Origin of the sequence: Novosphingobium sp. UBA1939, from assembly GCF_002336885.1 — a bacterium.
Taxonomy (GTDB): Bacteria; Pseudomonadota; Alphaproteobacteria; order Sphingomonadales; family Sphingomonadaceae; genus Novosphingobium.
This window is the reverse complement of record NZ_DDFB01000109.1, coordinates 1-57,671: the sequence shown is the minus strand read 5'-3', so window position 1 is coordinate 57,671 and position 57,671 is coordinate 1. Positions and strand designations below refer to the sequence as shown.

47 protein-coding genes and 1 pseudogene (1 of these 48 running past the window's edge) are annotated in these 57,671 nt (G+C 65.8%); 25 read left to right on the top strand and 23 right to left on the bottom strand.

From position 1 onward, the window contains the following. The 8 genes and pseudogenes from dnaG to B3547_RS13825 all read left to right on the top strand — a co-directional run. Positions 1–124: the 3' end of a DNA primase gene (dnaG, locus tag B3547_RS13860; protein ID WP_292964065.1), read on the top strand. The gene continues 1,751 nt to the left of window position 1, outside the view; only the last 124 of its 1,875 coding nucleotides appear in the window; its start codon lies beyond the left edge, outside the window; it ends in the stop codon at positions 122–124. 45 nt (positions 125–169) lie between these two features. After that, a pseudogene (gene rpoD, locus B3547_RS13855) lies at positions 170–2,079 on the top strand (RNA polymerase sigma factor RpoD). A 225-nt stretch (positions 2,080–2,304) separates the two neighbouring features. Further along, complete coding sequence (locus tag B3547_RS13850) at positions 2,305–4,629, top strand: TonB-dependent receptor (protein WP_292964063.1); 2,325 nt, start codon at positions 2,305–2,307, stop codon at positions 4,627–4,629. 160 nt (positions 4,630–4,789) lie between these two features. Beyond that, a complete protein-coding gene (gene rpiB, locus B3547_RS13845; protein ID WP_124808802.1) occupies positions 4,790–5,227 on the top strand; it encodes a ribose 5-phosphate isomerase B in 438 nt (145 codons plus the stop codon). A gap of 15 nt (positions 5,228–5,242) precedes the next feature. Next, complete coding sequence (glyA, locus tag B3547_RS13840) at positions 5,243–6,493, top strand: serine hydroxymethyltransferase (protein ID WP_292964061.1); 1,251 nt, start codon at positions 5,243–5,245, stop codon at positions 6,491–6,493. Between the two features lie 4 nt (positions 6,494–6,497). Further along, positions 6,498–6,707 carry a hypothetical protein gene (locus B3547_RS13835; RefSeq protein WP_125955165.1) on the top strand — a complete coding sequence of 70 codons (210 nt, stop codon included), beginning with the start codon at positions 6,498–6,500 and terminating at the stop codon, positions 6,705–6,707. A gap of 3 nt (positions 6,708–6,710) precedes the next feature. Beyond that, positions 6,711–7,172 carry a transcriptional regulator NrdR gene (gene nrdR, locus B3547_RS13830; protein ID WP_124808799.1) on the top strand — a complete coding sequence of 154 codons (462 nt, stop codon included), beginning with the start codon at positions 6,711–6,713 and terminating at the stop codon, positions 7,170–7,172. Further along, on the top strand, positions 7,169–7,924 hold the full coding sequence (locus tag B3547_RS13825) for an RNA methyltransferase (RefSeq protein WP_292964058.1): 756 nt from the start codon (positions 7,169–7,171) through the stop codon (positions 7,922–7,924). Before nrdR ends, B3547_RS13825 begins: the two co-directional genes overlap by 4 nt. Positions 7,925–7,942: 18 nt before the next feature. On the opposite strand, the gene B3547_RS13820 is transcribed toward B3547_RS13825, so the two are convergent. After that, positions 7,943–8,263 (bottom strand): chorismate mutase, encoded by a 321-nt coding sequence (locus B3547_RS13820; RefSeq protein ID WP_292964056.1) that lies wholly within the window; start codon positions 8,261–8,263, stop codon positions 7,943–7,945. Positions 8,264–8,508: 245 nt separating this feature from the next. Here B3547_RS13820 and rpsD point away from each other — a divergent pair, with 245 nt between their 5' ends. Further along, positions 8,509–9,120 carry a 30S ribosomal protein S4 gene (gene rpsD / locus B3547_RS13815; RefSeq protein ID WP_124808796.1) on the top strand — a complete coding sequence of 204 codons (612 nt, stop codon included), beginning with the start codon at positions 8,509–8,511 and terminating at the stop codon, positions 9,118–9,120. A gap of 183 nt (positions 9,121–9,303) precedes the next feature. After that, positions 9,304–9,501, top strand: a complete 198-nt coding sequence (locus B3547_RS13810; RefSeq protein ID WP_124808795.1) for a hypothetical protein — start codon at positions 9,304–9,306, stop codon at positions 9,499–9,501. Positions 9,502–9,514: 13 nt separating this feature from the next. Here the strand turns inward: B3547_RS13810 and B3547_RS13805 are convergent, their stop codons facing one another. Next, positions 9,515–11,506: an alpha/beta hydrolase family protein gene (locus B3547_RS13805; protein ID WP_292964053.1), complete on the bottom strand. Its 1,992-nt coding sequence runs from the start codon at positions 11,504–11,506 to the stop codon at positions 9,515–9,517. Between the two features lie 87 nt (positions 11,507–11,593). After that, complete coding sequence (gene tgt / locus B3547_RS13800) at positions 11,594–12,718, bottom strand: tRNA guanosine(34) transglycosylase Tgt (RefSeq protein ID WP_292964051.1); 1,125 nt, start codon at positions 12,716–12,718, stop codon at positions 11,594–11,596. Between the two features lie 93 nt (positions 12,719–12,811). Between tgt and B3547_RS13795 the strand changes: the two genes are divergently transcribed. Next, a complete protein-coding gene (locus B3547_RS13795; protein WP_194920370.1) occupies positions 12,812–13,567 on the top strand; it encodes a TSUP family transporter in 756 nt (251 codons plus the stop codon). 9 nt (positions 13,568–13,576) lie between these two features. Here the strand turns inward: B3547_RS13795 and B3547_RS13790 are convergent, their stop codons facing one another. Then, positions 13,577–14,641: an AI-2E family transporter gene (locus tag B3547_RS13790; RefSeq protein ID WP_125955161.1), complete on the bottom strand. Its 1,065-nt coding sequence runs from the start codon at positions 14,639–14,641 to the stop codon at positions 13,577–13,579. Then, on the bottom strand, positions 14,638–15,588 hold the full coding sequence (locus tag B3547_RS13785) for a rhodanese-related sulfurtransferase (protein WP_292964046.1): 951 nt from the start codon (positions 15,586–15,588) through the stop codon (positions 14,638–14,640). Before B3547_RS13785 ends, B3547_RS13790 begins: the two co-directional genes overlap by 4 nt. A gap of 171 nt (positions 15,589–15,759) precedes the next feature. Between B3547_RS13785 and B3547_RS13780 the strand changes: the two genes are divergently transcribed. Continuing rightward, complete coding sequence (locus tag B3547_RS13780) at positions 15,760–17,301, top strand: acetyl-CoA acetyltransferase (protein WP_292964044.1); 1,542 nt, start codon at positions 15,760–15,762, stop codon at positions 17,299–17,301. Between the two features lie 59 nt (positions 17,302–17,360). Here the strand turns inward: B3547_RS13780 and B3547_RS13775 are convergent, their stop codons facing one another. The 6 genes from B3547_RS13775 to B3547_RS13750 form a co-directional block, all read right to left on the bottom strand. After that, positions 17,361–18,794: an aldehyde dehydrogenase family protein gene (locus B3547_RS13775; protein WP_292964042.1), complete on the bottom strand. Its 1,434-nt coding sequence runs from the start codon at positions 18,792–18,794 to the stop codon at positions 17,361–17,363. Between the two features lie 43 nt (positions 18,795–18,837). Next, positions 18,838–19,950: an NAD(P)-dependent alcohol dehydrogenase gene (locus tag B3547_RS13770; RefSeq protein WP_292964040.1), complete on the bottom strand. Its 1,113-nt coding sequence runs from the start codon at positions 19,948–19,950 to the stop codon at positions 18,838–18,840. A 191-nt stretch (positions 19,951–20,141) separates the two neighbouring features. After that, complete coding sequence (locus B3547_RS13765) at positions 20,142–21,182, bottom strand: alcohol dehydrogenase family protein (protein WP_194920363.1); 1,041 nt, start codon at positions 21,180–21,182, stop codon at positions 20,142–20,144. 18 nt (positions 21,183–21,200) lie between these two features. Further along, positions 21,201–22,427 (bottom strand): acyl-CoA dehydrogenase family protein, encoded by a 1,227-nt coding sequence (locus tag B3547_RS13760; protein WP_292964037.1) that lies wholly within the window; start codon positions 22,425–22,427, stop codon positions 21,201–21,203. Between the two features lie 21 nt (positions 22,428–22,448). Continuing rightward, positions 22,449–23,186: an SDR family NAD(P)-dependent oxidoreductase gene (locus B3547_RS13755; RefSeq protein ID WP_292964035.1), complete on the bottom strand. Its 738-nt coding sequence runs from the start codon at positions 23,184–23,186 to the stop codon at positions 22,449–22,451. Between the two features lie 88 nt (positions 23,187–23,274). After that, entirely contained in the window at positions 23,275–25,635 is a 2,361-nt protein-coding gene (locus B3547_RS13750) for a TonB-dependent receptor (RefSeq protein ID WP_292964033.1), read from the bottom strand. 121 nt (positions 25,636–25,756) lie between these two features. Here B3547_RS13750 and B3547_RS13745 point away from each other — a divergent pair, with 121 nt between their 5' ends. The 5 genes from B3547_RS13745 to B3547_RS13725 all read left to right on the top strand — a co-directional run bounded on the left by B3547_RS13745 (position 25,757) and on the right by B3547_RS13725 (position 33,229). Beyond that, entirely contained in the window at positions 25,757–26,776 is a 1,020-nt protein-coding gene (locus B3547_RS13745) for an AraC family transcriptional regulator ligand-binding domain-containing protein (protein ID WP_292964031.1), read from the top strand. A 146-nt stretch (positions 26,777–26,922) separates the two neighbouring features. Beyond that, the gene (locus B3547_RS13740) at positions 26,923–29,157 is read left to right on the top strand and encodes a TonB-dependent receptor (protein ID WP_292964029.1); all 2,235 of its coding nucleotides are present in this window, start codon (positions 26,923–26,925) and stop codon (positions 29,155–29,157) included. Further along, positions 29,157–30,401 (top strand): cytochrome P450, encoded by a 1,245-nt coding sequence (locus tag B3547_RS13735; protein WP_292964027.1) that lies wholly within the window; start codon positions 29,157–29,159, stop codon positions 30,399–30,401. Before B3547_RS13740 ends, B3547_RS13735 begins: the two co-directional genes overlap by 1 nt. An 11-nt stretch (positions 30,402–30,412) precedes the next feature. Continuing rightward, a complete protein-coding gene (locus tag B3547_RS13730) occupies positions 30,413–31,279 on the top strand; it encodes a helix-turn-helix domain-containing protein (protein ID WP_292964025.1) in 867 nt (288 codons plus the stop codon). 69 nt (positions 31,280–31,348) lie between these two features. Further along, the gene (locus tag B3547_RS13725; protein ID WP_292964023.1) at positions 31,349–33,229 is read left to right on the top strand and encodes an ABC-F family ATP-binding cassette domain-containing protein; all 1,881 of its coding nucleotides are present in this window, start codon (positions 31,349–31,351) and stop codon (positions 33,227–33,229) included. A 7-nt stretch (positions 33,230–33,236) separates the two neighbouring features. Here the strand turns inward: B3547_RS13725 and B3547_RS13720 are convergent, their stop codons facing one another. The 5 genes from B3547_RS13720 to B3547_RS13700 form a co-directional block, all read right to left on the bottom strand. Further along, complete coding sequence (locus B3547_RS13720; RefSeq protein WP_124808778.1) at positions 33,237–33,929, bottom strand: Crp/Fnr family transcriptional regulator; 693 nt, start codon at positions 33,927–33,929, stop codon at positions 33,237–33,239. 71 nt (positions 33,930–34,000) lie between these two features. Next, positions 34,001–35,710 (bottom strand): sulfatase-like hydrolase/transferase, encoded by a 1,710-nt coding sequence (locus B3547_RS13715; RefSeq protein ID WP_292964022.1) that lies wholly within the window; start codon positions 35,708–35,710, stop codon positions 34,001–34,003. Between the two features lie 103 nt (positions 35,711–35,813). Beyond that, positions 35,814–37,211 carry an efflux transporter outer membrane subunit gene (locus B3547_RS13710; RefSeq protein ID WP_292964021.1) on the bottom strand — a complete coding sequence of 466 codons (1,398 nt, stop codon included), beginning with the start codon at positions 37,209–37,211 and terminating at the stop codon, positions 35,814–35,816. After that, complete coding sequence (locus B3547_RS13705) at positions 37,211–38,416, bottom strand: efflux RND transporter periplasmic adaptor subunit (protein ID WP_292964020.1); 1,206 nt, start codon at positions 38,414–38,416, stop codon at positions 37,211–37,213. Before B3547_RS13705 ends, B3547_RS13710 begins: the two co-directional genes overlap by 1 nt. Beyond that, positions 38,409–41,603, bottom strand: a complete 3,195-nt coding sequence (locus tag B3547_RS13700; RefSeq protein ID WP_194920340.1) for an efflux RND transporter permease subunit — start codon at positions 41,601–41,603, stop codon at positions 38,409–38,411. Before B3547_RS13700 ends, B3547_RS13705 begins: the two co-directional genes overlap by 8 nt. A 227-nt stretch (positions 41,604–41,830) precedes the next feature. Here B3547_RS13700 and B3547_RS13695 point away from each other — a divergent pair, with 227 nt between their 5' ends. Next, on the top strand, positions 41,831–42,739 hold the full coding sequence (locus B3547_RS13695) for a LysR substrate-binding domain-containing protein (protein ID WP_292964016.1): 909 nt from the start codon (positions 41,831–41,833) through the stop codon (positions 42,737–42,739). Between the two features lie 114 nt (positions 42,740–42,853). Continuing rightward, positions 42,854–44,041, top strand: coding sequence for a serine hydrolase domain-containing protein (locus B3547_RS13690; RefSeq protein WP_292964014.1), 1,188 nt, complete (start codon positions 42,854–42,856; stop codon positions 44,039–44,041). A 19-nt stretch (positions 44,042–44,060) separates the two neighbouring features. Here the strand turns inward: B3547_RS13690 and B3547_RS13685 are convergent, their stop codons facing one another. From B3547_RS13685 to B3547_RS13675, 3 genes are all read right to left on the bottom strand, one after another. Next, the gene (locus B3547_RS13685; protein WP_292964012.1) at positions 44,061–45,662 is read right to left on the bottom strand and encodes a GGDEF domain-containing protein; all 1,602 of its coding nucleotides are present in this window, start codon (positions 45,660–45,662) and stop codon (positions 44,061–44,063) included. A gap of 217 nt (positions 45,663–45,879) precedes the next feature. Next, entirely contained in the window at positions 45,880–47,118 is a 1,239-nt protein-coding gene (locus tag B3547_RS13680) for a CaiB/BaiF CoA transferase family protein (RefSeq protein WP_292964010.1), read from the bottom strand. A 78-nt stretch (positions 47,119–47,196) separates the two neighbouring features. Further along, a complete protein-coding gene (locus B3547_RS13675; RefSeq protein WP_124808769.1) occupies positions 47,197–48,198 on the bottom strand; it encodes an AraC family transcriptional regulator in 1,002 nt (333 codons plus the stop codon). Positions 48,199–48,281: 83 nt separating this feature from the next. Between B3547_RS13675 and B3547_RS13670 the strand changes: the two genes are divergently transcribed. Further along, positions 48,282–48,656, top strand: coding sequence for a carboxymuconolactone decarboxylase family protein (locus B3547_RS13670; RefSeq protein ID WP_292964007.1), 375 nt, complete (start codon positions 48,282–48,284; stop codon positions 48,654–48,656). A gap of 27 nt (positions 48,657–48,683) precedes the next feature. Beyond that, positions 48,684–49,742 carry a 3-keto-5-aminohexanoate cleavage protein gene (locus B3547_RS13665; protein ID WP_124808768.1) on the top strand — a complete coding sequence of 353 codons (1,059 nt, stop codon included), beginning with the start codon at positions 48,684–48,686 and terminating at the stop codon, positions 49,740–49,742. Positions 49,743–49,791: 49 nt separating this feature from the next. Here the strand turns inward: B3547_RS13665 and B3547_RS13660 are convergent, their stop codons facing one another. The 4 genes from B3547_RS13660 to B3547_RS13645 form a co-directional block, all read right to left on the bottom strand. Beyond that, positions 49,792–51,396 (bottom strand): fatty acid--CoA ligase, encoded by a 1,605-nt coding sequence (locus tag B3547_RS13660; RefSeq protein WP_292964005.1) that lies wholly within the window; start codon positions 51,394–51,396, stop codon positions 49,792–49,794. 75 nt (positions 51,397–51,471) lie between these two features. Further along, the gene (locus tag B3547_RS13655; RefSeq protein ID WP_292964003.1) at positions 51,472–51,663 is read right to left on the bottom strand and encodes a hypothetical protein; all 192 of its coding nucleotides are present in this window, start codon (positions 51,661–51,663) and stop codon (positions 51,472–51,474) included. A 98-nt stretch (positions 51,664–51,761) separates the two neighbouring features. After that, positions 51,762–52,499 carry a histidine utilization repressor gene (hutC, locus tag B3547_RS13650; RefSeq protein WP_292964001.1) on the bottom strand — a complete coding sequence of 246 codons (738 nt, stop codon included), beginning with the start codon at positions 52,497–52,499 and terminating at the stop codon, positions 51,762–51,764. Further along, positions 52,496–53,872 (bottom strand): formimidoylglutamate deiminase, encoded by a 1,377-nt coding sequence (locus B3547_RS13645; RefSeq protein ID WP_292963999.1) that lies wholly within the window; start codon positions 53,870–53,872, stop codon positions 52,496–52,498. Before B3547_RS13645 ends, hutC begins: the two co-directional genes overlap by 4 nt. Before the next feature lie 90 nt (positions 53,873–53,962). Here B3547_RS13645 and hutI point away from each other — a divergent pair, with 90 nt between their 5' ends. The 4 genes from hutI to B3547_RS13625 all read left to right on the top strand — a co-directional run. Further along, positions 53,963–55,168, top strand: coding sequence for an imidazolonepropionase (gene hutI, locus B3547_RS13640; RefSeq protein WP_292963997.1), 1,206 nt, complete (start codon positions 53,963–53,965; stop codon positions 55,166–55,168). Beyond that, positions 55,165–56,697, top strand: coding sequence for a histidine ammonia-lyase (gene hutH / locus B3547_RS13635; RefSeq protein WP_292963995.1), 1,533 nt, complete (start codon positions 55,165–55,167; stop codon positions 56,695–56,697). The genes hutI and hutH overlap by 4 nt, the downstream gene beginning before the upstream one ends. Further along, a complete protein-coding gene (gene hutG / locus B3547_RS13630) occupies positions 56,694–57,515 on the top strand; it encodes an N-formylglutamate deformylase (protein ID WP_292963993.1) in 822 nt (273 codons plus the stop codon). Before hutH ends, hutG begins: the two co-directional genes overlap by 4 nt. Beyond that, the coding region (locus tag B3547_RS13625; protein ID WP_292964180.1) for a hypothetical protein at positions 57,512–57,671 on the top strand (160 nt) is incomplete at its 3' end. The genes hutG and B3547_RS13625, both read left to right, overlap by 4 nt.

Below are 57,671 nucleotides of genomic sequence, written 5' to 3'. Positions count from 1 at the left end.
CAATCGGCGCTATCAGGCCGAACTTACCCCCGAAACCGAAGCAGAAAAAGAACGTTTGCGCGAACGAAGGCTGGCCTTGTTTGCCCGGTTGGGGCAAATGGGTCGCGTTCGTGCTTCGTTATAATTGTAAGACGCAACGGCAGCTCGAACAAAGTGGTATCGGGGTTCAATGGCATCCAACGACAAGACCGATAGCGGCGATGCGCCGCTGATCGACCTGAATGACGCTTCCATCAAGAAGCTCATCGCGCGCGCCAAGCGCCGTGGCATCATCACTTACGACGAGCTGAACGAGGCGCTGCCTCAGGACCAGATGTCTTCCGAGCAGATCGAGGACATCATGGCCGCGATTTCGGAAATGGGCGTCAATATCGTCGAAAGCGACGAGGACGCGGTCGATCCGGAAGACAACCAGCAGGAAGACGTGGAAGACGTCGATCCGGTCGAGGACCGGCCCGACATCATCAAGCGCAAGGAAACCGTCGAGCGTACCGACGATCCGGTGCGCATGTACCTGCGCGAAATGGGCGCGGTGGAACTGCTCAGCCGCGAAGGCGAAATCGCCATCGCCAAGCGCATCGAAGCCGGCCGCGACACCATGATCATGGGCCTGTGCGAAAGCCCGATCACCTTCCATGCGATCATCCAGTGGTCCGAAGCGCTGAACGCGGGCGAAATGCAGCTGCGCGAGATTCTCGATCTCGACGCGATGCTGTCCAAGGAACCGCAGCCCGAGAACCTCTCCGAGGACGGCGAGGAAGCCGACGGCGAAATCAGCGAAGCCACGGCCGGCCCCTCGTTCAAGGACGAGGACGAAGTCGAGGAAGAAGAACCGGCCGACGGCGACGAGGACGACGAACTGCGCGAACGCCGCGCGCGTCCGGTGGAGGAAGAGGAAGAGGACAACACCCTCAGCCTCGCCCAGATGGAAGCGCAGCTAAAGCCGGCCGCGCTTGAGCGCTTCGCCGAGATCACCGACCTGTTCCGCCGCTTCGAGAAGATCCAGGCCGAACGGCTCGATGTGCTGGCGATCGGCAACGATTTTCCGGCGGCGAAGGAATCGCAGTACCAGAAGCTGCGCGAGGATCTGACCGCGCAGGTCGAAAGCGTGCAGTTCCACGCCAGCAAGATCGAATACCTGGTCGACAACCTCTATGCGTTCAACCGCCGCCTGACGGCGCTGGGCGGGCAGATGCTGCGCCTGGCCGAACGCCACAAGGTTTCTCGCAAGGATTTCCTCGATAACTACGTCGGCCGCGAACTCGACGACGGCTGGCTGCAATCGCTGGCCGGCCGCGACAAGAAGTGGGCCGCGTTTGCTGCCAACGAAGGTTCGGCGGTGGAGCGCATTCGCGCCGAGATCGCCGACATCGCGGCCGCCACCGGCATGTCGCTGGGCGAATTCCGCCGTATCGTGAACATGGTCCAGAAGGGCGAGCGCGAAGCGCGCATCGCCAAGAAGGAAATGGTGGAAGCCAACCTCCGCCTCGTGATCTCGATCGCCAAGAAGTACACCAACCGCGGGCTGCAGTTCCTCGACCTGATCCAGGAAGGGAACATCGGCCTGATGAAGGCGGTCGACAAGTTCGAATACCGGCGCGGCTACAAGTTCTCGACTTACGCGACCTGGTGGATCCGGCAGGCGATCACGCGCTCGATCGCGGATCAGGCGCGCACCATCCNNTGATCGAGACGATCAACAAGCTGGTGCGCACCAGCCGCCAGTTCCTGCACGAGCAGGGCCGCGAGCCCACGCCCGAGGAAATGGCCGAACGCCTCTCCATGCCGCTGGAGAAGGTGCGCAAGGTGATGAAGATCGCCAAGGAGCCGATCTCCCTCGAAACGCCGATCGGCGACGAGGAAGACAGCCACCTGGGCGATTTCATCGAGGACAAGAACGCGATCATCCCGGTGGACGCCGCGATCCAGTCCAACCTCAAGGAAACCGTTACCCGCGTGCTGGCCAGCCTGACCCCGCGCGAGGANNGCGAACGCATCCGCCAGATCGAGGCAAAGGCGCTGAGGAAGCTGAAGCACCCGAGCCGTTCGAGGAAGATGCGCTCGTTCCTGGATCAGTAACGGCCGGCATCCCGGCAAAGCCGAAAAGGGCGTCCCGATCCGTCGGGGCGCCCTTTCGCATTTTGGGGGATGGGGTTCTCTGGGGTTGTTGCCCCCATGCGACACCCTGGCCCGATTCGTTTCAGGCGATACCGGCCCCGCCGAAACAAGGTTGAAATATGACGGGTTTAACCGCAGCAGCCGTCGGCAAGGGACCGTCATCCCACCTCATGAGGGAATCAATCAATGCGTATCGCATCTTTAGCCTCCGCGCTTCTCGCGGGAACCGCCCTGCTGCCCGTGGCTCCCGCCATGGCACAGGCCCAGGCGGCTGACGCCGAAGCGGCGGAATCGTCCGACACGATCGTCGTCACGGCACAACGCCGCCAGGAGAACATCCTGAGCGTGCCGGTTTCCGTTGCCGTCATGAAGCCCGAAATGCTGCACGACATCCAGGCCGGCGGTGCCGACACCCTGCTTTCGCTGGCGGGCCGCGTCCCCAGCCTCAACGTTGAATCGACCACGGGCCGCATCTTTCCGCGGTTCTACATCCGTGGCCTTGGCAACATCGACTTCTATCTGGGCGCGTCGCAGCCGGTGTCGATCATCCAGGACGACGTGGTGGCCGAGCATGTCGTGCTCAAGTCCACGCCGGCCTTCGACATCGATCAGGTGGAAGTGCTGCGCGGGCCGCAAGGATCGCTGTTCGGCCGCAACACCACCGCCGGCATCGTCAAGTTCGATACGGTGCAGCCGTCCGCTACCTGGCGCGGCCAGGGGTCCGCAAGCTGGGGCAGCCGCAACAGCGTCAACATCGATGCCGGCGTCGGTGGCCCGCTCAACAGCAGCGGCACGCTGAGCTTCCGCCTGTCCGGCCTTTACCAGCATCGCGACAACTGGATCAGCAACACCTACACCGGCCCCAGCGACGATGGCACCGTCCCCGGCAAGAATGTGATGGGCGGCTTCAACGAGCGCGACGTGCGCCTGCAGATCGAGGCAAAGCCTTCGGACGCGCTGACCCTGCGCCTGTCCGGTCACTATCGCGACTACGACGGCACCGCGTCGATCTTCTATCGCGGCTCCATCAAGCAGGGCGTGCGCGCCGTGCCGGATACGCTGGACCTGACGAAGGTTTCCTATGACGAAGCGCAGAACAACCCGCAGGCCTACAAGACCAAGGGCGCATCGCTGAAGGCGATCTACGATTTCGGCGGCATCACGCTGACGTCGATCACCGCCTATGAAAACGCTCATGGCTATAGCCGTGGCGACACCGACGGCGGCGCCGCGGCCGATTTCGGCGGCACCGCCCCGAACTATTGCGCGGCCGGTTGCGGCCAGTCGCGCGGGGTGCTGCGCGGGTTGGACCAGTGGTCGCAGGAACTGCGCCTCGCCAGCCCGGATAGTGGCCGGTTCAAGTGGCAGATCGGGGGCATCTACTTCGATTCGCGCGATATGACCGAGTTCGATCAGCGCGCGTACTTCCTGACCAGCAATGCGCTGGGCACCACGCCCAACCCGAACAACTGGGTTCTTCTGCACAACGTCAACACCAGCTGGGGCCTGTTCGGCCAGGCTAGCTACGACCTGACCGAGAAGCTGCGCGTGACCGGCGGCGTGCGCGTGACGAACGACACCAAGACCACCGAACTGCTGAAGACCGCCGATACCGTGGCTGGCGTGGTGACGTTCCCGGCAACCGCGGCGCGCAAGGTGCGCCTTTCCGACACGCAGCCCAGCTTCGACCTGAGCCTGCTTTATCGCGCCACGCCGGATCTCAGCCTGTTCGCCCGTGTCGCGCGCGGCTTCCGTGGTCCGACCATTCAGGGCCGCTCTGCCGTGTTCAACTCGCCCTTCTCCACGGCGCAATCGGAAAAGAACACGTCCTGGGAAGCGGGCGTGAAAAGCGCTTGGCTCGATAACGCCCTGACGTTCAATCTGACCGGCTTCTACTACACGGTCTCGGACATCCAGTTGAACGGCAACGACAGCAACGGCAACGGCGTGCTGTTCAATGCCGACAAGGCTGTCGGCTATGGCATGGAAGCGGAACTGGGGCTGCGGCCGGCCCGCAACCTGAAGTTCAACATCGGCTTCAGCCTGCTGCACACCGAGATCAAGGACAAGTCGGTCTATGCGCAGGCTGGCGCGGCCGGCGGCGTGCTTTCGGAAACGGTGCTCAACCCGACCGTGCGCGTGGGCAACAACTACTTCGCCCAGATCAACGGCAACCCGCTGCCCAACGCGCCTGACTTCAACCTCAACGTGAGCGGCCGCTACGACCTGCCGCTGAACGAGAAGCTGCGCGCGTTCGTGGGCGCGGACTTCAACCTGCAGGGCTATACGATGTATGTGCCCTACAAGACGGTGGAGTACACCTCGAACGGCAACTTCGAACTCGGCCTCAAGGCGGGTCTGGCTTTCGAGCGCTATGAGCTGGCCTTCTTCGCCCGCAACCTCACCGACAAGCGCAACCTTGTCGGCGTTATCGACACCTCGAACTACCGTGCCGGCATCTACAACGATCCGCGCGTGTTCGGCGTGACGCTGAGCGGGTCGTTCAACTGATCCGCTCCCGATACGATGCAATGCAAGGCGGGGCGCCCCAAGGGCGCCCCGCAAATACGGACAATAGGGCATTGCACGGCGTTTGATCTGGCATCGTTGGCGCAATGCGCCTAAGGGGGCGCAGAATCCCCTCCAAGGACAGCCGGAAACGCAAAATCCCATGCGCATAGCCATTGCTTCCGATCATGCCGCGTTCGACCTCAAGGCGGAACTGCGCGAATATCTGATCGGTCTGGGCCACGAAGTCGCCGATCTTGGCCCGGAAACGGCCGATCGCGTCGATTACCCCGACTATGGCTACAAGCTGGCCTCGGTGGTCGCCGATGGCACCGCCGCATTCGGCGTGGCGCTGTGCGGTTCGGGCATCGGCATCTCGATCGCGGTGAACCGCAATCCCGCCTGCCGCTGCGCGCTGGTTTCCGAGCCGCTGTCCGCCGCGCTGGCACGCGAACACAACGATGCCAACTGCATCGCCATGGGCGCGCGCCTCACCGGCGTCGACATGGCCAAGGCCTGCCTCGATGCGTTCCTGTCCACCGAATTCGGCGGCGGCCGCCATGCCGGCCGCGTCGACAAGCTTTCCCATCCCCAGGTCTGAAGAGGAGACGACCAGATGACCAATGCCGCCACCGCGACTTCGGAAATCCGCTCCTCGGGTTTCTTTACCGAACACCTTGAGAGCGCCGATGCCGAAGTCTACGCCGCGATCCGGGGCGAACTGAAGCGCCAGCAGACCAAGATCGAACTGATCGCCAGCGAGAACATCACCTCGCTTGCGGTGCTCGAAGCCACGGGTTCGGTGTTCACCAACAAGTACGCCGAAGGCTATCCGGGCAAGCGCTATTACGGCGGCTGCGAATACGCCGACGTGGTCGAAACACTGGCCATCGAACGCGCGAAGAAGCTGTTCGGCTGCCAGTTCGCCAACGTGCAGCCGAATTCGGGCAGCCAGATGAACCAGGCCGTGTTCCTCGCCCTGCTGGAACCGGGTGACAGCTTCATGGGACTGGACCTCAATTCGGGCGGCCACCTGACCCACGGATCGCCCGTCAACATGAGCGGCAAGTGGTTCAAGCCGATCCCCTATGGCGTGCGCGAGGACGATCACCTGATCGACATGGACGAGGTTGCCCGCCTTGCCCGCGAACACAAGCCGAAGCTGATCATCGCGGGCGGCACCGCCTATTCGCGCGTGTGGGATTTCCCGCGCTTNNTCGCCGGCGGCGCGCACCCCTCGCCCTTCCCGCACGCGCACGTCGTCACCACCACCACGCACAAGTCGCTGCGCGGCCCGCGTTCGGGCGTGGTCCTCACCAATGACGAGGACATCGCCAAGAAGATCAACATGGCGGTGTTCCCCGGCATGCAGGGTGGCCCGCTGGTTCATGTGATCGCGGCCAAGGCGGTTGCCTTCGGCGAGGCGCTGCGCCCCGAATTCCGGGCCTATGCCTCCCAGATCGTGGCGAACGCGCGCGCGCTCGCCTCGTCGTTGCAGGAACAGGGCCTCGCCATCGTTTCGGGCGGCACCGACAACCACCTTATGCTGGTCGATCTGACGGCGAAGGACGTGACCGGCAAGGCGGCGGAAAAGGGCCTCGATCGCGCCTGGTTGACCTGCAACAAGAACGGTATCCCGTTCGACAAGCGCTCGCCCTTCGTCACCTCGGGCATCCGCCTTGGCACGCCGGCCGGCACCACGCGCGGCTTCGGCGTGGCCGAATTCCGCACGATCGGGCAGCTCATCGCCGAAGTGGTCGATGGCATGGCGCGCAACGGCGATGAAGGCGACGGGCAGATCGAACAGCGCGTGCGCGATCGCGTGGCCGAACTGTGCGATCGCTTCCCGATCTATCCGGAGTTGTAAGGCCATGAGCGACCGCGACGAAGATCTCGTCGGCCGAGCCCGGGACGAGATCACCGCCATGGCGAAACAGGGGATGGGCCATCCTTCGACCAAGCCCGTGCTGATCGGCGCCGGGATCGGCGCCGTCGCGGGCGCGCTGCTGCCGGTGATCACCCTGCCCGCCGGCCTCGCCATCGGCGCGGGCATCGCGTTCTGGCAACGGATCAAGCGCTGACCGATGCGTTGCCCATTTTGCGCGCATGACAACAGCCAGGTGAAGGACAGCCGGCCGAGCGAGGACAACACCTCGATCCGCCGGCGGCGCCAGTGCGAAAGCTGCGGCGCCCGCTTCACCACGTTCGAGCGCGTGCAGTTGCGCGAGATCATGGTGGTAAAATCGGGCGATCGGCGCGAACCGTTCGACCGCGCCAAGATCGAGCAGTCCGTTTCCCTCGCCTGCCGCAAGCGGGGCGTGCCGCAGGAACGGCTCGATCGACTGGTTTCGAGCATCCAGCGCCAGATCGAGACGATGGGCGACACCGAAGTGCCCTCCAAGGCGATCGGGGAAATGGTGATGGACGGGCTGCGCCAGATCGACAGCGTCTCCTACATCCGCTTCGCCAGCGTCTATCGCGACTTCACCGAGGCCCGCGATTTCGAGGAATTCGCCAGCACCGTGCGCGAAGTGGGCGCGCATTGACGCAGCCCGCCGCCCTTCCCCCGGTCATCGTTCTGGTCCGTCCGCAGCTTGGCGAGAATATCGGCAAGGCCGCGCGCGCCATGCTCAATTTCGGGCTGACCGAGATGCGGCTGGTCTCGCCGCGCGATGGCTGGCCCAATCCGTCGGCCGGCCCGGCGGCCTCGGGCGCGGATATCGTGCTGGAACAGGCGCGGGTGTTCGAGACACTGGCCGACGCCGTGGCCGACTGTGCCCACGTCTATGCCACCACCGTGCGCAAGCGCGGCGTGACCAAACCGGTGGTGACGCCCGAGGAAGCCGCACGCGCGATCACGACCGCGCCGGGCCGCAGCGCCATCGTATTCGGGCCGGAGCGCTCCGGGCTGGAAACCGACGATGTGGCGCTGGCCCGCGCGATCCTGACCGTACCGATCAACCCCGAGTTCGGCTCGCTCAATCTGGCCCAGGCGGTGATCCTGTGCGCCTACGAATGGTCCAAACATATCCCGGCGAGCGATGACGACACGGCGCTGATCCAGCCGACGGTCGAGGAACTGCTTCCACCCGCCCCGCAGGACGAATTCGAGGGCATGTTCGCGCAACTGACCGAGATGCTGGAGCCGCGCGGCTATTTCGAGCCGCCGAGCCGGGCGGCGGCCACGCGGCGCACGCTGCGCACCATGCTGACCAAGCCCGGCTGGAACCATCTCGAGATCCGCACCCTGCGCGGCGTGCTTTCAGCGCTGCGGCGCACGCCGGAGCCAAAGGACTGAGCGGTATCGGACCCGGATCTATTCGTTGCCGGCGCGCAACCGTTCGAGCGCCTGGCGCTCGAACGCGACCGAAGCGTCAAACAGCCGATCCCAGAAATCGCCGACCAGCCCCACCGGCACGCCCTGCTCGAACGCGCGGCGGCGAATCGCCGAAAGGACCGCCCTGCGCCGTTCTTCGTCATCCAGATTGAAACGCCCGTCGTTGAGTTTCGCCGCGGCGCGCACCAAGGCAAAGCGCCGGGACAGAAGGTCGATGAGTTGGCGATCGACAAGATCAATGCCGCTGAACACGTCGTCCAGCGTCACAAAGTCCTCAGGATTGGGCGGCCCCTCGCTCATCAATTCCATCTGAACCTAAAATTCCAGCTCTGTCTATGGCACCTGCCCTTGACAAACCACTAAAGCCCTGTTCTTAGCGCCCGTTCACATGGACTCCGCTGAAGCTCGCTTCCGGCGGTCCAGTCCGATTGGCCCCGCACCCCGGTGAAGCGGTGGCCGCGTTCCGTAACTGACGGAATGGTGCGTACCGGGTCTGAAGCACGGATGATGGTCATCCGCGCAAGCAAGTTGGAGGCACCTGCGCCATGTCGAAGCGCAAGGCATCGAAGTACAAAATTGACCGCCGTCTTGGCGAGAACATCTGGGGCCGTCCCAAGAGCTCGGTCAACCGCCGCAGCTATGGCCCCGGCCAGCACGGCCAGCGCCGCAAGAGCAAGGTGTCGGACTTCGGCATCCAGCTCCGCGCCAAGCAGAAGCTCAAGGGCTACTACGGCGACGTGACCGAGAAGCAGTTCAAGCGCACCTACCAGGAAGCCGCCAAGATGAAGGGCGATACCGGTCAGAACCTGATCGGCCTGCTCGAACAGCGCCTCGACATGGTCGTCTATCGCGCCAAGTTCGCGCCGACGATCTTCTCGGCCCGCCAGGTCGTTTCGCACGGCCACATCTACGTCAACGGCGTGAAGTGCAACATCGCCTCGCGCCGCGTGCGTCCCGGTGACGTCGTCAGCCTTGGCAAGAAGGCCAAGGAAATGGCGCTGATCGCCGAAGCGCAGGCGCTGCCCGAACGCGAAGTGCCCGACTACGTCGCTGCCGAAGGCGACAAGGTGACCTTCACCCGCGTTCCGACGCTTGATGAAGTGCCCTATCCGGTGAAGATGGAACCGAACCTGGTCGTCGAGTTCTACTCGCGCTGATCGGTCCGGCTTCGGCACGAAAAAGCACGAAAGGCGGGGCTCAACCCCGCCTTTTTTGTTTCTAAATCATATCGTTACATTTCATCAGCGCTATTCGTCGCCCCGCGAGATCGGCCGGTCGCAAGATCGCGCCGGATTAATCTCGATCACGGAACTGAAACGCGCTTCGGCCATTGGCCGGGCATGCCGATGTTTCGTTTCGTCACCCCGCACCGATGCGGAAAATGGTACCCCGACCTGCTGACCGCGCAGCAACAGGCCTGCGCGATCGGTGCCGGATTTTTCGAGGATCGCAGCGGCGAATTCTACCAGTACCCCGGCACCCGTCTCGAAACGCGTCCGTTCGACACGCCGGATGAAACGGCCGACATCGCGGCGTGACGAGGCCGGGCGACTAGCGGTTAAGCATCTTGCGGATGAAGGCGTCGCTCATGGACAATATTTTCGTGCGCGCCGCGGCATCGTCCAGCTGGTGATCAAGATCCGGAAACTCGATATATTCGACAGTCTTCCCGGCATCTCGAAGCTTATCGGCCATTAGTCGGGAATGGCCGACATTGACGTTGATATCCCACGATCCGTGAAACAGCAGAACAGGGGCGGAAATGGTTGCGGCATTCTGCGCTGGGGAACCAGAAGCCACATGCTCGCCATGGCCAATGAACCTGTCCACGATCTTGTAGTCCGTATAATCGACGTGGTCCCGCCGCAGCCGCTCAAGATCCGTCACCGGCGCTATGGCGACAATCGCCTTGTACAGCCCCGGTTCGGCAACGCCGGACTGAAGCGCCGCGTATCCTCCATAAGACCATCCCACAATCGCCAGTTTGCCCGGCGCCGCCACCCCCTGGCTGACCAGCCACTTGCCCGCATCGTCTATGTCACCGATCGCGGTGCGCCAGGACTGGAAACCGTTTTTCTGGTACCAGTCTGCGCCATAGCCGCTGGACCCCCTGTAATTGGGTTGCAGCACTGCAAATCCACGCACGGCGAAAAACTGCACCAGCCAGTCAAATCCCCATTCGTCTCGCGAACTGGGGCCGCCATGCGGCATGACGATGGCCGGAAGATTTCTGCCGTCACTGCCCGGAGGTATCGTCAAGTACCCCGGGATCATCGTTCCATCCGATGCCGGAAAAGTGACTGGCTTCATTTCCGCCAGCTTCATGCCTTCAAGCTGGCCGCGAGCCGGAAGCAATGATTCCAGCTTGTGCGTACCCTTGTCGAACAAATAGTACTGCCCTGGATCGACATCGCTGCCGGCAAACAGAAGCAGCTTGCTTTCATCTTCGCTGGCACTCACGAAATCGACCTGCGGCTTGCCTGGCAGCGCTTTGCCCAAAGCCGCCGCCAGCGTTTTCAGGGCCGGATCGAAATACTCAGCCCGCCGCTTGTCCGTTGCGTAACCCACCCCCACAACGCGCCTTTGACGACCGATCACAATCAGTTCGTCCACATCCACGTCATCGCGACCGAGCACTAGCTCCTTCTTGCCGCTTCCATCGAGCTTGATGCGATACAGCGCCTGACGTCCGGAAGGGCCGGCGTCAAAACCATAGACCACATCCTGAACCGGATCGACAGTCAGGGGATTGAACCCCTTGCCCAGACCCGCATCCCCCTGATCGACCCGCCCCAAAGGATACCATGTCCTATCGCCGGCCTTGCGGTAGGAATAATCGATAGTCCCGGAGGAGTAAGGGCCAGAAGCACTGACCTCTGTCCCCAAGATGCGCACATGCCCGATCCCGTCGGTAATATATTCGACGGAGCCAGACTTTGGCACTTCGACAATCCGCCGCACCAGCGAATTCACGTCCACGGATTCTACGCCAAGGCCCTCATACCGCTGGGCAATACGAGTGCCTATATCGGTTTCCGGCACGAACTGGCGCGTCATCATCACCCAGCCCGGTTTGTCTCCGGTCCAATCGATGATCGATCCGCCATTCCAGGTTATGCCAAGAGCACGGTTGCTTGTCCGCTCGGTCACCACCTTCAAATTGCTGCCGTCACTATCGACTGCGATGGTGCGGGAGTATCGTGCAAGCGCGTCTGTGAGCTTCGTGGTGATGGAAACGTAACAGACCAGCCTGCTTGCCGTTGGCCACACGCACCTGCTGAACTGCTCGCTCGCTTGACTGCTGCGCAAAATCGGCTTCGGCGCACCGCCTGCTATAAGATCTATGACCATGACCAACTGGCCCGAAGGGCCGGGCGTAATGATCGCCGCATGGGCGCCATCAGGCGCGAGCGACATCGACATGACACCTTCGCGGGCCCCGAACCTTGCCGCCAGTTCTTCCAGGGACTGCGCATGAGGGGCGGACAGAGGCACTAAAGTGGCAAACAAAGCCTGCGCCCATCCCGCCAGTCGACTATTCATGCCCCTCTCCCCATGTTGACGGGATCAGGATGGCAAACACCAACTGAAACTTCAAATGGTTCAGGCTCTTACTGCGAAATTGGATGTTTAATTTCGAAGATAGTTCCGCCGGAAGTCCGCTGCGAACGTGGCAAAAGTCCCTTCCGCGATAGCCGCCCGCATCCCCGCCATCAGCTGCTGGTAGAACGAGAGGTTGTGCTCCGTCACCAGCATCGCGCCCAGCATTTCGCCGGACTTGTGCAGGTGATGAAGATAGGCGCGGCTGTACTTCGCGCAGACGGGGCAGGTGCAGCGTTCGTCCAGCGGGCCGGTGTCTTCGGCGAAACGCGCATTGCGCAGGTTGAGCGGGCCGTTCCAGGTGAACGCCTGGCCGTTGCGGCCCGATCGCGTCGGCAGCACGCAATCGAACATGTCCACGCCGCGTTCGACAGCGCCGACGAGGTCGTCGGGCTTGCCCACCCCCATCAGATAGCGGGGGCGATCCTGCGGCAATTGGTCGGGCGCGAAATCGAGCGTGGCGAACATCGCCTCCTGCCCCTCGCCCACGGCCAGACCGCCGATCGCGTAACCGTCGAAGCCGATGTCGCGCAAGGCGTCGGCGCTTTCCCGGCGCAGGCCTTCATCGAGCGCACCCTGCTGGATACCGAACAGCGCGGCATTTTCGGCATGTTCGCCGCCGCTGTCGAAGCCTTCGCGGCTGCGCCTGGCCCAGCGCATCGACATCGCCATCGAACGGGCGATCACATCTCGCGGTTGATCGGCGCGCGGGCATTCGTCGAAGGCCATGACGATGTCGGACCCCAGCAGGCGCTGGATCTCCATCGAGCGTTCGGGCGAGAGCATGTGCCGCGATCCGTCGAGATGGCTGGCGAACGTAACGCCTTCCTCGGTGATCTTGCGCAAGTCCGACAGGCTCATGACCTGATAGCCGCCGCTGTCGGTCAGGATCGGGCGGTCCCAGCCCATGAATTTGTGCAGCCCGCCCAGCCGCGCCATGCGCTCCGCGCCGGGGCGCAGCATCAGATGATAGGTATTGCCCAGGATGATGTCCGCACCCGTGGCGCGCACGTCTTCCACCTTCATCGCCTTGACGGTTGCCGCCGTGCCCACGGGCATGAACGCCGGGGTGCGGATTTCCCCGCGCTTCATGGTGATGACGCCGGTGCGCGCCTTGCCGCTGGTGGCGTGGATCGAGAACGAAAAACGGGTCATTGCAAAGCGATCGGCCTGAATGCGGGCAATGCCCGGCACGGTGATGGATGAAAGAGGATTGCGGCCCTTACGGCGAAACGCCATGGCGCGCAAATGATCGAACCCTGGCTCTATCCCGCGCTGACCGCCGTTGCCGTGCTGACGGGCTTCGTCGATGCCATCGCCGGTGGCGGGGGGCTGATCATGATGCCGGCGCTGATCTACACCGGCCTGCCACCGCACGTGGTGCTGGGCACCAACAAGGTGCAATCCGCCTGCGGCACCGCGATGGCGACGCTGCGCTATCACCGCGCCGGGCTGTTCGCGATACGCCCCAACCTTCCCGCGGTGGTGGCGATCTTCGCGGGCGCGCTGGCCGGAGCGCTGGTGATCCAGCGGTTCGATGCCGATGTACTGCGATTGGTGGTGCCGTTGCTGCTGATGGGGATCGCGCTCTATACCGTGTTTTCGCCGCGCATGGACGATCACGACAGCACGGCGCGGCTTTCGGAGCGCGGCTATCTGCCGGCGGCAGGCGCGGTGGGTTTCTACGACGGCTTTTTCGGCCCCGGTGCGGGCCAGTTCTACACGACCACGCTGGTCGGCCTGCGCGGGCTTGGCCTGACGCGGGCGACGGGGCTGACCAAGCTGTTCAACCTGACCAGCAACGTCGCCAGCATCGTGGTCTTCGCGTCCGGCGGGCAAGTGCTGTGGCTGCTGGGCCTGTGCATGGGCGCGGGCGCGATGACCGGGGCCTGGCTGGGCTCGCACTGGGCGACGCGGCTTGGCGCGCGGCTGATCCGGCCGCTGCTGGTGACAGTAAGCCTGGCGCTGACAGCGCGGCTGGTGTGGGGCTGGTTCGCGCGGTAGGCGGGCCGGCTATTCGGACGGCGCCTCGCCGCCCTGCCCGGCACCGTCGGCAAAATCCCGCCACAGCATGACCAGCACCGCCATCGTCGCCGGCCCCACGAACAGGCCGAGGATGCCGAAGGTGGCCGCGCCGCCCAGAATGCCGATCAGCACCCACAGGAAAGGCAGGCGGGTGGCTCCCCCGATGATCGCGGGGCGGATGAGGTGGTCTGCCACCGCCAGCACGATCAGCCCGCTGACCACGATGATGCCGGCATTGACCGGCGATCCCATCGCGATCTGCAAGGCGGCAGCCACGGCGAACATCACCGCCGCACCGAACGGGATCGTGGCCGCAACCGCCGTCAGGGTGCCGAGCATGATCGGGTGCGGCGTTCCGAGCACGGAATAGACGATCGTCATGACCGCGCCTTCGCCGATCCCGACAAGGACCAGCCCGTCGATCGTCGCGCGCACGGAATTGATCGCCTGCCGCCCGATCCGTTCCCCGGCCGGGCCGAACACGCGATCGCTGGCGCGAAGGCACTGTTCGACGATCGTATCCCGGTCGCGCAACAGGAAGAACAGCGTCATCAGCGTGAAGGCGAACACCACCGCGCGGTGCATCAGGTTGCTGCCGATGAGCCGGCCATGCATGACCACATCGACGTCCAGCATCCGGCCGAGCACGAATCCCGGCGCATGGGGATCGGCGAGGTGGGCTTGCCACCACGACCGCGCGAACGGCGCCGTGCCGTCCAGCCAGGCCGGCGGGGCGATGCCGTTGTTCCTCGCCCATTCAAAACCCTGCGCGATCTGCCGCGCCTCCGCCAGCGCCTGCCCGATCGCGAACAGCAGCGGCACCAGCACGACCAGCGCCACGGCCAGCGTGATCGCCGCCGGCAGCAGCACGCGCGCGATCCGGCCATTCCAGCGCCCGCGCAAACGCAGATAGAGCGGATCGATCGCCACCGCGATGATCACCGCCCAGGCCAGCGCCGGCAGGAATTCGCGCACGATCCACAGCGCCAGCGCCACCAGCAGCGCCACCAGCACGAGCCGCGCACGGCGCGCTTCGGTTCCCCGGCGCGTCATGCCTGCTCCTCCATCACCGCGCCGACGTGGCGGTAGCCGCGCCGTGTCGCCAGTTGTTCCTGCCGATGCCGTTCGCGATAGCTCTCGCGCTGCGCCTCGGTCCGTTCGCCGTGGCACGCGGCGCAGCTGACACCCTCCTCGAACAGCGGCGAAGCCCGGTCCGCCGCGCCGATCGGGCGGCGGCACGCGCGGCACAGTTCGTAGGAGCCCTGAACCAGGCCGTGCCCCACCGTCACCCGTTCATCGAACACGAAGCATTCGCCGCGCCACAGGCTTTCCGCTTCGGACACGGTTTCCAGATACTTCAGGATGCCGCCCTTGAGGTGATAGACCTCGTCCACGCCTTCCGCCTTGAGGAACGCCGTCGATTTTTCGCAGCGGATGCCACCGGTGCAGAACATCGCCACCTTCGGGGGCTTGCCCTGGCCCAGCAGGCGCGCGCGTTCGGCACGGAACCAGGCGGGAAACTCGCGGAACGATTGCGTGCGTGGATCGATCGCCCGCTCGAACGTGCCGACGGCAACCTCGTAATCGTTGCGGGTATCGATCACGATCGTATCCGGGTCGGAAATCAGCGCGTTCCAGTCTTCGGGCGACACATAATGGCCGACGCTCGCCAGCGGATCGATGTCCGGCTCGCCCATCGTCACGATCTCGCGCTTGAGGCGCACCTTCATGCGGTAGAACGGCATGTCCGAGGCTTCGGAGAATTTCACGTCCAGACCGGCGCATCCCGGCAGCGCGCGTATGTGCGCCAGCACGGCATCGATCGCCTGCTCCGTTCCGGCGATGGTGCCGTTGATCCCCTCGCGCGCGACCAGCAGCGTGCCCTTCACCCCCAGCCCGCAGCACAACCGCGCCAGCGGCGCGCGGATCGCTTCCGGATCGAGGAACGGTGCGAACTGATAGAGCGCGGCGACACGCCAAGGGGATGATGCGTTGGTCACAGGAATGATCCGTCCGTCCGCCGGTTCGGCGGGTTTCCAGCGGCGCATATAGCCTGCGCGGCATGGCCGGAACAGAAAACTTGGCCGGCCCCACTCACCACCTCTTGACCGCGCCGCTTCGCTCCGGTCCGGTACCGCAAAGCCACCGCCCGGATGGCATGAGGAGAGGACATGAGCACCATACCCGACAGGACACCGGTGATCGTTGGCGTGGGCCAGGTCGTCGACCGGATCGAGGCGGGCGATTATCGTGCGTTGTCCGCCGCCGATCTCGCTGCGGCGGCGGCCGAAGCCGCGGTGGCGGACAGCGGCGCGGCGGCGGCGCTGGTGCGTCCGCAACTGCGTGTGGTGGGCGCGGTGCGAACGTTCGAGGATTCGGGCGCAGCGCCCTCCCCGTTCGGAAAGCCCGACAAGTTCCCGCTTGCCGTCGCCCGCCGTCTTGGCGTCACGCCAGACCATGCGATCCTTGGCAAGGTGGGCGGTGACACGCCAGTGTCGATGGTCATGGAACTGGGCGATCGCATTCTCGCCGGAGAAACCGAAGCCGCCATCGCCTTCGGCGCGGAAGCGATCTCGACCACGCGCCACCTCAGTGGACGGGGCGAAACGCGCGACTGGGCGGAACACGACGAAGGCACGATCGACGACCGGGGCCTCGGCTATGAAGGGATGCTCTCGGCCATCGCGGCGCGCCACGGCGTGCGCGGAGCGCCGATCGCCTATGCGCTGCTCGAAAACGCGCGGCGCGCGCGGCTGGGCCTGTCGCGGGAGGACTATGCGCGGGAAATGGGGCGGCTGTTCGCGCCGTTCACGCAGGTCGCCGCCGCCAACCCGTGGAGTTGCTCCGCATCCGCGGCGATGACAGCCGAACAGATCGCCACCCCTGGCGAACGCAACCGCACCGTCGCCGATCCCTATACCTTGAAGCTGGTGGCGCGCGACCAGGTCAACCAGGGAGCGGCTGTGCTGCTGATGGCGGCCGGCGCGGCGCGCGCGGCGGGCATTCCGGAGAAGCGCTGGATCTTCGTCCATGGCGCCGCGCTGGCGGTGGAACGCGAGCTTCTCGACCGGCCGGCCCTCGACCGCTATCCCGCCGCCGATGCCGCCATCGCTTCGGCCTTCGCCAGCGCGGGCAAGACCGCCGCCGACATGGCCGCCTTCGACTTCTACAGCTGCTTCCCGATCCCGGTCTTCACCGCCGCGACGGAGGGACTGGGCCTGTCGGGAGACGATCCGCGCGGCCTGACGGTGACGGGCGGCCTTCCCTATTTCGGCGGCGCCGGAAACAACTATTCGATGCACGCCATCGCCAGCATGGTCGACCGGCTGCGGCGCCAATCCGGGAGCTTCGGCTTCGTGGGGGCGAACGGCGGCTTCCAGTCGAAATACGGGGCCATGGTGCTCTCGGGCGAACCGCGCGCGTGGCCCGGCTGCGAAAAGGACGGCATCCAGGCCCGGCTCGATGCCGTGCCCAAACCCGTGATCACCGCGCAGGCGCAGGGAACGGGCACGATCGGAACCTACACGGTGGCCCACACCAAGGGTGTGCCCACGCAGGGCATCGCCATCGGCGCTTTGGCGGGCGGCACGCGCTTCATCGCCAACCCGGCCGACGCCGCCACGCTGGCGCGCATGGCGGAAACCGATCCGCTGGGGGCCAGGGTCACGCTGACGGCTGGCGAAAAGACCAACACGTTCGTTTTTGCGGAATAGAAAAAGGCCGGCGCGCTTCACAAGGAGCGGGCCGGCCTTCCGGAATTGCCGATATTGGCTCAGGAAACGAACGCAGCCTTCTTGCGGCGCACCAGCGTTTGCGTGGCGGTGTATTCCAGCAGCCCTTCCAGCCCGCCTTCCACGCCCACGCCCGATTGCTTCATGCCGCCGAACGCCGCCAACGGCGAAAGGTGCTGCGTTTCGTTGACCCAGACCGTGCCCGACTGGATACGCTGGGCCAGTTCGAATGCCTTGTCCTCGTCGCTGCCCCAGACCGATCCGCCAAGGCCGTAGTCCGATGCGTTGGCGCGCGCGATCACATCGTCGTAATCGTCGAACCGGATCAGCGGCAGGACCGGGCCGAACTGCTCCTCCTGCACGATGCGGCTGTCTTCGGGCGGATTGTCGAGGATCGTGATCGGCACGAAATAGCCCGGAACCTCGGCCTTCTCTCCGCCCGTCAGGAAGGTATAGCCCTTGTCCCTGGCATCCTGGATCAGTTCCAGCACGCGCGCGTATTGCTGGCTGTTGTTGATCGGGCCGATCTGCGTGCCCTGTTCCGATCCGTCGCCCACTTTCACCGTCTTCGCATAGGCCACGATGGCATCGCGCAGCGGTTCGTAGATGTCCTTGTGGATGTACATCCGCTTGGTGGCGATGCAGATCTGGCCGTTGTTGGTGAAGGCCGCCCAGAACAGTTGTTCGGCGATCTTTTCCACGTCCACATCGGGCATGACGATGGCGGCATCGTTTCCGCCGAGTTCCAGCGTCACGCGCTTCAGCGTGGGCGCAGCGGAGGCCATCACGCGGCGGCCTGTCTGGGTCGATCCGGTGAAGCTGATCTTGTCGAAGCCCGGATGCGCGGTCATCCACGGCCCCAGGCTGTCGCCGCCGGTAATCACGTTGAGCACGCCCGCCGGCAGGATTTCCGCCGCCAGCTCGGCAAACTTCAGCGTGCTCAGCGGCGTGAACGGTGATGGCTTCAGCACCATCGTATTGCCCGCGAGCAGCGCCGGCGCGACCTTGAACATCGCCAGGATCATAGGGAAGTTCCACGGCGCGATCGCGCCGACAACGCCCAGCGGCACGTGCCGCGTGATGCTGATCCGCTCGTCCGAATCCTCGTTCACCGTTTCGGGCAGGTCGAGCGCGGTAAAGGCCTTGAGCCAGTACCCCGCGCCCATGCATTCGCCCTGCGCCTCGTGATGCGGCTTGCCCTGTTCGCTGGTCAGCAGGCGCGTGAAGCCATCGAGGTTGGCGAAGATCGCATCGCCCAGCGAGTTGAGCTTCGCCTTGCGCTCTTCGATCGGCGTCGCGGCCCAACCCGGAAACGCCTTGCGCGCCGCCGCCACGGCCGCGTCGAGATCGGCCTGCGTCGCATCCGGCGCGCTGGCGATCGCTTCCTCGGTCGCGGGATTGATCACATCGAACGTGGCGCCGCCAGCAACGAATTCGCCGCCGATCAGCATCCTGTAAGTACCGTTGAATTCCATGGCTGTGCCTTTCACTGGGGTCTGTGCGGGAGCGGCCCGGCAATCAGGGAACGAGAACCACCTTGATGCATTCCCCGCGCGCCTGCGCCGCAATGGCTTCGTTGATTTCCGCCAGCGGGAAAGTCTGGATCAGGCGATCGAACGGGAAATTGCCGGCAGCGTGATGCGCCAGCAGTTCCGGAATGAAATCCTGCGGCGTGCTGTCGCCTTCGATGATGCCGATGATGCGCAGGCCCGGTGTCATCAGCGCAGCGATGTTCACGCTGATCGCGGCGGTCATGTCCTTGGGCACGCCGACCAAGCCGATCATCCCGTGCGGGGCTAGGTTGGCAAGTCCCGTCTCGATCACGCCGACATTGCCCGACGTATCGAGCGCATAGTCCACGCCCAGCGGCAGGATCGCGCGGATGGCTGCCGCCAGATCGCCGGCGGCCGGATCGATCACATGCGTCGCGCCGAATTCCAGCCCGATGGCGCGCCGCGCGGCGATCGGTTCGACCAGGATGATCGTGGAGCAGCCCTGTATCCGCCCGGCCATCACGGCGGCCAGCCCCACGGGTCCGCCGCCGAACACGATCAGCGACGAACCGGCGGGGCAGGCCATCGACCGCATCACCGCGCCCGCGCCGGTCTGGAAGCCGCAGCCCAGCGGCCCCAGCAGTTCCAGCGGCACGGCCGTATCGCCGACTTTCACCACATTGCGCGCGCGCGTGACCGCCAGCGTCGCGAACGCGGACTGGCCGAAGAAGTGCGACGACACACGCGCGCCATCCGCGCCGGCATAGGCGGTGGAACCATCGTCCAGCCGCATCCCGGCATAGTTCATCGGCACGAATTGCACGCAATAGCTGGGCAAGTCCTCGGCGCAGCGGGCGCAGTTGCCGCAGCTCGAAAAGCCAAGCACCGCGCGGTCGCCCACGGCCAGGCCATCGACGCCCTCGCCCACGGCTTCGATCACGCCGGCGCCTTCATGGCCCAGCACGGCAGGCTTGGCGAACGCATCGAACTGGTCGCGGAAGACAAGATCGGTGTGGCACAGGCCGACACCGGCGATCCGCACCAGCACCTCGCCCGCGCGCGGCCCTTCGACCGTGACCTGTTCGAGCGTGAAATCCGCATGGGCGGCCCGCGCAACGGCGGCGGTACAGACAGTCATCAGGCTCTCCTCATCATCTTTCCGCGCCGTTCATTTCCTGAAGTCCCGGCAATCCGCTTCGGTGAACGCATGGGCTGGCCCCAACAACCGGCGCAGCAAGAATTGCGAAAAATGGCAGCATGCCATGCAATCCAACGGACCAATTTGATCGATCAGTTAATTTCGTCCAACCCGTTTGTCTCCCCGTTAGGTCAATCGGGCGCAAGGACCATCTTGAGCGCGCCGGCTTCCCGGCTGTCGAACAGACGATAGGCTTCCGACCCTTGCGACAGCGGCATCCGGTGGCTGATGTAGCGCTCCGGCCGCAGTCGCCCGGATTGCACCAGCGGAAACAGCGCGGGGAGTTCCTCGGGCACGGAGCAGGTGCCGATGCGGAAAGTCAGCCCGGCGGCAAACGCGCGCTCCAGCGGAAAGGCATAGCGCCGCGATTGCTGGACGCCGATCACCGAAACCGTGCCGCGGCGTGCCACCAGCCGCAGCGCCAGATCGACCGTGGCGTCCGACCCGACCACCTCCACCACGCAATCGAGCTTGCGCCCCTTGGTCGCCTCGCGGATCGTTTCCAGCGCGGCATCGGGATGCAGCGCGATCGCCCCCGCTTCGGCGGCCAGCGCGCGCCGTTCGGCGATCGGATCGATCGCATAGACCACATGCGCGCCCATCACGAAAGCGCTGTCCACCGCCATCAGGCCGATCGGACCAAGGCCGATGACGGCCACGGCGCTGCCCGGCCGGATATCGGCGTTGCGCGCGCCGAACCAGGCGGTCGCCAGCGCGTCGGTCATCATCAACGCCTGATCGCCGCTCACGCCTTCGGGAATGGGCACCGCGTTCATGTCCGCCGCCGGCACCCGGAACGCTTCGGCCTGCACGCCCTGCAGCCGCGCGGAAAGGCCGTAGCACGATCCCAGGCCGGATTCGCAGTTCAGGACGTTGCCGGCAAGGCATGACCGGCACGCGCCGCAGCCCACCGCCGCCGGCACCATGACCTTGTCACCCACTTTCACGCGCGAAACGGCGCGCCCCACCTCGACCACCTCGCCCACGGCCTCGTGCCCCACGCAGAAGCCGATATCCTCGGAAAAGCCGTGTCCGTGGTAGATGTGCAGATCGCTGCCGCAGATCGAGCAAGCGTCCATGCGGATGATCGCATCGCGATCGGATTCGAGCACCGGATCATCCATCGGCTCGTGCCGGATGTCCCGCGCGCCATGGTATCGCAGCGCCTTCATGCCCTTGCCCTCCCCGGTTCAGCGCGCGTTGGCAGCGACGTATTCCGCAATCTTGAGTTTGCCGAGCTGCGACATGTGGACTTCCTCCGGCCCGTCGGTGATCCGCACGTAGCGGTTGAGCGTGAAGAAGTGGGCGACCGGGGTGTCATCGCTCACCCCCATGCCGCCGTGGACCTGGATCGCGCGATCGGCCACGGTCTGCGCCATCTGCGGCGCGATGACCTTGATCGCCGCGATCAGGTCGCGCGCCACCTTGTTGCCGTGGCGATCCATCGCGTCGGCCGCCTTCAGCGTCAGCAGGCGGGCCATCTCGATCTCGCAGAAGCTGCGTGCCACGTCCTGACGAATGCTGCTCTGGTCGGCGAGCTTGCGGCCGAACGCGACGCGGCTGTCCGCCCGGCGCGCCATGTATTCCAGCGCGCGCTGCGCCTGACCGATCGAGCGCATGCAATGGTGGATGCGCCCCGGCCCCAGCCGGCCCTGCGCGATCTCGAACCCGCGCCCTTCGCCCAGAATAAGGTTCTCCTTCGGCACGCGCACGTTGTCGAAGCGCAGTTCCACCTCGCCGCCCGGCGAATTGTGCGAACCGAACACCGTCAGGTGCCGCACCACCGTGATGCCCGGCGTATCGCGGGGCACCAGGATCTGCGAATGCTGCGCATGGCGCGGCGCATCGAAATCGGTCTTGCCCATCACGATGAAGATGTCGCACCGCGGGTGCATCGCGTTGGAAATCCACCACTTGCGGCCGTTGATGACGTATTCGTCGCCCTCGGGCCGGATCGACAGTTCCAGATTGGTGGCGTCGGAGGAGGCGACCTGGGGCTCGGTCATCACGTAGGCCGAACGGATTTCGCCATCGAGCAGCGGTTTCAGCCAGCGCTCCTGCTGCGCCGCGCTGCCGAACTTGGCCAGCACTTCCATGTTGCCGGTATCGGGCGCGGAGCAGTTGAACACCTGGCTGGCCCAGGGCACGCGCCCCATGATCTCGGCCAGCGGCGCGTATTCCAGATTGGTAAGTCCCGGCGAGAACGCGCCGTATTCGTGCGGCAGGAACAGGTTCCACAGCCCGGCATCGCGGGCGCGGACCTTCAGCGCCTCCATCCCCGGCCATTCCTGCCAGAGGTTCGCCTGATCGTGGACGAAATCGGCATAGGCCTTTTCGTTCGGATAGACGTGCTCGTCCATGAAGCCTTCGAGCCGGGCGATCAGCCCCTTCACCTTGTCGGTATGGTCAAACTGCATGAGGGGATGCTCCCGGCTGTTTCAGAGGGACAGGCCGCCATCCACCACCAGCGTGTGGCCGGTGACGTAGGATGCCAGCGGCGACGCGAGGAAGATCGCCGCGCCGGCCATGTCTTCGGGCGTGCCCATGCGGCGCTGCGGAATGGCGGCCAGCGCCCCTTCGAGCCGCTGCGGATGCGCGGTGGTCACCTTGGTCAGCTTGGTATCGACCAGCCCCGGCGCCAACCCGTTCACGCGGATGCCGTCCGCCGCGAACGCCTGCCCCAGCGATTTGGTCAGGCTGATCGCGCCCGCCTTGGACGCGGCATAGGCCGGATTGCCGATATTGGCCTTCAGCCCCGAAATCGAGCTGACGATCACGACCGCGCCGCGACTCTCGGCCAGTTGCGGCCGGAACTTGCGCGCGCAATGCATCAGGCTGTCGAGATTGACCGCCATCACCCTGTCCCAGCCGGCGCGCTCGAATTCGCCGCGCTTGTAGACGACTGTCCCCTGGCAGAGGATCAGGACGTCGAGCGAGGGGAACGGCAACGCCGCCGCATCGATGGCGTCGGGATCGCCCACGTCGACGCAGGAATAGCCCAGGCCCGTCAGGTCCGACCCATCACCCGGATCGTACTCGTCCACCGATGCCCGCGTGCCCCAGACGTGGACTTTCCCGCCACGGGCGCGGAATGCCTGGGCGATGCCGTTGCCGATGCCGCTGGAACCGCCGACGACCAGCACGGTCTTGCCGGAAAAGTCGGTATCTGTAGGCATCCTTGCCTCTCCTTTTGCCGGCCCTCTCTTCCCGTCAGCGGGGCGCCGGACGATCCCGTCCCGCACCCCGCCGATCGGGTATCACGCGTCAGAACGTGGCGCGCAAGCGCAGGCCGTAGGTACGTGGCGCGCCGAGATAGCCGTTCTCGTCACCGGTCTGGAGCGGCGTCGGGAACGACTGGGTGAAGTAGGTCCGGTTGAACAGGTTCTGCACCCACCCTTCGACCAGCAGGTTCCACTTCGGAATCTTGAAGCCCAGGTTGGCATTGACCAAGCTGACCGGCCCCTGTTCCGAACGCGACGCGGTGCTGATGAGCTGGCGGCTGGTGTACTGGTACTGCACACGCCCCGTCAGGTTCAGGTTGTCGCTCAGCGGCTGATCGAGATTGAGCGCGACGTTGGCCGAAAGCTTCGGCGCGAAGCGGAACCGCGAATCCGACAGGACCGGATCGATCGAGGCATCCTTCGCGTACTTGGCGTGCGGGATCCAGGTGCCGTCGATGCCCAGCGTCAGGCTGTTCGAAAGCTGGAACAGGTTCTCGACTTCGACGCCATAGTCCTTGGCCGACTTGGCGTTGAGCACGGTGAAGCGCAGCCCCACGAACTGCGCGATCTGGAGATCGGACAGGTCGTAGTAGAACAGCGCGATATTGGTCCGCGCGCGCCGGTTCAGGTACTGGAACTTGGCGCCCACTTCATAGGCGTTGACCTTTTCCGGCTTGTAGGTGGGATCGAGCGGCGTCGACACGGTCGATGTCGGGCTGATCAGGCGGATCAGGCCCTGAAGCTGCGGCGGAAGCGCGTTGAACACGGTCGGGTTGTTGAACAGCGTGCCCGCCGCGTTCGCGTCGATGTTCACGCCGCCCGCCTTGAAGCCGCGGTTGTACGTGGCATAGAGCATGACATCGTCGACCGGACGGTACTGGATGCCCAGCGTCCCGCTGACCGCCTTGTCAGTCCGGGTCTTGTCATAGTTCGGGCTCGGCCCAAGGCCGAGAACCGTGAACACGGTGTTCGGGAACGGCGAGAAGAAGGCATTGCGGAACGCGCCCTGCTTCTTTTCGACCGAATAGCGCACGCCGGCGATGATGTTGACCTTCGAGCCGAGCGCGAAATCGAGATGCGCGAAACCGGCGTAGGAACGCGCCTTGCCCGACATCGCTTCCACCGCCCACGGGCCGACGGATGCGTTAACCGTGCCGGCCGGAATGCCCGAAGCGCCCAGTACCGCGTTCCAGTAGGCCTGCCCTTGCGAAGCCCAGGGCAGCGTGCGGCCCATCTTCAGCTTTTCATCCGAGACGAAGCCGCCGAACACGGCATCGGCGTTCAGCGCGCTGATCTTCGTGTTGTAGGTCAGTTCCTGCGAGATGAAGCGGCTGTCGAAGTTTTCGTAGTAGCGGAAGATATCCGCGCCCGAGAAATCCGGGTCCATGTCGCGCTGGTCGAGCTTGAACTTGCGGATCGCGGTTACCGACTTCAGCGTGCCACCGCCAAGGCCGGCCTCGATCTGCAGCGTGCCACCGTAATCGGTGATCGTCTGGCGGCCATTACCGTTCAGCGTCTGCTGAAAGTCGGACAGCTTGCGCGAAGGCACCTTGCCGCCGTTCAGCGTGGTCAGCAGGTCGACCAGCGGCTGCGTCGGGCCGTTCTTGAAGTCCGAAGTCGCATAGCAGCAGTTGCCGCCGCCGTGTGAATAGTCGCCGATCAGGCGGATGGTGAGGTCCGGCGTCGGCTCGAACAGCAATTGCGCCTTGATAGCCTGCGTGGAATCGCCGTTCAGGTGCTCGCCATTGGTGGGGTTCGTGTAGAACCCATCGCGGTGCGAGACCACGCCCGCGATGCGGAACGCCGCGTGATCGCTGATCGGCACGTTGCCTGCCGCGCGCACGGTGAAGGTGTTGTAGTTGCCATAGCTGGCGTCAAACAGGCCCTCCATGCGATCGGTCGAAGGCTTGGCCGACGAAAGCAGCAAGGCGCCGGCGGTGGTGTTCTTGCCGAACAGCGTGCCCTGCGGACCGCGCAGGACCTGAAGGTTGTCGATATCGAGGAAGCTCTGCAGCGCGGCGGCGGCGCGGGTGCGGTACACGCCGTCGATGAACACGCCGACCGAGCCTTCGAAGCTGCGGCTGTTGCCCGTGGTGCCTAGGCCGCGAATGATGACGTTGGCCGTGGAGCTGGAAATGTTGGTGGCGCGGAACGTGATCGACGGGCTGACCGCCTGGATGTTGGAGATGTTCTCGACGCGGGCGGTTGCCAGCGCTTCGCCGCTGGCCGCCGTGATCGCGATCGGCACGTTCTGGAGATTTTCGGCGCGACGCTGCGCGGTGACGACGATTTCCTGGAGCCCGGCGCCCTGATTATCCGCCGTGCTTTCCTGAGCGATCACGGGCGTTGCTACAACCGACGAAACGACCATGCCGGCAACGCCGGCAAGGAATACTGCCTTCATGCTTACTACCTCTCTCACTATCCGCTCTACGCCGGATCAGACGGATGGAGTCTGCTTCAATCCTGCGATTAAATCTTGACATATCACGCCACGATCATGACCAATAGCGACAGGAGAGTTTATGACGCCGGTCGCGCATCCATCGTCCATGCAGCAATTCGTCCGGTATGCGCGGCTTACCGGCATACCGCTGGAAGATATTCTCGACCGCGAACTTTGGTCGATCGTGCAATCGAGTGCGACGCGGGAAACCGTGCCCGCGCACGCCATGGTCGATATCATGCAGATCTGCGCGATCATGGCGAACCGCCCGGAAATCGGCGTGGCCTTCGCATCCTGGTGCAACCTGAACGGCTACGGCCCGCTGAGCCTGCTTTGGGGCCACTGCCCGACGGTGGGGGAAACGATCCGCGTCTCGAACCGCTTTCTGCATCTGGAAAGCGATGCGCTGGGCGTCCGCTCCATCGAAACCGAGGACGAAATCGCGCTCGTCCAGTTCGTCACCATTCCCACCCGTTTCGGCGGCAGCCAGTTCGTGGAGGCCACGCTCAGCTTGCAGGTTCGCATCCTGCGGCTCGTGCTGGGGGCCGACTGGAGCCCCGTGCGCGTCGAGTTCGACCATCCGCCGCCGCGCAACCTCAACCTCCACCGTACCTTCTTTCGCTGCCCCACCACTTTCGGCGCCGACCGTTCCGCCGTCGTCATCCGCCGCGAGGAGATGAAACGCACCAATCCCAACGGCAACGCGCACCTGCTCGCTTATCTCGAACGCCAGCTCGCCGCGACCATGCGCCCCAGCGTGCGCGATTTCGTGCGGCAGGTGGAAGAACTTGTCGCCGCGCATCTGGCGGGCGGACAGGCCACGCTGGAGCGCACCGCCGCGCTGCTGCGACTTGGCGGGCGCAGCCTGCAACGCCGGCTGGCCGCACACGAGATGACCTTCGGCGATGTTCTTACCAATGTACGCCTGCGCGTTGCGCGGGAATATTTCGCGCTTGAGGCAAAGCCTAACCTGTCGGAACTCGCACACCGCCTGGGCTATGGCGAGGCCAGCGCCGCCAGCCGGTTCCTGCGCCGGCACATGGACAGCGGCGCCCGCGCCCTGATCCTGCGCGGCAAGGCGATCCGCGCCCAGCTGTGACCCCGGCAAAACCGGCTCTCACACCAGCAAGAATTGTCAAATCCCGGCGCAACCCTGTGAAACGGCAAAGCGCTCTCCCGAAGATATAGGGTTTCTTCAGATGCAGGCCGGGCCAGCCGGCTGCGAACACCATGGGAGAAATCCGAATGCGCACCGCCCTCGCCACCGCCCTGTTGCTGGGTGGTGCCTCCTGGCTTCCGACCATCGCCCTTGCGCAAACGGCTGGAGACGGCGCCAGCGACAGCGCCTCCGCGCAGGACGTGATCGTGGTGACGGCCCAGCGGCGCGAACAGTCGGTGCTCGAAGTGCCGATCGCCATTTCCGCCATCGGCGGCGACAGCCTGGCGTCAAAAGGAATCACCAATTCCGCCGCGCTGCAATCGGCGGTGCCCAACCTGCAGATCAGCAGCCCCTATGGCTCGACTCAACCGAATTTCAGCCTGCGCGGCATCAGCGTGGCCAACGAATACAACTCCAACCAGGCCTCGCCGGTCGGCGTCTATCTCGATGACGTCTATCTCGCCAACCGCACCGCGCACGGCATGGGCCTGTTCGACCTCGATCGCGTGGAAGTGCTGCGCGGGCCGCAGGGCACGCTGTTCGGCCGCAATACCACCGGCGGCGCGATCAACTTCATCACCCGTGCGCCCGGGCTGCACGACAACGAAGGCTATGCCGAGGTCGGCTATGGCAACTTCAACACCTGGACAGCCCAGGCTGCCGTGGAAACGACGATGGTGGAGAACGAACTCGGCCTGCGCCTTGCCGCCAACTACATCAAGGGCGATGGCCAGATCCGCAACGTGTTCCCCGGCGGACGCGACGGCAATTCGCAGGATACCCTGCAGGGCCGCGCCACGCTGCGCTTCCGTCCCGGAGACGGACCGCTGGACGTGAAGATCAAGGTCTATGGCGGGCGCGATCGTGGCTCGCAGGCAGCCGTTCAGGGCTTCCTGCCGGCGCGTGCCGGCCTCGGCTTCTTCGAGACTAACGAAAACCGGCTCGGCCTGAACCGTACGGAAGCCTACGGCATCTCCGCCAACGTGGCCTACCACGTCTCGGACGCCCTCACGCTGACCTCGATTACCTCGCGCGATGCGGGCAAGCAGAACCTCCAGCAGGCGGCCGACGGCGCGCCAGTGGACATCCTCGACATCAACTGGCGCTCTTCGTACAACCAGTTCAGCGAGGAGCTGCGGCTGAACTACAGCACCGACAAGCTGAGCCTCGTCGCGGGCGGCTTCTATGGCTGGGACACGGTCGTCACCGACAACACCTTCAACATCGGCAGCGCGCTGGGGCCGGGAGTCAACGGCGGCTTCTTCCAGCACTATCGCCAGCGCCGATCGTCCACCGCGTTGTTCGCTCAAGGCGATTACAAGCTGGCCGACCGGCTGACCCTGACGCTTGGCGCGCGCTATACCTGGGACCGCGCGACTTATCGCGATGGCTATGCCTATCTCTTTGCCGGCGATATCGGCGGCGCGCAGACGCCGCTGGCGACGACCGTGCCCTGCGCCGGCGTGGCGGGCACCTGCGCCTATGATCCGACGGCACGCTACGCCGTCGACGGGCGCAACCGCGCGCTGACCGGCCGCGTGGCGCTGAGCTACGAACTGCCGGGCGGCACGCTGCTCTATGCCAGCTACAACCGGGGCTATCGTTCGGGCGCGTTCAACGGTGGCGGCTACACCTCCTCGGCCGGCATCACCTATATCGCGCCGGAACGGGTCAACGCCTATGAAGTGGGCTTCAAGGGCCGCTACGGCGGCATCCTGACGCTGACCGGGTCGGCGTTCTACTACGACTATACCAACCAGCAGGTGCAGGACACGCGGCCCGGCCCGGTCTCGTTCCTCGTCAACGCACCCAAGTCGGAAGTCTATGGCGCCGAACTGGAGGCCAGCGCGCGCCTTTCGCGCATGTTCAAGCTCAGCGCCTCCGCCGGCTACCTCCACGCCCGCTACAAGCAATTGACGTTGCAGGGTACGAAGCTGGACGGCAACAACCTGCCCTTCGCCCCGGAATGGACGTTCCAGGCCGGCATCGACGCCACGCTGATGGACAACGCCACCGGCAAGCTGACGCTCTCCCCCACCGTCGCCTATTTCAGCCGGCAGTATTTCTCGCCGTTCAACGCGATCAACGCCACCGGCACCACGCAGAACAATGCCGAACTGCAACAGGGCGCCTACGCCAAGGTGAATGTCAGCGCCGCGTTCCAGACCGGGCGCTTCACCTTCAAGGCCTTCGCCAACAACCTGTTCGACCGCCAGACCTATGCCTATGGCCTGGACTTGCGCGGGGCGGGCTTCCCCTACAACTTCCTCGTGCCTTCCACGCCGCGCACGTTCGGCGGCTCGGTCAGGGTCGCGTTCTGATGAGCAAGGCCCGCGCCATCGCTTCCCGCCCCATCGATCTGAAGGATGCCCGCCTGTTCGAACAGGGCGTTCCATGGGAGGCGTTCGCCCGGCTGCGGCACGAAGAGCCGGTGTACTGGAACCCGGAAAGCGACGGCGCGGGTTTCTGGGCGGTGCTGCGCCATGCCGACATCGTGGAGGTATCGCGCAACCCCGCCCTGTTCTCCAGCGCCTACGAAAACGGAGGCCACCGCATTTTCAACGAGAACGAGGTTGGGCTGACGGGCGCGGGCGAAAGCGCGATCGGCATCCCCTTCATCTCGCGCGATCCGCCGGTCCACACGCAGTACCGTAAGCATATCATGCCGGCGGTTTCACCAGCACGGCTCGGCGATATCGAGGCGCGCATCCGCACGCGGGTCGAGCACCTCGTCGCGGCGATCCCGCTGGGTGAGGAAGTGGACCTCGTGCCCCTGCTGTCCGCTCCTCTCCCCCTGCTGACGCTGTGCGAACTGCTCGGCCTGTCGCCCGATCTCTGGCCCAAGCTCTATGACTGGACCAACGCCTTCGTGGGCGAAGACGATCCCGATTTCCGCCAGAGCCCCGAAGCCATGGCGGCAACGCTTGCCGATTTCTTCGCCTTCGCCAGCGAACTGTTCGAAGCGCGGCGGGCGGCGCCTTCGCACGACATCGCTTCCCTGCTGGCCAACGTGGAAATCCGGGGGGAGAAGATCGCCTTCCGGGATTTCGTCGGCAACCTGATCCTCGTACTCGTCGGCGCCAACGAGACCACGCGCAATTCGCTGTCGCACACCGTGCAGCGCTTCGCCGAAAGCCCCGATCAGTGGGCCATGCTGCGGCGCGACCGCAGACTGCTGAAGACCGCCACGCCGGAAATGGTGCGCCATGCCTCGCCCGTCCTGCACATGCGGCGGACGGCCATGGCGGATACCGAGCTGGGCGGCCGGAAGATCGCCAAGGGCGACAAGGTTGTGCTGTGGTACGTTTCGGGCAACCGCGACGAGACGGTGTTCGATGCGCCGGACCGGTTCGACATCACGCGGGCGAAGAACCCGCACCTGGGCTTCGGATCGGGCCAGCACGTGTGCGTCGGATCGCGCCTGGCCGAAATGCAGTTGCGCGTGGCGTTCGACATTCTCGCGGATCGGGTTATGTCTTTCGAGGTTATACGGTCGCCGCGCCGGTTCCGCTCGAATTTCCTCAACGGGCTCAAGAACCTCGACGTCATATTGCGGCCGGCGTGAGAGGCAGTCGAATGGCGGAAAGCTGGACCAACGAGCAGATCATCTCCGACGTGCTGGGGCGCGGCGCGGACATCCAGCTGGGCGGCGGCGAGAAAGGCTGGCAGCTTTCGCGCTGGCGCCAGTTCGTCGGCAGTTATGAACTGCCCGCCCTGCCCAGCCCCACGTTCGTGGTCCACATCGCCGGCAAGCCCCGCGTCAAGACCTGGGACCGCGATGGCTGGAGCGAGGCAAGCTCGATTCCCGGTTGCGCCACGATCATTCCTTCGGGCCGCCCGACCGGGTGGCTCGTCGATGGCGAGCTGGACGTCGTGACCCTGTCCATCGCGGAAGATCAACTTCGCGCCGTGCCCGCGCGCGACCAGTTCCACCGGATGCGCTTCGCCTTTTCCGACCCGCTGGGCGTGGCGCTGACGCGGCAAGTGCTGGCGGAACTCTATGCGCCGGAAACGCCGGAGCGGAACGTCTATGTCTCCACGCTGGTCGATGCGCTGAAGGCCCACATGCTGCGCGGCCCGGCGGACGCCAACGCCACGGCCTTTCCAACCTCCTACTTCTCCGCCTATCGCATCCATCACGTCATGAACGCGGTGCTGACCCACCCGGAGGAGGAACACACGGTGGAATCGCTCGCCGCCGAAGTGGGCCTCACGCCATCGCATTTCTGCCGGGTGTTCAAGCGCGCCACCGGCCTCAGCCCGCACCAGTACGTGATGAAGGCCCGGCTGGAGCGCGCGCAGGAAATGCTCTCCAGCACCGAACTGACCGTCGCGCAGATTTCGGAAGCGCTCGGCTTCGGCAGCCAGAGCCACTTCACCCGCGCCTTCCGCAGCTTCGCCGGCCAGCCGCCGACCGCCTGGCGGCAGTTAAAGCTGCATTGACGCGCCAACCAGGATAGCCGGCCGAGATAGGCCGTTGGGCTTTCGCGCCGGGCCTGCTAGGCGCGCGGCATGTTGACGATCAACGATATCACGGTGCGGCTGGGCGGCCGCACCATTCTCGACCGCGCCTCCGCCTCGCTTCCCACCGGCGGCAAGGTCGGCCTGATTGGCCGCAACGGGGCGGGCAAATCGACGCTGATGAAGGCCATCATCGGGGAAATCGAGCCCGACGACGGCGCGATCGAGATGCCGCGCCGCGCGCGCCTGGGCTATATCGCGCAGGAAGCGCCGGCCGGCACCGCAACACCGTTCGAAACCGTGCTGGCGGCGGACAAGGAGCGCGAACAGCTTCTGGCCGAAGCGGAGACCTGCACCGATCCCGACCGGCTGGGCGACGTTCATGATCGACTGCTGGCGATCGATGCTTACAGCGCCCCGTCCCGCGCCGCACGCATCCTGATCGGGCTGGGCTTCGACGAAGAGATGCAGGCCCAGCCGCTCGACAGCTTCTCGGGCGGCTGGAAAATGCGCGTCGCGCTGGCGGCGCTGCTGTTTTCGGCGCCCGACCTGCTGCTGCTCGACGAACCGTCGAACCACCTCGACCTTGAAGCGACCCTGTGGCTGGAGAACTTCCTCAAGTCCTATCCCGGCACGCTGATCGTCATCAGCCACGAGCGCGATCTGCTGAACAACGTGGTCGATACCATCCTGCACCTGCAGGGCGGCAAGATCACGCTTTACCCCGGCGGCTATGACAGCTTCGAGCGCCAGCGCGCCGAACGCGCCGCGCAACTCGCCGCCGCGCGCGCCGCGCAGGACGCGCAACGCGCCAAGCTGCAGGACTATGTCGCCCGCAACAGCGCCCGCGCCTCCACCGCCAAGCAGGCGCAATCGCGCGCCAAGATGCTGGCCCGGATGCAGCCGATCACCGCGCTGATCGAAGACCCGACGATGCGCTTCGACTTCCCCAGCCCCGACGAGTTGCGCCCGCCGCTGATCACGCTGGACAAGGCGGCGGTCGGCTATGCCCCCGGCGCACCGGTGCTTGCACGGCTCGACCTGCGCATCGATCCGGACGACCGCATCGCGCTGCTCGGCCGCAACGGCAACGGCAAGACCACGCTGGCGCGCCTGCTGGCCGGCCAGCTTGAAGCGATGGATGGCGTGATGCGCCTCTCGGGCAAGACGCAGATCGGCTATTTCACCCAGTATCAGGTGGAGGAACTGGCCAGCGCCTCAACCCCGCTCGAACTCATGACACGGGCGATGGACGGCAAGACGCCCGCCGCCGTGCGCGGGCAGCTCGGGCGGTTCGGGTTCTCGGGCAATACCGCCACGTCGCAGGTCGGCACGCTTTCGGGCGGCGAACGCGCGCGGCTGGCGCTGGCGCTGGTCACGCGCGATGCGCCGCACCTGCTCATCCTCGACGAGCCGACCAACCACCTCGATGTCGATGCGCGCGAGGCGCTGGTACAGGCGCTCAACGCCTATGACGGCGCGGTCATCCTCATCAGCCACGACCGGCACATGGTGGAACTGACGGCGGACCGGCTGGTGCTGGTCGATGGCGGCACGGCGACCGAATACGCCGGGTCGATGGAAGACTACATCGACTTCATCCTGGGCCGGAACCAGCCGCGCGAAGCGCAGTCCAGCGACGCCAAGGGCGCCAAGCCCCAACGCAAGGCCGGCGCGCAATGGCGCGAGGACATGCGCGCGCTGAAGAAGCAGGTGAGCGAGGCGGAAACGCGCATGGGCCGGTTGCAGAAGCAGCTTTCGGCGTTCGATGCCGCGCTGATCGATCCGGCTTCCGCGCCGAACGACCTTGCCCAGCTCAACATGGGCGAACTGTCCCGCCGCCGCGCCACCGTGGCCGACGAACTGGAAGAGGCGGAGGCCGCATGGCTGGACGCCAGCGAGGCGCTGGAAGTGGCGCAGGCTGGAGGCTGAGGCGTACCTAGGCTTCCATGGCAAAGGCGTGCGCCTGCAGCGCCGCCGCATCGGGAACCTCGATCGCGCCGTACCGGCGGCGCACCAGCCCGCGATGCTCCAGATCGGCAAGGCAAGCGTTCACGGTCTTCCGGCTGAGGCCGACCATCTCGCCCAGCGCCTGCTGGCTGAGAGGCAGCTCCGCCCCCGTGCGCGCGTCGGAGGCGAAGCGCGCCAGCCGCGCCGCCAGCCGCTGCCGGGGTGGCAAGGCGGTGGTTTCGGCCAGCAATTGCACCATCATCCGCAGTTGCGCATAGTTGAGGCTGGCGATGGCCTGCCAGATCAGGGGTTCGTCGCGCGCGATGGCCGCCAGTGCGGCGTCGGTCACCTGGAGAACCAGACTGGCCGCCGTGCTGATCGCGGTGACCAGCCGGGGGCCGCCGCCGAAGCGCGCCGTCTGACCGATGGCATTGCCGTGGCCGATCTGGCCGATCAGCACGTCCCGGTCCCCCGGCGCCTGCGCATAGATCTGCAACGCGCCGCGCACGACAACGAGAATGCCGCTGTCGTCATCCCCTTCGGCATAGGCCCAACGGCCCGCAGGCAGCACCCGCAACGTGCCGTGGGCCAGCAGGCGGCGGCGCAGGTCGCCGCCATGTCCATCGAGCCAGCCGCACCGGTCGAGCGCGGCGGCCGCCATCGCAAAATCGTCTTCGCCCATGGCCGCGCAGCCTAAGACGTCAGGGTACGCCTGTCATCGCCCCAGGCAACGGCGATCGCTCCCCGTCCCGCCTACTTCCCGGTGGTGAAACCGATCTGCACCTTGGGCGGGTACTTGCGCAGTACCTGCTGGTAGCGCGCGATTTCCGCGCCGACCGGAATGGCGATCGGCAAGTGCCGGATCGCCACCGAATTATCCTCCTGCGGATTGGCGTAGAGGTTGAACATGGTGCCGCCCGCCGTCTGGCTGACCGTGCCGGTAAACCCGCCGTGGTTGCCGTTGGGCGTCATCGCATAGGGGTCCTGCGTCAGCATGGTGAACTTGAACTCGTCCATTCGCACCGCGGCGAACTGGGTGTTCCAGAAATACAGGATGCTGCGCCGGTTCGAGGCGCCGTTGTCGGCGAGCAGGAACGAGGTCTGGTCAACCCCGTCGAGATAGTTGCCCGCCCCCATCTTCTCGCCGATCGCGGCCCCCTTCACGCCGGCAAGGCTCAGGCTGGTGGGCAGGATGTCCGCGAAATCGAACAGGCCGTCGGACTTGCGCGGCCCGATCATGCCCTTCCAGTACACGAAGGTCGGCACGCGGACTCCGCCTTCCCAGGTCGATCCCTTGCCACCCCGGAACGGCGTGCGGCCGTGGGGATCGATTTCCTGTTCCGGCCCGTTGTCCGACGTGAACACGATCATCGTGTTGTCGATCTCGCCCGTCTCTTCCAGCGTCTTGTAGAGCCGCGCGAAGATGTCGTTCATTTCGACGAGGCAGTCGGTGTAGTCGTTTCGCGCGGGCGAACGGCCGGCGTAGAAAGCGTTCGGATAGTTGTCGAAATGGCAGCCGCGCGTGCCGTAGTAGAGGAAGAACGGCTTGCTTGCGCCCTTCTGCCGCTTGAGGAAATCGACGGCGTAATTGGCCCAGCGCTGGTCGAGATCGCGGCTGTAGTCCACCGTGATAAGGCCCACGTTCTCGATCTTGCCGCCCTTCGCGGCGTGAACGTCGTACTTGTTGAACGGCGCTTCCTCGATCAGCCGGCTGCGCGTGGGGCTGAGCGCCACTTCCGGATTGAAATTGGGATCACGCCATTCGGTGTACATGTCGGACACCGAAAGGAAGCCACGGAAATCGTCGAAACCGGCATTCTGCGGCTGCGACCCTTCGTTTTCACCCACGTGCCACTTGCCGATGGCCTGGGTGATATAGCCCTGTGCCGAGAGCATCGAGGCGATCGTCGGCTTGCCGTTCAACCCGCCGGCCTCGCCATACATCGGCGGCCGCAGCAGGCCATGATGGATCGGCAATTGCCCGGTGAGAATCGTCGCGCGCGAGGGCGAGCAGCTTGGCTGCGAATAGGCGGAGGTTAGCACCAGCCCTTGCGCCGCCACCTTGTCGACATCGGGCGTCGGCGCGCCCAGCGTCACGCCGCCGCCGTTGAAGCCGAAGTCCATCCAGCCCACGTCATCCATCAGGAACACGATGATGTTGGGCTTCTTTCCGGTCTTGCGCTGGAGATCGGCCAGCTTCTTTCCGGCTTCCGCGGTCTGGTCCGGATGATCGATCATCGGTTCCATGTTGTCGGCAACGGATTTGCCGGGAATCCCGATGTACTGGTCCTGGAAGTCATAGCCGGGCGCCTTGCCGCGCTTGATCGGGCCGGGCGTGCCCGGTCCCTGCACGACTCCGCCGCCCACCGGCACGCTTTGCGCCCATGCGGCATGGCCGCCCGTGGCCACTGCCAGCGCAATGGCGGCGCACCGCCAGAACCTGCCGGTCCGCTTCCTGCCCATCAGAACCTCCGCCTGCTTTCCGTGATCTCCCATCCACACCATAGCAGACCGAGAGATCCGGATTGTCACGAAGGTTACATTTGAACGCCGCCCGGCAAATCCATCAATACGCGCCGCCGAGCGCGTTCACGAGCGCGACGCTGGCGCGCATCTGCTGCGTTTCCACGTTGAGCAGCGCACGCTGGGCATCCAGCGCCTGCGTCTGCGCCGTCACCACTTCCAGATAGTCCGCGCCGCCATCCCGGTAGCTCGCCAGCGCCAGCGTGCTGCTGCGCACCGCCGCATCGGCCGCCGTCTTCTGGTCCACCACCTGCTGGCCGAGCAGCCGCCCGGCCGCAAGCGCGTCCTCGGTCTGGCGAAACGCCATGAGCACGGTCTGGCGGTACTTTTCGGCCTGTTCGGTATACTGCGCCCGGGTCAGCCGCACCTTGGCCGCGCGGCGGCCGCCGTCGAACACCGCCAGCGCGGCCGCGATCGGCCCCAGCCCCCAGAACGTGTTGGGCGCGATCAGCAACGAACCGTCCGTGGTCTGGAAACCGCCGGAAAGGCCAAGCGTAACCGTGGGGAAGAACGCGGCCCGCGCCACGCCGATCCGCGAATTGGCGGCAGCCATGCGCCGCTCCGCCGCCGCGATGTCGGGCCGGCGCTGGAGCAGCTCGGAGGGAACCCCGGTGGCCAGCGCCAGCGGCAGCAAGGGCTGCGCGCGTGGCGCAATGGAAAAGTCCGAGGCGACCGCCCCCACCAGCGCGGCGATCTCGTGCTCGGTCGCCGCCCGCTGGCTGGCCACGGCGGCTATTTGCGCACGCGCATTGCCCAGCACGGTCAGGGCGCGGCTGACGTCGATGCCCGAGGCAATGCCGCCATCATGGCGTGTCCGCGTCAGGTCATAGGCCCGCTCGAACGCCGCCACCGTCTGCCGCAGCAGTTCGGCTTCGGCATCCAGCCCGCGCAACCGGGCATAAGCGTCCGCCACCGAGGTCTGGAGGCTGAGCCGGGCCGAGACGACGTCCTCGTCGCTCGCCTGCGCTTCCGCGCGCGCGGCGGAAACCGAGGCGCGGATACGGCCCCACAGGTCCACTTCGTAGCTCAACCCGCCACCGACAATGGCGTTGTTGTAGGTTTGCGCGCTGCCATTGGACAGCGGGCGGTCGGCGGACACGCGTGTTCGCGCGAAGCTGCCGCTGGCATCAATCTCTGGCACCAGCGAGGCCCGCTCGCCTTTGACCACCGCCTGCGCCTGATCGTAGCGGGCGAGCGCGGCGGCGAGCGTCGGGCTGGCCTTTTCGGCGCGGTCTTCCAGATCGTCGAGCACCGGGTCGTTGAAACCCTTCCACCATGTCCCGCGCGCCGCGCCGTCCATCGGCGTTGCCGCCGCCCACCCCTTCACTTCCTTGAAGGCATCCGGGACCGCCACGCTGGGCGGATGGTAGGCGGGCGTCATCGAACAGCCCGCCAGCAATGCCGGCAGCAGCGCGGCGTAAGCCACCTTGCCCGCGCGCATTACTTGCCGGCCTTTCCGCTTTCGGAAGCCTGCACGTGCACACGGTCGCCGGTCTGGATCGCATCGGGCGGGGTATCGACCAGGCGTTCCCCCCTCGCGACGCCGGACGAGAGCAGCACCGTGGCGCCTTCGTCCCGCGCGATTGTCACCGGACGGACGGTCACGCGGTTGTCCTGCCCCACGACAACCACGCTCGGCCCCTTGTTACTGTAGAGAATCGCGCTGCCCGGCACCGACACCGCGTTGCCTCCACCACCGCCGACCTTGAAGCTGACTTGTGCGAAGGCGCCCGGCTTCAGGGCGCCATCGGGGTTGTCGGCCTGCAATTCCACCAGCACGGACCCGGACTGCGCGTCCACGGCACCGGCGCTGCGCGTCAGCACCGCATGGAACGTGCGGCCGGGATATTCCGGCAGGCTCAGATCCGCCGCCATGCCGGGCGCGATATCGGCGGAATAGTTCTGCGGCACTTTCACATAGATGCGCATCCGGTGCGTGTCCGACACCGTGAACAACGGCTGCGAGGAGGCGTTGCCCGCCACCACCAGCGCGCCCACCTGGGCCGATCGGCTGGTGACAGTGCCGGCGAACGGCGCCGAAAGCCGGGTGAAGCCCTGCAGCGCCTGCAAGCGCTTCACATTGGCCAACGCCGCGTTCGATACCGCCGTGCGCGCGGCAAGATCGCCGGCCTTCTCGTCAGCCGACTGCCGTGAAACGGCATCCTGCGCCAGCATCGCGTGCCAGCGCGCGGACGTGGTGGCGGCCAGTCGCTGGTTGGCCAGCGCCGTCTGGTAATCGGCGCGGGCGGCGGCGAACTGCTGATCGACTTCGGGCGCATCGAGCACGGCCAGCACCTGCCCCGCGCGCACGCGATCGCCGATGTCCGCCAGCCATTGCCGCACATAGCCGTTGGTCCGCGCATAGATCGCCGCGCTGTTGAACGCCTGCACGTTGCCTGGCAGCACCAGCGGCGCGCCATCGGCATCGGCCTTGGGCACGACCACGCTGACGGTGGGGATCGCCGCCTCGGCCGCGGTCTGGCGCAGCGTGCCCGTGGCATGGATGCGCACGCCCACGCCCACGGCCACCACGGCCAGCGCCACCACCACAGCGCCCATCCCGGCGCGCTTCAACCCGCGGCTGTCCGGACCGGACGAGATGGAAGGCTGGATTTCCTGTTCGGTATGCGAAGTCGTGTCATGCATGGCTGGGTTGCAGCTCCGGGGACGTGGCTTCGACCTTCCGCTTGCGGTGGGCGAAGCTGAAAACAACGGGAACGAAGAAAAGCGTGGCGATAGTGGCGCAGACGAGGCCGCCGATCACGGCGCGGCCGAGCGGGGCATTCTGTTCGCCGCCCTCGCCGAGGCCCAGCGCCATCGGCGCCATGCCGATAATCATGGCCAGCGCCGTCATCAGCACCGGGCGGAAGCGGACGAGACCGGCTTCCAGCGCGGCCCGTCTGGCATCGCCGAACTCCGCCAGTTTCTCACGCGCGAAGCTGACGACAAGGATCGAGTTCGCAGTGGCGACGCCCATGCACATGATCGCGCCGGTCAGGGCTGGCACGGACAAGGTGGTGCCGGTGCCGAACAGCATCCACACGATCCCGGCCAGCGCCGCCGGCAGCGCGGTGATGATGACGAAGGGATCGACCCAGCTCTGGAAGTTGACGACGATCAGCAGGTAGATCAGCACCACCGCGCCGATCAGGCCGAAGCCCAGGCCCGAAAACGCCGTGTTCATCGTGGCGAACTGGCCACGGATGGTCACGTTCACGCCCTTGGGCTGCTCCTTTTCCAGCGCCTTGATGGCCGCCTGGATGTCACCCGAAACCGCGCCCAGGTCGCGTCCTTCGGTCGTGCCGTAGATGTCGAGCGCGGGCTGGATGTTATAGTGCGAAATGACGGGAACGGTATTCCCGCGCGAAACACCGGCCAGGCCCCCGAGTGGCTGGATCGCGCTGCCGGCCGCGCCGGAGACTGGCACGTTCGAAAGGGCGCTGACGGAATCCAACAGGTACTCCGGCGCCTGCGCCACGACCGGGTATTGCACGCCGTTTTCGGGATTCACGAAGAACACCGGTGCGGTCTGCGAGGTTCCGGCCAGCGAAGCGGCGAGACTGTTGGTCACGTCGCGCTCCGTCAGACCATATTGCCCGATACGGGCGCGACTGACGTCCACGTTGAGCTGCGGCGCATTGGCCGGTTGCTGGATACGCGCATCGGCAAGGCCGGGGATCAGCTTCATCCGCGCCAGCAGCTTCTGGGCATAGACCCGCGATGCCTGCACGTTCCTGCCCGTGATCTGCACATCGATCGGGGCCGGCGCGCCAAAGTTCAGGATCTGGCTGGTGATATCGGCGGGCAGGAAGGCGAAGGTCGTGCCCGGAAAGCGGCGCGCCAGTTCGGAGCGCAGGCGCGATACCACGCGATCGGTCGGCTCGTGCCCTTCCTTCAGCGCGATCAGGATATCGCCGTCCTGCGGGCCGATTGTGCCGCTGTTGTTGTACACGGTGTTGATCGAGCTGACCGGCAAGCCGATGTTGTCGGTCAGCGATCCCAGCTGGTCTGCCGGGATGATCTGGCGGATCGCGGTTCCGATCCGGTCGAAGCGCGCCGCCGTATCCTCGATCCGCGCGCCCACCGGCACGCGGACATGCATCGCGATCTGGCCGGAATCGACGCTGGGAAAGAAATTGCTGCCCAGGAATGGCAGCAGCCCGAACGAGAGCACCACCACGGCGAGAAAGCCGACAATGAAGGGCTTTCTCGCCTCCAGGGCGCGATTCAGCAGGCCGAGATAGCTATCACGGATTGCCTCGAAGCGCCGTTCGAACCCGCGCTGGAAGCGGACCAGCGGATTGCGCGATCGCGGCGCGCCGGCAAGGTGGTGGTTCTCGCTCTCCGGCTGATGCGGCTTCAGCAGGTACATGGCCATGGTCGGAACGAGCGTGCGCGACAGGATGAACGAGGCGATCATGGCGAAGACCACCGACAACGCCATCGGCACGAAAAGGAAGCCTGCCACGCCCGGCAGGAAGAACATCGGCACGAACACGATACAGATGCACAGCAGCGAAACGAACGCCGGCGTTACGATCTGGGCGGCGCCGTCTAGGATCGCCTCCATCACGCCCTTGCCCTGTTCCAGGTGCCAGTTGATGTTCTCGATCGTTACCGTCGCGTCGTCGACGAGGATGCCGACCGCGAGCGCCAGCCCGCCCAGCGTCATCACGTTCATCGTCTGACCGAACGCCGCCAGCGCCGCGACCGCGGCAAGGATGGCCAGCGGGATCGACAACGCGATGATGACGGTGGACCGCCACGAGCCAAGGAACAGCAGGATCATCAGCGACGTCAGCGCCGCCGCGATGGCGCCTTCGTGGATCACCCCGCTGACCGCCGCCTTCACGAACAGCGATTGGTCGCCTACCGGCACGATGCGCAGGGCATCGGGCAGCCCGGCGGCGATCTTGGGCAAAGTGGTCTTCACACCATCGATGATGGCCAGCGTCGAGGTCGCGCCGTTCTTGAGCACGGTGAGCAGCACGGACCGGCGACCATCGACATGCACCACGTTCTGCTGCGGCGCGCTGCCATCGCGCACGAAGGCCACATCGCGCATGGTGATGGTGGCCCCGTTGACCACCTTGACCGGCAAGTCGTTCAGCGCGGCGACCGAATCCGGCGCGTTGTTCAGGCGCACGCTGTACTGCGTCGGCCCGATCTTGACGAAGCCGGCGGGGTTGATCTGGTTCTGCGCCGCAATCGCGTTGCCCACGTCCTGCGCCGAAAGGCCCTTGGACTGGAGCGCCAGCGGATTGAGGTCGATCTGGATCTGGCGCTGCTTGCCGCCCGAAGGATAGGGCATGGCAAGGCCCGGAACCGTCACCAGCTGCGGGCGGATCTGGTTCTGGCCAAGATCGAACAGTTGCTGTTCGGACAAGCCCTTGCCCGACATGGCAAGCTGGATGATCGGCACGGTGGAAGCGTTGTAGTTCAGGATCAGCGGCGGGGTGATTCCCGGTGGCATCTGCTTGAGCACCGATTGCGAGATCGAGGTGACCTGCGCGGTCGCCGTGCGGATGTCCGCGCCCGGCTGGAAATAGATCTTCACGATGCCAATGCCCTGGAAGGACTGGCTTTCGATGTGCTCGATATCGTTGACGGTGGTTGTCAGCGTGCGTTCGTAAGGGGTGATGATGCGCGCCGCCATATCGTCGGGCGGCAGGCCGGAATATTGCCACGCCACGGCGATCACCGGGATGCGGATGTCCGGAAAGATATCGACCGGAGTGCGCAGCGCCGCCAGCACGCCACCGATGGCGATCAGGATCGCCATCACGATGAAGGTCAGGGGACGGTGCAACGCGATCTTGACGATATTGAACATTCACGACTCCACGCCTTCTCCGCACATCGCGGAAAAGTCCGTTCACGCTTCCTCTCCCCGGATGCACCTGATTGCCGCCTGCGACCGAAGCCCGACCCCAAGGCTTCCGCGACAGCAAGAGACCGCCAACTGGAACGTGGCGGCGGTGGTGCCGCTCCATGCGCTTTCCGTCATGTTGCGTCTAATATATAATACGGCATGATTGATATGCAGAGCAACATAAACTGATGGATCTCAGGCACCTTCGCTATTTCCTGTGCGTGGCTGATGAAATGCATTTCGGCCGCGCCGCCGCGCGGCTCGGCATTTCGCAACCTCCCCTGAGCCAGCAGATCCGCGCGCTGGAGGATGAACTGGGCGTGCGGCTGTTCGACCGGACCAGCCGGCGCGTGCGGCTGACCCGCGCAGGCGAACTGTTCGCGCCCGAAGCGAGGCTGGCCTTGCAGCAGGCGGACTATGCCGCGCACACCGCCCGGCGCGCGCAGAGGGGGGAAATCGGGCGCCTGGCGCTGGGGTTTACCGCGTCCGCGCCGTTCGTCCCGAAAATCTCGCAGGCGCTGTACCACTTCCGGCAGGCGCACCCGGAAGTGGAGCTGAAGCTGGAGGAACTGGGCCGCGACGAACAACTCGACGCGCTGGCGCAAAACGAAATCGAGGTGGCGATTATCCGCGGGTTCGGCAAGCCCTTGCTCTCGTCCGATCTGACCGCGACCTGCCTGATAGAGGAAAGCATGGTGCTGGCCCTGCGTAAGGATCACCCGCTCGCCACACGCGATCTCGATCCCACCATCGCCGACCTGCGCGACGAGCCGCTGGTGCTTTACAGCGCGGCGGCCGGAGCAGGGTTCAACGAACATTTCTTCTGGTTGTGCGAACAGGCCGCCGTTCAGCCCAGGGTGGCGCACGAAGCGAACGGGCTGGCCACCCTGCTCGGCCTGGTAGCAGCGGGCTTCGGCGCCACGATCCTCGCCGAATCGCTGGTCCGCCTCCACGTGGACAATCTGGTCTACCGCCAGTTTTCCCCGCCGCTCGAGACGCGGCTATGGTTGGTCCATCATGCCCAGCTGTCTCCAACGGCACGCAATTTCGTGGAGCTTGTCCAGCGCTCCAACGCGGTTGAGGACGCCGCAGCCTGACGTCCGGAACGACACATCAACCCCTTTCGTCCACCAGGTGAATGGCTATGCTGACCGCCGAACAGCACAACGGCACGGAGGAACCGGCCGGGCAACGAACGGGAGGATGAAGGTATGCGCAAGAGAACCATCGCGCTGGGCATTGCGATCGTGGCATTGGCGGCGGGAGGCGGCTGGTACGCCAGTCTCGACAAGGAAACGCGCGGCATCCTTGCCGCGATGCCGACCAATGCCGATGTGCTGATGTGGTCCGAAAGCCAGCGCGATGCCGCGTTCCGGGCAATGGACCGCCTGCCGTTGCTGGCGCAGGCCAACGAGATCGCGCCATCGCCGCATCCGCTGGCCCTGCCCGAAGGGAAACCGCTGACGATTCCAGGGATCGATGACTATCTCGCCAAGCAGCGCGAAGCGGGGATCGTGATCCTGCAGGATGGCAAGGTCCGGTTCGAACGCTACGGGCTGGGTTTCGACGCGCAAGGGCGATGGACCAGCTTCTCGGTCGCGAAGTCGTTTACCTCGACGCTGGTCGGCGCGGCGATTCAGGACGGCGCGATCCGAAGTCTGGAAGACAAGGTCAGCCAGTACATTCCCGACCTGCGCGGCTCCGCCTACGACGACGTCAGCATCCGCCAGTTGCTGACAATGAGTTCCGGCGTGCGCTGGAACGAGGACTACGAAGACCCCAATTCGGATGTCGCGCGTTTCAACACCGCGAAGCCCGATCCCGGTGTCGACGCCACCGTCAGCTACATGCGCAAGCTGCCGCGCGCGCACCCACCTGGCGAAGTGTGGCACTACAACACGGGCGAGACGAACCTGATCGGCGTGCTGGTTTCATCGGCGGTGAAGAAGCCGCTGGCGCAGTACCTGCAGGAAAAGGTCTGGCAGCCCGCCGGCATGGAAGCCAAGGCGACATGGCTAAAGGGCAAGACGGGGCATGAAATCGCCGGTTGTTGCCTCCAGGCCGCCACGCGCGATTTCGCGCGGTTCGGGCTGTTCGTGCTGGCCAACGGCAAGGCGGGCGACCGGCAGATCGTGCCCACCGACTGGTTCGCGCAGGCGACAACCAAGCAGAAGGATATCGGCCACCCGGGCAAAGGCTATGGCTTCCAGTGGTGGACCTACGATGATGGCTCGGTCGCCGCGCAAGGCATTTTCGGGCAGGGTATTTTCATCGATCCGAAGCGGAAGCTGGTGATCGCGTCAAACGCCGACTGGACGCGCGCGAGCAAGGGGCCGGAGCCGGCGGCACGCGAAGCCTTCTACAAGCAGATCCAGGCACGGATCGACGCAGGGAACTGAGCCACAGCGTCTGCCGGGGTCAGGCTACCAAGTCCACTGCAAGACCATCGTCCGGCCGCGGACCGCTGGCAACCACGCAATCGCGGCCCCGCCGCTTGGCCTCGTACAGCGACCGGTCTGCCTGCCGGTAAAGAATCTGGAAATCCGCATCCTCGGTCGCGGTGGCGAGGCCGATGCTCACGGTGATGCGCCCCGCGCCGATAACCGCGCCATAGTCGGCCGCGGCAATATCCTCGCGCAGGCTTTCGGCGAACTGGGTCGCGGCGAACGCATGCAGTCCGCTGATTGCCAGGGCGAACTCCTCGCCCCCGAAGCGGGCCGGCAGGCACAGCGCGCCCTCCCACCGTTCCAGTTGCCGCGCGATGATGCACAGCACCTGATCGCCGGCATCGTGCCCGTGCGTATCGTTGACCACCTTGAAGCGATCGACGTCGATCAGCAGCAGCGCGAAGGGGCTGTCACCGGCGGCCGCACCCGATACCATCGGTTCGATCGCCTCCGTAAAGCCGCGCCGGTTGCGGAGGCCGGTCAGGGGATCGCGACGGGCCAGATCGTGCGCTATCGCTTCGGCCTGCAAGGCATGATCGCGCTCTACACGCAGACGGCCCAGGCGGCGCGTCGCCGAAACGGAAACCCAGATCGTCTGCCAGGTCGCCGCCAGCAGGACCAGCATCTGCGATCCCCCGCCCCAGAACAGCCGGTCCGTCGGCAGGAACTGCGTCACCCCCAGCGTGATCATCGGCACTGCCCAGGCAGCGGCGAAATCGCGCGCCAGCGCGTTGCCGCGCCGCCATGCGATGGTCAGGCTGACCGTGATCGCCGTCAGATCCGCAAGCACCAGCATACCAAGCACGGAGGCCCAGAATTCCAACGGCCCCGCGCGCATGAAGCTCAAGGGCACGCCCAGCGCGCCGATGCCGATGCCCAGCGCCAGCGTCGCGATCCGCAGGGCAACGGGTATCTCCCGGCGGTCGAGCGCGGTGATCGCGCCGAAGGTCGCCAGCATCACCGCGAGGCACGATAGCCCGGTACAAAGCTGCGCGGAAAAGCTGCCGGCCATGCCGGGCAGCACGAACAGGTTGAGCTGCGACCAGACGGCCCCCCAGATCACCATGCAACCCGCCCACGCGGCCTGCCAGGCCGGGAATTGCCGGCGCACCGCGAAAGACAGCGAGATATTGTACAGAGCCGCGATGAACAGCAGCATCAGCGCGGCGCCCACACAGGCGGCCAGCGCCACCACTTCCAGCGCACCATCGCCTTGCGTCGCCAGCCGCATCCGCAGCAGATCGTAGCTGGTCAGGCGGTCGAATTGCAGCACGATCGTGCGCAACGGCGCTTCGCGATCAGGCGCCGCGAACGCAATCTGCGCGCCGGGGCGCCAGTGCGTGCCGAAATCGCCGCCGTGCACGCCCTGCCATGCGGTTACGCCATCGGCATAGACAAAGCCCACCGACAAGGCGTCGAACCGGGTGTTGTGGATGCTGAGAACCAGATCGTTTCGCGGGATCGGAATCGTGTCCAGATCGACCCGCAGCCACAGCGTTCCGCGTTGATAGCCGGTTGGCGTACCGTTGCAGGAATAGGGAGAACGCGGCGCGGCACGGGGCGATTGCGCCATCACGCTGACGGCGTGGCAAAGGGAGTGTGGCAACGGCCAGTGCGCGGCCTGTACGGCAGATCCAAAACCAATGGCGAACACTGCGGCAAGCGCCAGCAAGGCGCGCCGCAACCACATCCCCCATCCGCCAGGCGAATCCTTCATGGTTCGCTATTGGCATATCTTCATCATCAAATTCTTACTGCCGCGCCGCCGTCCGGACGCGGCGACGGCTGGATCATCGCTGCACCACCGCGCCACCCGCTTCGAGTGCGGCAAGTTCCGCATCGTCCAGCACCAGCCATTCGTGCAGCAATTCACGCGTGTTTTCACCGATGCGCGGCGGGCGATGGCGATAGTCGGCCGGCGTGGCGGACAGCTTGGCCGGAAAGGCCACGGCGGGGATCTCCACGCCGTCCTCGCGCACGAACCGGTGCACCGTCTTGCGCGCGGCGATGAACGGATCGGCAAAGATATCGCGGATGGTGTTCACCGGTCCCGCCGGCACATTGACGGCCACCAGCCGTTCCACCAGCGGTCCGCCTTCCAGATCGGCCACGATTTCCTGGAAGATGCCCTCGATCGCGTCGCGGTTGATCAACCGCTGCGACCCGGTGACGAAGCGGGGATCGTCCGCCAGTTCGGGCCGACCCATCTCCACGCAGAAACTGCGGAACTGGCCGTCGTTGCCCACCGCGATGATGATCTCACCATCCTTCACGCGGAAGGTCTTGTAGGGCACGACCGTAGGGTGGCGGTTGCCCATCCTTCCGGGATTAACGCCGCCGACAAGCCAGTTCGACGCCTGGTTGGCCAGCGTGGCGATCTGCGTATCGAGCAGCGAGATATCGATATGCTGGCCCTCGCCCGTCCGTTCGGCATGGCGCAGCGCGGCCAGCATGGAAACGGTGGCGTACATGCCCGTGGAAATGTCGGCCATGGCCACCCCGGCGCGCAGCGGTCCGCCGTGTTCTTCCCCGGTGATCGACATGAAACCGCCCATGCCCTGCGCCACGAAATCGTACCCCGGCCGATCGGCGTAAGGGCCGGTCTGGCCGAAGCCCGTGATCGAGCAATAGACAAGGCGGGGATTGATCGCGCGCATGCTGTCGTAATCGAGGCCATACTTGGCCAGGCCGCCGACCTTGAAGTTCTCCACCATGATGTCCGCCCGCTCGGCCAGCCGCCGGATCAGCGCCGCGCCATCGGGATGAGCGAGGTTGATCGCGGCCGAACGCTTGTTGCGGTTGGCGCAGAGATAATAGGCGCTTTCGCGTGGATCGTCGGAACCGTCCGGCAGCTTCAGGAAGGGAGGTCCCCAGCTACGGGTATCGTCTCCCTTCCCGGGCAGTTCGACCTTGAGCACGTCCGCGCCCAGATCCGCCAGAATCTGCGTGGACCAGGGGCCGGCCAGCACGCGGGAGAGATCGAGTACCCGGACACCTTCGAGCGCTCTTTGCTGCTTGCCTGCCTCCACGCCCCGACTTCCTTGTCCCGTTGCCGGATCGGGCTAGGGATCGCGACGGCAAAACTCAAGCCGCATTGGCGCAACCATTCATGCCCGGTTGCGCCAATCGCGCGGGGTGATGCCATGATGATGCCGGAACCAGGTGCTGAACGCCGATGCGCTGGAAAAGCCCAGGAGGTCTGCGATCTCGGCAAGGCTTCGCGCCTTCGCCTCCAGTTGCCGCCGCGCCACGTCGATCCGCGCTTCGTCCAGCAGCGCAAGAAAACGGGTTCCTTCCATCTCCAGCGCGCGCGTCAGCGTCCGTCGCGACACGCCCAGTTGCGCGGCGACATGCTCCGCCGTGCAACGGCCGCTCGAAAGGAGCAAGGACAGGACGCGGCGGACCCGGTCGGCCATCGCTTCGGGTTGCCCCGGATCGCCGATCCGCAAAAGCCGGCTGGCGTAGGAGCGCAGTCCTTCCTCCGCCATGGGATTGGGCCGCTCCAGCAGATCGGACCGGACGACGATGCCATCGAATTCGGCATTGAAGCGGACGTGCGGGCCCAGCACGCGCCGGAAGCGGGACACATCGGCGGGCGGTGAACGGGTCAGGCATACCTCTTCCGCCTCCCACGCGGGTCCGGCAAGCTGCTTGAGAATGCGATGCTGCATCGCGACGGCAATATCGCGCGCCTGCACTTTCGGGCCGGGCACGAGGATGGCGGAGCGCAGGACGACGACATCGCCGAAGAGTTCGCGCGTTACGGCCAAGGCATCGTTATGCAGGGGCAAATAGGCCTCGATAGCGGCCAGCGCCGATCCCACGCTGGGTTCGTCGCGTGCGATCAGGCCGATCGGGCCGAGATTGGAAAAACCGCGCAGTTCGGAAAGGCGCAGCCCGAAATCATCGCGCCCGCAGGCCACGGCAGCCCGCTCCAGCGCTTCGTTCACGGCCGTTACCGGCACCCGCCGGTCCGGCTGTGCCTCGATGTCCGCCGGCAATCCCGCCGCACGCAACACGCGCCCCGCATCCACGCCATAACTGCGGCAAAGCGCGGTCATGCCGGTAACGGCCGCGGCGCGAACGGTCAGGCGGGCGATATGGCTCATATTGAAAATATTCTAGCGCAAATCAGAAAGATTGAACACCCCGTCCCGCCTATTCCGAACAACGACGAACGAGGGAGAGAGCGATGAGCCAGACACCGGTTTGCGACGCCATGCGCGCGCAGGGGCAATGGAATGCCGCCTGGGACGAGGCCGCCGCCATCGATGCGGAATGGGTCGAACGCTTCATGGCGATGGGCACGCATCCGATCGCCAGGGGCGTGCTCGATCCCAAGACCTACGAACTGATCGCGATCGCGGTGGATGCCTCCTGCACCCACATGTACGCGCCGGGCGTTCGCCGCCACATCGCCAAGGCGCTCGATCTGGGCGCCTCGCCCGAGGAAATCATGGCCGTGCTGCAATGCGTGGCCGTGCTGGGCATTCATTCGGTGGCGCTGGGCGCCCCGATGCTTGCCGATGAAATGAAGGCGCGCCGCCTCGCGCCAGTCCCCGCGTAAGCCAGCCGCAGCTCAAGGAGGCCCGACATGCATTTTCTCGACGATAGCCTGCTGCCCGAAAACCAGGAAAAGCTGGTCATTCAGGTCGCGCCCTATGGCCCGCAATGGTTGCCGGGCGATTTTCCCGAAGACATCCCCGTCTCGATGCAGGAACAGGTGCAAAAGGCGGTGGACTGCTACAACGCCGGCGCCTCGGTGCTGCACCTCCATTGCCGCGAGGCCGACGGCCAGGGATCGAAGCGCATCTCGATGTTCAACGAGATGGTCGACCGCATCCGCACCGCCTGTCCCGACATGCTGATCCAGGTGGGCGGATCGATCTCCTTCGCGCCCGAAGGCGAAGGCGCCGAAGCCAAGTGGCTGAGCGACGATACGCGCCACATGCTCGCGGACCTTTCGCCCAAGCCGGATCAGGTGACGATCGCGATCAACACCACGCAGATGAACATTACCGAATTGATGATGGACGGCGATGTCGACGGCACGATCCTGGAAAACCCGGCCTATGCCCTCGCCTATCGCGACATGTACCTCGAATCCGGGCCGAAGTTCTATCTGGAGCACCTCAAGCGCCTGCGTGACGCGCAGATCCAGCCGCATTTCATGCTGGCGCACATCGCCCAGTTCGAAACCGTGGAGCGGCTGATCCGCAAGGGCGAATACATGGGGCCGCTGATCCTGAACTACGTGGCCATCGGCGGCGGTGCATCGGGCACGCACCCGGCCGACCTGATCGAATTCGCCCGCCGCGTGCCCGATGGCGCGGTGCTGACGATCGAATCGATCATGCGCAACGTGATCCCGTTCAACACGATCGCGATCGCGCTGGGCCTCCATGTCCGCGTGGGGATCGAGGACAACATCTGGCGCCGCAAGGGCGAACGGATGACCTCGGTGCAGCAGATCGAACAGATGGTGCGCATTTCCGAGGAAATCGGGCGCGATGTTGCTGGTGGGGCGGACGCCAAGCGGATCTACCAGATCGGCAGCTGGTACCAGTCGGCCGACGAAACGCTGCGCAAGCTCGGCATGCCGCCGAACCGCCGGACGGGGCAGCGCGGCAACCCGATGTGGGAATACGCCTGAGAGCTGGAGGGGGCCTTGCCGGGCGTCGAAGGGCGCCCGGCAAGCGTCGTCAGTTGACCTGCCGCTCCCGCCCCTGCCAGTAGGGTTCGCGCAACTGGCGGCGCAGGATCTTGCCCGATGGATTGCGCGGCAGCGCGGCGATCACATCCACGCTCTTGGGCACCTTGAAGCCGGCCAGCCGTTCGCGCGCCCACGCGATCACGCTCGCCGGGTCGATCGCGTGCCCCGGCTTGGGCGCGCAGACCGCTTTCACCGCTTCGCCCCAGGTTTCGTCGGGCACGCCGATCACTGCCACTTCCAGCACATCGGGATGCCCGTAGATCGCGCTTTCGACCTGCGCGGGATAGACGTTCTCGCCGCCCGAGATGATCATGTCCTTGATGCGATCGTGCATGTAGACATAGCCGTCGGCGTCGATGTAGCCGGCGTCGCCGGTCGCGATCCAGCCGTCCTCGCTGACCGCCGACCGCGTCGCGTCGGGCAGGTTCCAGTAGCCCAGCATGTTGTTCGATGAGCGGGTCTGGATTTCGCCGATGCTGCCCTGCGGCACTTCCCGGCCTTCGCCATCCACCACGCGCACCTCCACGCCCGGCAGCGGCTTGCCGGCCGATCGCATCCGCTGGTTGCCGTCCACCGAATGATCCTCCGGCGGCAACATGCAGATCGTGCCGGTGGTCTCCGTCATGCCATAGGCTTGGATGAACTGCGCATCGAACATCGCGATGCACTGCCGCAGAAGCTCCAGCGGGATCGGCGAGGCGCCATAGATGATGTAGCGCAACCGGCTGTAGTCCACGCTGGCGCAATCGGGGTGATTGAGCAGCATCTGCAAAGCCGCCGGCACGATGAAGAAGCGCGTCACGCCCTTCTGTTCCACCGCATCGAACACCGCGCGCGGCTCGAATTCCGCCAGTATAATCGCGGGAAGGCCGGCCGCCAGCGCCATGACGCCAAGCCCGGTCCCGCCGATATGCGCGCAAGGCATGGCAACGAGAATGGCCTCGTCCTCGGCCAGCACGTTGTGCGGAAGCTCCTGCCCGCGCGATTGCTTGCGCAACCCGAACAGGTTGTGGTTGGACAGCACCGCGCCCTTGGGATTGCCTGTCGTGCCCGAGGTGTAGAGTTGCAGGACCGCATCATGAAGCCCGGCCGGCTGGAAGGGACGGGGCTCCGCCGCGGCGATCCATGCGCGCGCTTCACCGGCGGTGATGCACCGCGCGACGCCCTCCACGGCCGCGAAGGTATCGCGCATCGCATCGAAGCCATCGCCCAGAAATACCGCCTTCGCCTGCGCGTTTTGCACGATCCACGCCGCCTCCGGCGCGGCGAGCCGCCAGCCGACCGGGACCATCACGATGCCCGCCCGCGCCACCGCGAAGAATAACGAAAAATACAACGCGCTGTTCTTGCCGAACCATGCAATGCGATCGCCCGGCACCAGCCCCATATCGAACAGGCCGCTGACGATGCGGCGCGTCACCTCATCCAGTTCGCGGTAGGTGACGACGCCATCGGGGCCGTCGAGCGCGGCGCGGTCCGGCCTGTCTTCCGCCCAGAACGCAATGAATTCGTCGAAGGTGAAAAGCGCGGCGGTCCGTTCCGCCGTCGATGCTGCCGTCGATGCTGCCGTCGTCAGGGCCTCTGCCTGCGCCATATCCCGTTCTCTCCCTGCCTCCGCATTTCGCGGGGCTTTCGTGCCTTGCCGCGTGCGTTCAGGCACCCACGTCCTTCATTTGAAAAGCGCGAGCACGACATCGATGAATGTCATCCCGGCTATGGGCGCCGCCAGCACGAACAGCAGGTTCACCCCCACCACGCCCAGCAATACCCTTTCGCGCCGCTTGCTCAGCGTCGGCCGGCGCTCAGGCCCTGGCCTGATCGGCTCCTGCGGCGGCCAATAGTTGTCCAGATCTAGAAACACGCATCCTCTCCATGGATTCGTGGCCCCATGATGGCGCGATCCGCGCGAGACACCAAGCACGTTCCGTAGCCACGGCCGCCATCACGGCCAGCCCCGCGTTATCCGGCTGCATCGCCTTTCGGCGTGAAGCGCGCCACCAGATCGAATGCGTCGGCCGCAAACAGCTGCCTTACCCAGGTGACGTGCGCATCGCCGCGCCATGTCCGGCGCTCCAGCATCAGGCAGGGCGCGCCCTTGGCAATGTTCAGCAGTTCGGCGGCACGCGCATCGGCGGCTCGCGCACCGATGCGGTGCTCCGCCTCGGTCCACGGCACATGCGCCAGCAGCCAGGTACCCGGCGGGGTCCTGCTGAAATCCGCTTCCGCCGCGGCAGGAACGACGGCCAGACTGATCAGCCGGTGTTCGAATGCGAACGGAATGCCATCCGCCAGATGGAGACAATCGATTTCCAGCACATCGCCGCTGCCGCCAAAGCGATCTTCCTCGCCCCCCGCCGCCGCCACACGCTGCCGCGCGGACAGCAAGCGCAGATCGTAGGCCTTGCCGCGCTCGGCGATCGTCGCCGGAATGTCGGGAATGCCCAGCACGGCGGATTCGATGCGGGGTTGCGCCACGAACGATCCGGCGCGCTTGCGCCGCACGATCAGGCCCGCTTCGGCCAGCGCTTCGGTAGCGCGCGTCACGGTCATGCGCGCGCAGCCATATTGCGCGGCCAGTTCATGCTCCACGGGGATGCGATCGCCCGGCCGCCACGCGCCGGACATGATCTTTTCCTCGATATCGGCGCGGATGCGCTGGCTCAGCGACAGCGTTTCCGCACCCTTTCCCCGCGTCATGCCTCCAGCAGCCCTTTCACCACCCGCCGATACCGCGCCTCGATAGCCGCATGATCGCGATGGCGTCCATCGATCACGACGCGATCGCCCGCGCGCCAGACATCGGCGATGTCGCGCCGGCCGCCAGCAAAGACGAACGTATCGAGCATCGCATCGCCGCTGCGCGCCAAGGCAAGATCGCCATCGTCGCGCAGTACGACGAGATCGGCTGACGCGCCGACCGCAAGGCCGCCGGGTACGCCCAGCGCCTGGGCACCGCCGGCCACCGCGCGCTGCCACAGGCTTCGTCCAGTAGAAAGACCCGGCTCGCCCAACACATTGCGCGCCCCCACGACGAGGCGCTGGCCATATTCCAGCAGCCGCAGTTCCTCGCCCAGATCGATGCGGACGTTGGAATCCGATCCCACCCCGAAGGTGCCGCCGGCATCGACGAACGCGCGCGCCGGGAAAATGCCGTCGCCCAGATTCGCTTCCGTGATCGGGCACAGCCCCGCGACCGCGCCAGACCGAGCCATGTCCGCCAGCTCGCCGGCATCGACATGCGTGGCATGGACAAGACACCAGCGGCGATCGACCGGGGCATGGTCCAGCAGCCAGCGCACCGGCCGCGCACCGCTCCACGCCAGGCAATCCTCCACCTCGCGCATCTGTTCTGCGATATGGATATGGACCGGTCCATCCTCCGCCAGCGGCAGGATTTCCGCCAGTTCATCGGGTTTCACCGCACGCAGGCTATGCGGCGCGATGCCGACCACCGCATCGGGAAGGCCGGCAAGGGCGGCGCGGCTTGCCGCCGTCAGCCGAGCGAAGCTGTCCGGGCTCTCAAGGAAACGGCGCTGTGCCGCGCTGGCCGGCTGCCCCCCGAAACCACCGTGCGCGTAGAATACGGGCAGCAGCGTCAGCCCGATGCCCGTTTCGGCAGCAGCAGCGGCAAGGCGCGCGGCCATTTCGCCGGGATCGGCATAGGCGCCCCCTTCGGGATCGTGGTGCAGGTAATGGAACTCGCCAACCCGGCAGAAGCCCGCTTCCAGCATGTCCATATAGGCGCGCGCGGCGATCGCCTCCATCGCATCGGGGCCGATCGCGCCGACGAAGCGGTACATCAGATCGCGCCAGCTCCAGAAGCTGTCGCCTTCGTGCCCGCCGATTTCGGTGAGCCCGGCCATGGCGCGCTGGAACGCGTGGCTGTGCAGATTGCCCACGGCCGGAACGCCGATGCCGATCCGCACGTCGCCGGCCCGCACAGGCTGCCCCGCTGCGATGGAAGCGATCTTCCCCGACACGACCCCGATCCGCACGTCGTGCGCCCAGCCATCCGGCAGCAGCGCCTGCGCCAGATGCCAAACCGTCGCCCCCTCCGTCATTTCGATCATGCTGTCCACCATGGCCGACTCCGCCTTGCGCTCATTTTGTCTATACATTATTGAAGGCGCTGCCAAGAACAACGACTCACGGGAAATGCGATGCGCTGCGACACGATCTGGCAAAACGCCCGGCTCTGCACGCTGGCCCCGCACATGCCCGGACTGGGCGTGGTCGATGACGGAGTGATTGCGGCGGACGAAGGCCGCATCGTGTTCGCGGGCGCGGCGAGCAGCGCCCCCGCTTTCGAAGCCACGCGCACGATCGATTGCGCCGGACGCTGGATCACGCCCGGGCTGATCGACTGCCACACCCACCTCGTCCACGGCGGCAACCGCGCCGGCGAGTTCGAGATGAAACTGGCCGGCGCCAGTTACGAGGACATCGCGCGCGCCGGCGGCGGCATCCGTTCCACCATGCGCGCCACGCGCGCATCGAGCGAGGCCGACCTGGTGGCCAGCGCCCTGCCCCGGCTCGACGCGCTGATCGCGGAAGGTGCGACGACGGTGGAAATCAAGTCGGGCTACGGCCTTTCGCCCGAGAGCGAGGCCCGCCTGTTGCGGGCCGCCCGCGCGCTGGGCCGCGAACGCCCGGTCACGATCCGCACAACCTTCCTGGGCGCGCACGCCGTGCCGCCGGAATCCGACGGCGATGCCGATGGCTATATCGACCTCGTCTGCGACCGGATGCTGCCGGCCGTGGCCGCTGCCGGGCTGGCCGACGCGGTCGATGGGTTCTGCGAAGGCATCGCCTTTTCACCCGCCCAGATCGAACGCGTATTCGCCCGCGCGCGGGAACTGGGCCTGCCGGTCAAGCTCCATGCCGAACAGTTGTCGAACCTTGGCGGCGCGGCGCTGGCAGCCCGCCACGGCGCGCTCTCGGCCGATCACCTCGAACAACTGGACGCGGACGGCATCGCGGCGATGAAGCAGGCCGGCACCGTGGCGGTGCTGCTGCCCGGCGCGTTCTATTTCCTGCGCGAGACGCACCTTCCGCCGATTGACCAGCTCCGCGCGGCCGGCGTGCCCATCGCCATCGCCACCGACTGCAACCCCGGCACCTCGCCGCTCACCTCGCTGCTTCTGACGATGAACATGGCCGCCACGCTGTTCCGCCTGACGGTGGAGGAATGCCTGACGGCCGTGACCCGCAACGCAGCGCGGGCACTGGGCCTTGGCCACGAGACCGGCACGCTGGAAGCCGGCCGGTGGTGCGACCTTGCGATCTGGGACGTCGAAAGCCCGGCCGAACTTGTCTATCGCATGGGCTTCAACCCGCTCCATGCCCGTATCTGGAGAGGGAAATGAACCCCGCACTCGTCCTTACCCCCGGCTCGGTATCGCTGGCCGACTGGAAGCGCGTCCACGCCGGCGCACCGGTATCTCTCGCGCCATCGTCCGGCCCGGCGATCGCGGCGGGGGCGGCGGCGGTCGAGCGCATTCTCGACCGGGGCGAACCGGTCTATGGCATCAACACCGGCTTCGGAAAGCTGGCGAGCGTGCGCATCGACACGGCCGATCTAGCCACGCTTCAGCGCAATATCGTGCTGAGCCATGCTGCCGGCACCGGCGAACCGTCGCCCATCGCGGTCGTGCGCCTGATGATGGCGCTGAAGCTGGGCAGCCTGGCGCAAGGCGCGTCGGGGATCGCGCCGGTGACGGTGGCGCTGCTCGAAGCCATGCTCTTGCGCGGTGTAACCCCGGTCGTGCCCGCGCAAGGCTCGGTCGGCGCATCGGGCGATCTCGCCCCCTTGTCGCACATGGCCGCCGCGATGATCGGGGTGGGCGAGGCATTCTTCGCGGGCGAACGGATGAGCGCCGCCGCCGCGCTGGCGAAAGCCGGGCTGGAATCCGCCGTGCTCGGCCCCAAGGAAGGGCTGGCCCTGCTCAATGGCACGCAGTTCTCGACCGCCAACGCGCTGGCCGGGCTGTTCGCGGCGGAAACGCTGTTTCAGGCCGCGCTTGTCACCGGCGCGCTTTCGACCGAGGCCGCCAGAGGATCGGACGCGCCATTCGATCCGCGCATCCACCTGCTGCGCCGTCAGCCGGGCCAGATCGCGGTGGGCGATGCCTTGCGCGGACTGATGGCCGGCTCCGCGATCCGCGCCTCGCACCTCACCGGCGATCCCCGCGTGCAGGACCCCTATTGCCTGCGCTGCCAGCCGCAGGTGATGGGCGCGGCGCTCGACGTGCTGCGACAGGCCGCGTCGACGCTGGCGATCGAGGCCAACGGCGTCACCGACAACCCGCTGATCTTCCCCGAGACCGACGAGGCGCTTTCGGGCGGCAATTTCCACGCCGAACCGGTCGCCTTCGCCGCGGACATGATCGCGCTGGCGATCTGCGAGATCGGCTCGCTGGCCGAACGGCGCATCGCCATGCTGGTCGATCCCGCGCTGTCCGGGCTGCCCGCGTTCCTCACGCCCCGGCCCGGCCTCAATTCCGGCTTCATGATCCCGCAAGTCACCGCCGCCGCGCTGGTCAGCGAGAACAAGCAGCGCGCCTATCCCGCCAGCGTCGATTCCATACCCACCTCGGCCAACCAGGAAGACCATGTCTCGATGGCCGCGCACGGCGCCCGCCGCCTGATGGGCATGGCGCGCAACGCCAGCGCCGTGATCGGGATCGAGGCGCTGGCCGCGGCGCAAGGGTGCGATTTTCATGCCCCGCTGGCATCGAGCGCGGCGCTGGAAGCCGCCCGCGCCCTGATCCGCGCGCACGTGCCGCATCTGGACGACGACCGCCATTTCCATCCCGACATGGAAGCGGCCAACGCCCTTGTCCGTTCGGGCGCGCTCGCCACCGCGACCGGCGCGGACCTGCCGGGAATCGCATGACCGGCTGGCTCCATATCCACCGGGGCGATGCGCCGCTGGTCGTGGCCTTCCCCCACACCGGAACGGACATTCCGGACGATGTCGCGCCGGCGTTCCGTTCGCCGTGGCTGGCGCGCAAGGATGCCGACTGGTGGATCGACCGGCTCTACGATTTCGCCACCACGCTGGGCGCGACCACGATCCGCACCACGATTTCGCGCAGCGTGATCGACGTGAATCGCGATCCCTCGGGCGCATCGCTCTATCCCGGCAAGGCGACCACCGCGCTCTGCCCGGTCGATACGTTCGATGGCGAACCGCTCTACCTTCCCGGCGCAGAACCGGACGCGGCGGAGATCGCCCGGCGGCGCGAATGCTATTTCGCCCCCTATCACGCGGCGATAACCACCGAGATCGCGCGTCTCCGGCAGGTCCACACACGGGTCGTGCTCTATGACGCGCATGCGATCCGCTCGGTCGTGCCGCGCCTGTTCGATGGCACGCTGCCCCAGTTCAACATCGGCACGTTCGACAACGCGGCCTGTGATCCCTCGCTGGCGGAAATGATCGCCGGCATCGCCGCCGCATCCCCGTTCGACCACGTCGTCAACGGCCGCTTCAAGGGCGGCTGGACCACGCGGCACTATGGCCGCCCCGCCGACGGCATCCACGCCGTGCAGATGGAACTCGCCTGCCGGGGCTACATGGACGATCCCGCCGGGCCGCTGGATCACGCCAACTGGCCATCCCCCTACCAGCCCGAACGCGCCGAAGCGCTGCGTTCGGTGCTCACCACGATGCTCGAAGCATGTCTCGATTTCGCGAGAGGACAATCATGACCCGTATCGACAACAGCCGCGTCATCCGCCCGGCCACCGGCACCGAACTTTCCGCACGAAGCTGGCTGACCGAAGCCCCGCTGCGGATGCTGATGAACAACCTGCATCCCGATGTGGCCGAACGGCCAGAGGAACTCGTCGTCTATGGCGGCATCG

What these genes read in the sequence shown, in the direction of transcription:
- B3547_RS13850 (WP_292964063.1), top strand. Translation starts at nt 2,305, where the DNA reads ATGCGTATCGCATCTTTAGCCTCCGCGCTTCTCGCGGGAACCGCCCTG.
- rpiB (WP_124808802.1), top strand. Translation starts at nt 4,790, where the DNA reads ATGCGCATAGCCATTGCTTCCGATCATGCCGCGTTCGACCTCAAGGCG.
- B3547_RS13835 (WP_125955165.1), top strand. Translation starts at nt 6,498, where the DNA reads ATGAGCGACCGCGACGAAGATCTCGTCGGCCGAGCCCGGGACGAGATC.
- nrdR (WP_124808799.1), top strand. Translation starts at nt 6,711, where the DNA reads ATGCGTTGCCCATTTTGCGCGCATGACAACAGCCAGGTGAAGGACAGC.
- B3547_RS13820 (WP_292964056.1), bottom strand. Translation starts at nt 8,263, where the DNA reads ATGAGCGAGGGGCCGCCCAATCCTGAGGACTTTGTGACGCTGGACGAC.
- rpsD (WP_124808796.1), top strand. Translation starts at nt 8,509, where the DNA reads ATGTCGAAGCGCAAGGCATCGAAGTACAAAATTGACCGCCGTCTTGGC.
- B3547_RS13810 (WP_124808795.1), top strand. Translation starts at nt 9,304, where the DNA reads ATGCCGATGTTTCGTTTCGTCACCCCGCACCGATGCGGAAAATGGTAC.
- B3547_RS13805 (WP_292964053.1), bottom strand. Translation starts at nt 11,506, where the DNA reads ATGAATAGTCGACTGGCGGGATGGGCGCAGGCTTTGTTTGCCACTTTA.
- tgt (WP_292964051.1), bottom strand. Translation starts at nt 12,718, where the DNA reads ATGACCCGTTTTTCGTTCTCGATCCACGCCACCAGCGGCAAGGCGCGC.
- B3547_RS13795 (WP_194920370.1), top strand. Translation starts at nt 12,812, where the DNA reads ATGATCGAACCCTGGCTCTATCCCGCGCTGACCGCCGTTGCCGTGCTG.
- B3547_RS13790 (WP_125955161.1), bottom strand. Translation starts at nt 14,641, where the DNA reads ATGACGCGCCGGGGAACCGAAGCGCGCCGTGCGCGGCTCGTGCTGGTG.
- B3547_RS13780 (WP_292964044.1), top strand. Translation starts at nt 15,760, where the DNA reads ATGAGCACCATACCCGACAGGACACCGGTGATCGTTGGCGTGGGCCAG.
- B3547_RS13775 (WP_292964042.1), bottom strand. Translation starts at nt 18,794, where the DNA reads ATGGAATTCAACGGTACTTACAGGATGCTGATCGGCGGCGAATTCGTT.
- B3547_RS13770 (WP_292964040.1), bottom strand. Translation starts at nt 19,950, where the DNA reads ATGACTGTCTGTACCGCCGCCGTTGCGCGGGCCGCCCATGCGGATTTC.
- B3547_RS13765 (WP_194920363.1), bottom strand. Translation starts at nt 21,182, where the DNA reads ATGAAGGCGCTGCGATACCATGGCGCGCGGGACATCCGGCACGAGCCG.
- B3547_RS13760 (WP_292964037.1), bottom strand. Translation starts at nt 22,427, where the DNA reads ATGCAGTTTGACCATACCGACAAGGTGAAGGGGCTGATCGCCCGGCTC.
- B3547_RS13755 (WP_292964035.1), bottom strand. Translation starts at nt 23,186, where the DNA reads ATGCCTACAGATACCGACTTTTCCGGCAAGACCGTGCTGGTCGTCGGC.
- B3547_RS13750 (WP_292964033.1), bottom strand. Translation starts at nt 25,635, where the DNA reads ATGAAGGCAGTATTCCTTGCCGGCGTTGCCGGCATGGTCGTTTCGTCG.
- B3547_RS13745 (WP_292964031.1), top strand. Translation starts at nt 25,757, where the DNA reads ATGACGCCGGTCGCGCATCCATCGTCCATGCAGCAATTCGTCCGGTAT.
- B3547_RS13740 (WP_292964029.1), top strand. Translation starts at nt 26,923, where the DNA reads ATGCGCACCGCCCTCGCCACCGCCCTGTTGCTGGGTGGTGCCTCCTGG.
- B3547_RS13735 (WP_292964027.1), top strand. Translation starts at nt 29,157, where the DNA reads ATGAGCAAGGCCCGCGCCATCGCTTCCCGCCCCATCGATCTGAAGGAT.
- B3547_RS13730 (WP_292964025.1), top strand. Translation starts at nt 30,413, where the DNA reads ATGGCGGAAAGCTGGACCAACGAGCAGATCATCTCCGACGTGCTGGGG.
- B3547_RS13725 (WP_292964023.1), top strand. Translation starts at nt 31,349, where the DNA reads ATGTTGACGATCAACGATATCACGGTGCGGCTGGGCGGCCGCACCATT.
- B3547_RS13720 (WP_124808778.1), bottom strand. Translation starts at nt 33,929, where the DNA reads ATGGGCGAAGACGATTTTGCGATGGCGGCCGCCGCGCTCGACCGGTGC.
- B3547_RS13715 (WP_292964022.1), bottom strand. Translation starts at nt 35,710, where the DNA reads ATGGGCAGGAAGCGGACCGGCAGGTTCTGGCGGTGCGCCGCCATTGCG.
- B3547_RS13710 (WP_292964021.1), bottom strand. Translation starts at nt 37,211, where the DNA reads ATGCGCGCGGGCAAGGTGGCTTACGCCGCGCTGCTGCCGGCATTGCTG.
- B3547_RS13705 (WP_292964020.1), bottom strand. Translation starts at nt 38,416, where the DNA reads ATGCATGACACGACTTCGCATACCGAACAGGAAATCCAGCCTTCCATC.
- B3547_RS13700 (WP_194920340.1), bottom strand. Translation starts at nt 41,603, where the DNA reads ATGTTCAATATCGTCAAGATCGCGTTGCACCGTCCCCTGACCTTCATC.
- B3547_RS13695 (WP_292964016.1), top strand. Translation starts at nt 41,831, where the DNA reads ATGGATCTCAGGCACCTTCGCTATTTCCTGTGCGTGGCTGATGAAATG.
- B3547_RS13690 (WP_292964014.1), top strand. Translation starts at nt 42,854, where the DNA reads ATGCGCAAGAGAACCATCGCGCTGGGCATTGCGATCGTGGCATTGGCG.
- B3547_RS13685 (WP_292964012.1), bottom strand. Translation starts at nt 45,662, where the DNA reads ATGGCGCAATCGCCCCGTGCCGCGCCGCGTTCTCCCTATTCCTGCAAC.
- B3547_RS13675 (WP_124808769.1), bottom strand. Translation starts at nt 48,198, where the DNA reads ATGAGCCATATCGCCCGCCTGACCGTTCGCGCCGCGGCCGTTACCGGC.
- B3547_RS13670 (WP_292964007.1), top strand. Translation starts at nt 48,282, where the DNA reads ATGAGCCAGACACCGGTTTGCGACGCCATGCGCGCGCAGGGGCAATGG.
- B3547_RS13665 (WP_124808768.1), top strand. Translation starts at nt 48,684, where the DNA reads ATGCATTTTCTCGACGATAGCCTGCTGCCCGAAAACCAGGAAAAGCTG.
- B3547_RS13660 (WP_292964005.1), bottom strand. Translation starts at nt 51,396, where the DNA reads ATGGCGCAGGCAGAGGCCCTGACGACGGCAGCATCGACGGCAGCATCG.
- hutC (WP_292964001.1), bottom strand. Translation starts at nt 52,499, where the DNA reads ATGACGCGGGGAAAGGGTGCGGAAACGCTGTCGCTGAGCCAGCGCATC.
- B3547_RS13645 (WP_292963999.1), bottom strand. Translation starts at nt 53,872, where the DNA reads ATGATCGAAATGACGGAGGGGGCGACGGTTTGGCATCTGGCGCAGGCG.
- hutI (WP_292963997.1), top strand. Translation starts at nt 53,963, where the DNA reads ATGCGCTGCGACACGATCTGGCAAAACGCCCGGCTCTGCACGCTGGCC.
- hutH (WP_292963995.1), top strand. Translation starts at nt 55,165, where the DNA reads ATGAACCCCGCACTCGTCCTTACCCCCGGCTCGGTATCGCTGGCCGAC.
- hutG (WP_292963993.1), top strand. Translation starts at nt 56,694, where the DNA reads ATGACCGGCTGGCTCCATATCCACCGGGGCGATGCGCCGCTGGTCGTG.